This window comes from Lysinibacillus zambalensis (assembly GCF_040183165.1).
GTDB classification, from domain to species: Bacteria; Bacillota; Bacilli; order Bacillales_A; family Planococcaceae; genus Lysinibacillus; species Lysinibacillus zambalensis.
In genome coordinates, this window is the sequence record NZ_JBEGDG010000008.1 from 57,672 (window position 1) to 115,342 (window position 57,671).

Genomic DNA, 57,671 nt, shown 5'->3' on the forward strand with positions numbered 1-57,671 from the left:
GCATACATTATGGAAGCCGATGCCTGGCCGTTTTAAAGATTATATTGCGATGCCAAAGCAAAACCTATACCAATCACTGCATACGACAGTAATTGGACCTTATGGTGATCCATTAGAAGTACAGATTCGTACGAAGGAAATGCATAAAATTGCAGAGTACGGTATTGCGGCGCATTGGGCATATAAAGAAGGTAAAAAAGTTGATAATGAAAAACAAAATGTCGACCAAAAATTAACATGGTTCCGAGAAATTTTAGAATTCCAAAACGAATCATCGAATGCTGAAGAATTTATGGAATCTTTAAAATTTGATTTATTCTCTGATATGGTCTATGTCTTCACACCTGAAGGAGATGTCATTGAATTACCGGCAGGCTCTGTACCTATCGACTTCGCATATCGTGTGCATTCAGAAGTCGGAAATCGTACAATTGGCGCGAAAATTAATGGTAAAATGGTGCCACTTGACACACCGTTAAAAACGGGAGATATTATTGAAATTTTAACTTCAAAGCAATCATTTGGTCCGAGCCGTGATTGGCTGAAAATAGCCCAATCCTCACAGGCCAAAAATAAAATAAAGCAGTTTTTCAAACGTCATCTTCGTGAAGAAAATATCATCAAGGGCAAAGAGATGATAGAAAAGGAAATCCGTGCACAAGATTTTGACGTGAAAGAAACAATGTCGGCGGAAAATTTGAAGCGTGTATGCGAAAAATTTAACTATACAAATGAAGAAGATTTATATGCTGCTGTTGGCATGAATGGAATTACAGCTCAGCAAGTTGCTAATCGTCTAGCGGAAAAGCGCCGCAAAGAGCGTGAACAAGAAGAAGCTCTTGAGAAAATTGAACAAAAAATGAAAAACCCTATTCCTCAAAAACGGACGGAATCGGGCGTTATCGTAAAAGATATTGACAATATGCTTATTCGACTTTCTCGTTGTTGTACGCCAGTTCCTGGAGATGAAATTGTAGGCTTCATTACAAAAGGAAGAGGTGTTTCAGTACACCGTGCAGACTGCCCAAATATCCAAGTAGAAGATGAGCAGGAGCGTTTAATAGAAGTAGAGTGGGAACACGGACTTACTCCAGAGAGAAAAGAATACCCTGTTGATATTGAAGTTTCAGCTTTCGATCGACCAGGCATTTTAAATGAAATCATGCAAATTGTTAGCGAAACGAAAACGAATATTTTAGCAGTAAGTGGTCGTGCAGATCGCGATAAAATGGCAACGATTCATTTAACGATTTCGATTTCAAATATTTCGCATTTGCATAAAGTAGTGGAACGTATTAAGCAAACACCTGATATATATTCAGTACAACGGGTTATTAACTAATTGATTTCTTTATTAAATGAATAGTTGGGCAGTAGCAACTTTGTTATGTACCGAAAATGATACTTCTGGTGCATATAATGAGGAATTGAGGTTTTAAAAAATGAAAGTAGTTTTACAACGTAGTAAAGCAGCCTCTGTTACGGTTGACGGAAAAGTAACGGGAGCTATTGATAGCGGCTATGTTCTTCTAGTGGGCATTACACACGAGGACACGCAAGAAAATGTTGAATATTTAGCAAAAAAAGTAGCTAACCTCCGCCTATGGGAAGATATTGATGGAAAAATGAATCATTCTATTTTAGAGCATGGAGGGGCTATTTTATCCGTCTCGCAATTTACATTGTATGGGGATGCAAAAAAGGGGAATCGTCCAAGTTTTACAAATGCAGCAAGACCAGAAGTTGCGGAACCGTTATGGGAGGCTTTTAATAATGCCTTACGCGAACACGGTTTACATGTGGAAACGGGAATATTTGGTGCAATGATGGACGTTGCACTTACAAATGATGGCCCAATTACGATACTTCTTGAGTCTAAATAAATGGTACATTTCCTATAATTCCTTCATACATTTAATAGTATGGTTAGTTTTGTAGGAGGGAAGTGTGTTAATGGTGACTCAGGGAGAACGCATATCAAATCCATATTTATACGAAACGCTAAATATGATGATTGGTCAGGCAATAGTAGTGCAAACAGAGAAAAATATCCATCAAGGAAAATTAATCTCTGTATTGCCTGACAATATCGTTGTAGAGATTAGTCGTACTCCGTTGTTCATTCGTATGAAGGAAATTGTGTGGGTTACGTTGGCAAAGAGGAAAAAATAAGCGCAGTAAGGTCTCTATACTCAGAAAATATGAGTTGGAGTCCCTTTTTATTTTAGTGTGTAACTAATAGTTAATGAATGTCGGTATTCATTTACAATACAGTGCCAAAACACCGTATTTTTAGTCGACTTCAGTTCCATCAGCGTATTTACATTTCTAAAAAGAAAACTTGTTTGAAAATCAAAAATAAGCTGCAAAGGAATGATAACTCTAGGTTCCTTTGCAGCTTATTTATATTGCCAAACGGACAGTAATTTAGTCGTACCGAAAGCGATACGTTATGCAGTCCCAATAATTCAAGTTTCACTTTATTGATGTTCGTTAAAGTAATCTAAAACGCCTTGGTAGATGCCGAGAGTAGCTTGTTCCCGGTATTTAGCGGTTGTAATAACACGTTCCTCACTACCATTACTTAAGTAGCCCAGCTCAATAAGGACAGCTTTTTGACGATTTTCTCGTAGAACTAAATAATTTCCTTGTTGGGTACCACGATTTTTTAAATCGATTTTATTTGAGAGTCCATTATTTATTGCCTCTGCAAGACCTTGTTGATTACTATTCATATAATATGAGGTGAAACCATTAATGGAGCTATCGTCAGTTGCGTCATAATGTATACTGATAAAAGCATCAGCCTCATATTGGTGTGCAATTGATACGCGTTTGCGGAGGTCGACATATTCATCTGATTCTCTTGTCATGACAACATTTGCTCCAGCAGCACTTAACTTTGAAGCAAGAAGAGATGCAGTTTTCAACGTAATTTCTTTTTCGTCGGTTCCACGTTGTCCCGTAGTACCGTGATCATTCCCACCATGTCCAGCATCTACAATAATCGTTAACCCATTTAAAGTACCTTTCTTGCGTGGTTTCGATTTTTCCTTTTTTGTAGGAGTAGCAGCTTTGCTCGACGAAGAAGTCGTAACGACCCAATTCGCTACAAAAGCAGTTTTGTCATCTATTTGTATTTCATAAAAATCATTTTTAGCGCCAATAATAGGGTAGGTTTCACCAGCGTCTACGCGTTCAACAACATCAGCAACTGTTGATGCATCTGTCCGTAAGTTTGTCCCATTATAAATGATTGTGACAGATTCAAGCTCTGAGGAAGCAGACGAAGATTTTGATGCCTTACTTTTTATATTTGAAAAAGTACCATAAAAGCTATAAACCCAGCCTGTTTTTTTATTGTTATATTGAATTTGTACCCAGTTATGTTCTTGAGCTAGCACCTTAAAGGCTTGGCCATTTGAAACAGTTCCTATTTTGCTAGCATTTAAGTCTGGCTTTTGGCGCACATTAAGAGCATCCACTAAAACTGTAAATGTTGTATCTTTGTTGACTTTTTTTGTGGATACTTCAACTTTAGGTTCGTCAGCTTCAGCTTTTACCTTTTTTTCAGGTAGATCATTGATTGTCACATAATCAGTGGATACCCAACCAACTAGCCCGTTCCAATCTATTTTCGCCCATTCGCCATTTTTTTCAATAAGGTTAGCTTGGTCGCCTGTTGATAATTGTCCAAGAACTGCTGAAGATATGTCAGGCTCAGTACGGATATTTAGACGATCGACTTGTGAAATCAACGTTTGATTAGCCACTTGCTTATCGTCTATCGAAGCGGTTAGCCAGGATGCTACCCAACCTTCGTACTTGCCTGCTTTTACTTGTATCCAATCGCCCTCACGACTAATAGAGGTTAATGGGTCACCCTCATCTAATGTCGTAATAATTGGATAAGACAGTCCAGGTCCCTCACGTAAATGAAGAATCGTTCCAGTTACTTTTAAATCACTGGAGTCGGCTAGTGCTCTTTGAACAGAGTGACTTGGAAATGCAAACGTTAGCACTAGTACGAAGATGATTAGAATATGTAAAAGTTTTGTCCTCATCAGATTCCTCCTATTCTTGTTCTATTTTACCATGCTTTTGTAATAGAATTCGTGGGAAAAAGGTAACGGAATTTGTTATTTTAACGAATGTAATGTAAAAAAAACAAAAACAGTTGACATTGCCTTTTGTAGTGACTAACATAAAGGGTAATCAAAAAATGATTAACCGCTTATGACCAAGCAAGTAGCGCATACCTCTATTGGAGAAGAGAGGGAAAGACCTAGGCTGAAATCTTTCCTACAAAAACGTATAACGTGAATAACACTTGAGAGGCTTTTTTCTGAAAAGTAATGCTTAGTAGGAAAAAACGGAATCGGCCGTTATCCGATCAGGAGGAGGACGCATGTATTTGATGCGTCAACTAGGGTGGAACCGCGGAAGCTTGTACAGCTCTCGTCCCTTGCATTACGCAAGGTGGCGAGGGCTTTTTTATTGGAAAAATTTTAAGGATTTCATACTTAAAATGATAAAAGTCCAGAAGACAGCTTGCTCATAAGCAATTTACAAAGGAGGTATTTCTATGAGTTTTAAAGTTCCACGAGGGACGCAAGATATTTTGCCAGGTCAATCTGAAAAATGGCAGAAGGTAGAAGCGGTTATCCGTGATATTTGCCGTGTCTATCGTTACAACGAAATTCGTACACCAATTTTTGAACAAACAGATTTATTTGCACGTGGTGTCGGTGAAACAACAGATGTTGTTCAAAAGGAAATGTATACATTTGAAGATCGCGGTGGCCGTTCGTTAACATTACGTCCGGAAAATACAGCTGGAGTAGTTCGTTCTTATGTTGAGCATAAAATGTTTGGTGCACCTGATCAACCAGTAAAGCTTTCATATTTAGGACCTATGTTCCGCTATGAACGTCAACAAGCAGGGCGCTACCGTCAATTTGTTCAATTTGGAGTAGAAGCCATTGGCTCAGCGGATCCAGCTATCGATGCGGAAGTAATCGCGCTAGCAATGGATGTCTATGGTTCAGCTGGTTTAAAAGATTTAAAATTAGTCATTAATTCACTTGGCGACAAAGAAACACGTGATTCACACCGTACAGCACTGCTACAACACTTCGAACCACAAATTCAAGAGTTTTGTTCGGATTGCCAAAATCGTTTGCAAAAAAATCCACTACGAATTTTGGACTGTAAGGTAGACCGTGAGCACCCATTAATGAAATCTGCACCAGCATTAACTGATTTCCTAACAGAAGAATCAGCAGCATATTTCGCACAAGTTAAAACGTATTTAGATACGTTGGGAATTTCATATGAGGTTGATCCAAACCTTGTAAGAGGTCTTGATTATTACAATCATACGACTTTTGAAATTATGTCAACGGCTGCTGGCTTTGGAGCGATTACTACACTTTGTGGTGGTGGGCGCTACAATGGCCTTGTACAAGAAATTGGTGGACCAGATGTACCAGGTATCGGGTTCGCATTAAGTATTGAACGCTTGTTGCTAGCACTTGAAGCTGAAGGTGTTGAATTAGACACAGCATCAGGACTTGATGTCTATATGATCGCTATGGGCGAAGATGCGAAGCTAAAAACAGTAGAATTAACAAGTACCTTCCGTGCAAAGGGCATTTCTGCTGAGATGGATTATTTAGATCGTAAAATGAAAGCTCAAATGAAATCTGCAGACCGTTTAGGTGCAAAATATACGATTGTTTTAGGTGAAACAGAGCTTGAAGAGCAAGTAGCTACTGTTAAGCATATGGAATCAGGAGAACAACAAAAAGTAGCGTTCTCAGAATTAGTGAATTACCTTTTAAAACAATAAACGAACACAAACTGTTAAAACATAAATCGTTTTTATCATTACAGGATTAACGGTCCAAATGATTCAAATATCTACGTCGTTTTGGACAGTTAATTCATTTAACAATGAACGGATAGCTAATTTTCCATGGCATTAATTCTCTACTTAGTAGGAAGTGTATGCTACATATTTAAAATAAACGGTCCATCATCAAAAGTTAGGGATGACATATTGTAAAAACATATGTCAAGTGGGTAAGTTGAAACTGGACGCCCCAGTAAAGCGCCAGTCTGAACGGAAATCAACTTTAAGTAATGGTGATGAGCAAATAAATTTTGGAGGAATTAAATAAATGGCAACAAGAACGCATGCTAGTAACGAGCTTTCAGAAGTATTACAAGGTGAAAAAGTCGTATTAAAAGGTTGGGTACAACGTCGTCGTGACCTAGGTGGTTTAATTTTCATTGATTTACGTGACCGTACTGGAATCACACAGGTAGTGTTTAGCCCTGATGTAGCAGAAGCACATGCTTTAGCTGATAAAGTACGTAGTGAATATGTAATTGAAGTAGAAGGAACAGTAATCCTTCGTTCAGAAGACCAAATCAACCCAAATGTACCGAATGGTAAGATTGAAGTTGAAGCAACAAAATTAATCGTCATTAATACAGCAAAAACAACACCATTCCAAATTGAAGATCGCACAGACGTATCCGAAGATTTACGTTTAAAATATCGTTATCTTGACCTACGTCGTCCGGTTATGTTTGATACATTCAAAATGCGTTCTGACGTTACGCGTACAATTCGAAACTTCTTACAAAACGAAGGCTTCTTAGAAGTAGAAACACCAATTTTAACAAAATCATCTCCAGAGGGGGCTCGTGACTATTTAGTACCATCACGTGTTCATGAAGGTGAATTTTATGCATTACCACAATCACCACAGCTATTTAAGCAATTATTAATGGTATCAGGTTTTGAAAAATACTTCCAAATCGCACGTTGCTTCCGTGATGAAGACTTACGTGCTGACCGTCAACCAGAGTTTACACAAGTTGACATTGAAACAAGCTTTTTAACGCAAGAAGAAATTATTGAAATGAACGAACGCTTAATCCAAGCAGTTATGAAAGAAGTAAAAGGAATTGATATCCCTGCTCCATTCCAACGAATGAAATATCAAGAAGCAATGGATCGTTACGGTTCTGATAAACCAGACGTACGTTTTGGTTTAGAGCTTGTTGATTTAAATGACATTTTTGATGGCTGTGATTTCAAAGTATTTGCTGATACAGTGGCACAAGGCAAACAAGTAAAGAGTATTAACATTAAAGGTGCAGCAGATAAATACTCTCGTAAAGACATGGACGAGCTAACAAAATTTGTTGGTATTTACGGAGCAAAAGGTCTTGCTTGGTTAAAAGTAACTGAAGAAGGCTTAAACGGACCGATTGCAAAATTCTTTGACGATGCATTAGCAGCTGCTTTAATCGAACGTATGAAAGCGGAAGTGGGCGATATTTTAGTATTTGTAGCTGATCAAGCGTCTGTTGTAGCAGCTTCATTAGGTGCCCTTCGTACGAAATTAGGTCAAGAATTAGACTTAATAGATGAATCACAATTTGCGTTCCTATGGATTACAGATTGGCCATTATTAGAGTACTCTGAAGAAGATGGTCGCTATAAAGCAGCACACCATCCATTCACACGTCCATTTGACGAAGATATTCAATTAATGGAAACAGATCCTTCTGCAGTCCGCGCACAAGCATACGATATCGTATTAAACGGTTATGAGCTTGGTGGAGGTTCATTGCGTATTTATGAGCGTGAATTACAAGAAAAAATGTTTAATTTACTTGGTTTTACAGAAGAAGAAGCAAGAGCCCAATTTGGCTACTTATTAGAAGCATTTGAATATGGTGTACCACCACATGGAGGTCTTGCATTTGGTCTTGACCGCTTCGTAATGCTACTTGCTGGCCGTACTAACTTACGTGACACAATTGCATTCCCGAAAACAGCAAGTGCTAGCTGCTTAATGACAAACGCACCTAGTGAAGTGTCTCCTGATCAATTGAGCGAGTTAAGCTTAGCCATCAAACCATTCAGAAAATAATTTGTACTTCTAAATACCTAGATTCCCTAGCAAAATTTGTTGGGAATCTAGGTATTTTTTGCGTTTTCGCAAGAATACAGATTTTTTAAAAGAAAATAGTTTGAATTATCAGAAATATAGTGTTATTATAACTGTAATACGAATCCTGATGTGTTTGTCTAATTGCTAGCTCTACTTAACAGTTTTGACCGAACACTATAGAATCGGGAGCCTTCATTTTGTAGTCGCAAACAAGCCCCATGCGGAGCGGGACGTTTAAAGCTACAAAGCGGGCACCCCCCTGCGAAATGCGGGTTCAAAACGAATGTTTCTTGGCATAACGGCACAATCGGGATTCGTCATACATAGTTATTAAGCAAAAAAGGAGCATTTAAATAGCTCCTTTTTTAGTGTTATTCAAAAAACAATTAGAAGCAGAACAAAAAAATTTAGAGGAGTACTGGCGATGATCCTTGGCTTAAAAAAGAATGAAGTAAAAATCGTACCATATGATAGTGAATGGAAAAATGAATTTATGCGAGCTCGTTCCGAGATTATCAAACATACAAATATCCATTTTGATCGTATTCAACATATTGGTAGTACATCGATTGAGGGAATTCAGGCAAAGCCAGCCATTGATATTGTAATGGGCGTTGATGATATTGATACTATTTCAGATTCATTTTTAAAAGCAATGAAAAAAGCTGGTTTTTATAGACTGCGTGTAGAAAGACCGGCAGAAATTGTATTTGCAAAATTTACAGACGATACATTCGAAATCAAAACACATTTTGTACACTTAGTAAATTATGAAGGAGAAAAATGGTGTGATTTATTGTTTTTTAGAGATTATTTAAATGAAAATGAATCAATTAAAAGACAGTATGAAAAGTTAAAATTAAATTTCCTTAACAGCAATTTACAAGGAATAGATGAATATACATCGTATAAAGAGCAATTTGTACAATCGATTTGTTCAATTAATGAAAGAAAAATTGAATGATACTTATAAAAAAACATTATGCTTTGTGTATAAGTTGATCTTCGTTGCGGCTGGGCGACTCCTCGGGGCACATCGGACGCCCTCAGCTGGAACGGAAATCAACCCCACGCTATAATGATTTAGATTAAAAATTTAGAAAATATTAAAAAATCACTTTTTATTTTTAGGAAAGCATCATATAATTGGTATAGACAACTATACCGAATAAAGAAGTTGCCTGTAGCTTCAGTCAAGCTCCTCAAAAAAACGCTAGGGGGTGATCTATTGAAGAATACACTTTTAATTTCAAATGTTACGATCGTCAATCATGATGAAGCGCCGTTTAAAGGAGACATTCACGTTAATGATGGTAAGATTATTAAAATAAATCATAATTTATCTGATAAGGCTGAGCGGTATATAGATGGCAAAGATAATAATTGGTTCCTGTTACCCGGCTATATTGATATGCACATACATGGCTCTGCCGGGCATGACGTGATGGATGCTACGCAATTTGCACTGCATCAAATGGCACGCTCTTTAGTTCAGGAAGGCGTGACAGGCTTCCTTGCTACTACAATGACGCAATCTAAAGAAGCAATTGAAAGCGCTTTAGCGAATGTTGGTCAATTTGAAAATAATGAGGATGAGGCAAGCTTATTAGGTATACATGTAGAGGGACCGTATATATCGAAAAAACGGGCAGGCGCACAACCAATAGAATATATTATTTTACCGTCTACGAAGCAATTTGCATACTGGCATAAAGTAAGTAAGCAACGCATTAAACAAGTTACCTTTGCCCCTGAGGTAGAAGGAGGCTTTCCATTTATTGAATCGTTAGAGGATTTAAATGTTATCGCTTCGATTGGCCATTCTGACGCTTCCATGGAAGAGGTGGATCGGGCAGTAGTATTGGGAGTAAGGCAAGCTACACATTTATATAACCAAATGCGCCCTTTCCATCATCGCAATCCAGGTGTCGTTGGTGCAGTGCTTTTAAATGATCTAGTAAAGACAGAAATTATTGCAGATTTCGTGCATAGTCATCCTCAAGCTATTAAGCTAGCGTATCGTATAAAAGGCGCGAAGGGTATTATCTTAATTACCGATGCGATACGGGCAAAAGGTTTACATCACGGTGATTATGATTTAGGTGGTCAAACCGTTCATGTTTCTAAGGATGGCGCCTATTTATCTAATGGGGCTTTGGCTGGTAGTGTACTAACGATGGAACAAGCGGTAAAAAATATGAAAGCAATCACCAATTGCTCATTGCAGGAAATTGTCGCAATGTCCTCTACGAATGCTACTAAGCAATTACAACTTGCAACGAAAGGTCGTATTGCAGAAGGCTATGATGCAGATTTTGTATTACTAGATGAAAATTTAAATGTACAAAAAACTATTTGTCGGGGTAAAGTTGTATTTGAGAAATGAAAGTAAAGAGGCGATAAGGATGGTACAAGGTTTGTTAGATAAAAATTCTCATATACCTATTTATATACAAATAGAAGAGATCATTAAACAACGTATTTATTTAGAAGAATACAAAATCGGTGAAAATATACCTTCTGAGCGAGAGCTTTCTACGCAGTTTGATGTTAGTAGAATGACTGTTCGCCAATCTATCACAAATTTAGTCAATAGCGGATTGCTGTATCGTGAAAAAGGCAGAGGTACGTATGTCGCTAATCCAAAATTAGAACAACCGTTAAAAGGATTAACAAGTTTCACAGAGGATATGCGAGCTAGAGGGATGGAACCAAGCAGTAAAGTTTTACGCTTTGAGAAAATCGTACCACCAGTTGATATTGCTAGAGATCTCATGTTAGAGGCTGGTGAAGAGGTATTCTTCGTTGTACGAATTCGTAGTGCTGATTCCAAGCCAATGGCCATCGAAAGAACATATATTCCAGTAAAAATATATCCTGAATTAGATGAAAAGAAAATAATGGGGTCATTATACGCGTTAATTGAGGCAAAGTTCCATCAAAAAATTGGAAACGCTATTCAGCAAATGGAGGCGGCTATTGTTCTAAAAGAAGATAGTAAATTTCTGCAAATTAATCATACTGCACCGGTGTTAATTATTAAACGTACAAGTTATTTATCTGATGGAGTTCCGTTTGAGCTTGTGCGAAGTACTTACCGAGCTGATCGATACAAATTCATTAGTGAAATTAAAAGGTGATCTTATGGATGCATATTTTCTAGAAATTCAAAAGATAATGCAGATCGTTAAAGAGCAAGAATATGCCCAAATAAAAGAAGCCGCACAATTAATTGTACAAAGGCTTCAACGCGGAGGAATCGTCCAATTATTTGGTTGTGGCCATTCGCATCTTTTAACGCAAGACGCATTTTATCGAGCGGGAGGGCTTGTACCTGTACGTCCTATAATTATTGAACCACTAACATTACATGCAGGAGCAATGACATCATCAAAAAATGAAAAGGACCCGACGATCATTGAACAGTATAAAGATCATTTTGATTTTCATGAAAATGATGTTTGCATTGTTATTTCAACATCTGGGAGAAATCAAGCACCTATAGATGTAGCATTTTTAGCGAAAGAAGCGGGAGTACTTGTCATGTCTCTGCAATCGCTTACTTATTGCGAGCAAAAGACACGTCATCAAAGTGGGAAGCGCTTAGAGGAAGTTGTAGATAAAGTGATCAATACGCATATACCAATAGGAGATGGTTTACTGCATCACAATGATATACAGTATGCCCCATCCTCTACAGTTATTGGTTCAATTATATTAAATATATTATTTAGTGAAGTCATTGAGATCATAGCTATATCAGACGAAGTATTACCCGTTTTTAAAAGCAATAATGTTGACTCGGATTCGTCTCATAATGAGGCTATGATTGCCTATTATCAACATCGAATTAAATTTAAATGACAAGCGGAGGGATATCTATGAAGAAAACATATAAAATAACAGCGCCGGAGGGACTACATGCTAGACCTGCAGCTTTACTTGTAACAGCAGTCACACCATTTGAGTGTGATGTTCAATTAACTTATAAAGAGAAATCAGTCAATTTAAAATCAATTATGGGTGTTATGGCACAAGGAGTAGCACCCGGAAGCATTGTAGAAATTTCAGCAGATGGGCCTGATGCTGAGAAACTTTTTCAAACAGTAACAGAATTAATTATTTCTAAAGGAATTGGAGAAGAATACTGAACATTAAAGGCATTGTTGTCTCTTGGGGCAAACTATAAAGAATCACGGTAGTTTGTAAGTGTAACTTTAATTGCGAGATATTCAATGTGGAAAGGGGGTCTTTTTTCTATGGAAATAAAAATAATCCCACCAAAAGATTTTTTACAGGTACATCAATTAAGAGATTATTGTTTTCCTAATAAGTATACTGGTGCGCGTCGAGATGATTTTCATTATTGGGTTGAGCATAGCACAACATTAGGGGCTTACGATGAACATAAAGTCGTTGGACAGCTCCTAATATTGCCACTCAACATGACAATTAATGGTAAAAATTATGATATGGGCGGAATTGGCTTTGTTGCAACCTATCCTGAGTATCGGCAACAGGGGATTATCAAAAAGCTTATGACAGAGGCACTGAAGAAAATGCGAGAGAATGGGCAAAGCATTTCTGTGTTAGCACCATTTTCTGTATCCTTTTATCGTTATTTTGGATGGGAATTATTTTTTGAGAAGCTACATTACACGATTCCACAATCGATGTTTCCTGCTTTCGGAAAGCAATTGGACGTTGTAAAACGTATGAGCTTTGAATGGCCAGAGCGTGATCTTTTTCAGGTGATTAAGGATTTTCATAATGCACAAGCACTTTTCAATAATGGAAGTATGCTTCGAGATGATGCGTGGTGGAAAAGAATAGAGAGAAGGATGCCTGATAGCCATTTTGCGGCATATTTTAACGATGATAAAATTGCAGGTTATATTCGTTATAAAATTAAGGATGAGACGTTTGAGATTCATGATTTTATTGCTGAGGATTTACTTGCAGAACAAGCGATATGGCGTTTTATAACGTCGCATGCGGCGAGTGTAAGTAACATTAAAGGAGTTACCTCTAACAACCACCAATTTGGCTTCTATTTTAAAGAGCCACAGTTTAAAAAGGAAGTCGTTCAAGATGTGATGGTTAGGATCGTTGACGCTTTGAGGTTTATGCAACATTATCCGTGGGGTGATATTCAGGAGCCGCTATATATTCAAATTGAAGATGCGTTTTGTAGTTGGAATGAACACGTATTTCAAATAAATAAAAGTGGAGATGTCTCGATAATTGAGACTAATTCTATCCCAGAAATGCATATGTTAACATTAACAATTAATCTTTTTTCGGCAATGATGGTTGGTTATTTAACTGTAAAGGATGCGGTTATGTATACAAATAAACATTTGACTGAAGACATAATTGATCGATGGCAGCTTGCATTACCCTCTATTAAACCAGCATTTTATGAGTACTTTTAAGAAAAGCGTTCATGAATGAATAACTATCGGATAGTTGGTTCTGAAAATTTAAATTTTTTTAAACTTTTTTCTGGACTATACCACTTAAATGAATCCTTTCAGTAGTCTGGAACAACGGTATAGCCCAGTTTTTAAAACCATTTCTTGAGGAAAAAAATAGTGTAAAAAGGATATTGTGGTATATACCAATAGGTGCTATTCTCAACTTAAGAAAGCGATTTCATACATCTTTCAGCAAATCCAAACATTCGCTGAAGTAGAGGAACTCAGTCTAAGAACGCCACGTCCTGTGGCAATTTATCTGTGCGAAAGCGAAGCGGCAACAACACACGACTGAGTGACCAACGTCGTGTTGGCACAAGCCTCGGGCCGATTCCGGACGCAATTATGCCAAGGCGTAATTGATAGATATTATCGCTAGAAAGACGAACTTAAATTACAAAGAGGAGTGTTTAGATGAAAAACATTATGCTAGTGTGTGTAGCGGGAATGAGTACTAGTTTGCTAGTGTCGAAAATGCAGAAAGCAGCGCAAGAACAAAATATTGAGGCAGATATTTATGCAATTGCTGAAAGTGAGGTCGACAAAGTATTAGCTACTAAAATGGCGGACGTGCTGCTACTAGGTCCGCAAGTCCGTTACTTAAAAGGAACATTTGAAACAAAATACAAGGAAAATTTTCCTATTGATGTTATTAACATGATGGATTACGGCATGATGAATGGCGAAAATGTTTTAAATCAGGCGTTAAAGTTGATTGGTTAAGGGGGCTGCGGCAATGGAAGAAACAGTTTTGATGGAATCTATTATGGGACTGATTGTGCACAGTGGTAATACGAAAAGTGAATGTATGGAGGCGATCCAGCTAGCAAAAAAAGGACAGATTCAGGAAGCAAAGGAAAAAATACAGCTAGCTAATGATTCATTGATTGAAGCGCATCATTCTCAGACGGCTTTACTGTCACAAGAGGCAAGGGGAGAAAAAGTAGAAGTGTCAATGCTGTTAATTCATGCGCAAGATCATTTAATGAATGCTATTACGTTTCGTGATCTAGCATCAGAAATGATTGAGTTGTATGAAAGAATCAAAGGGGAGTAGCATCAAGCCTTGATGTCACGATAAAAAGTAAAGGGAGTGTGTGAAATGTTCCGTTTTTTAGAAGAAAAATTTGTGCCAGTTGCAGCTAGGGTAGGGAATCAGCGTCATTTAGTTGCCATTCGAGATGGTTTTATTACAATCATGCCATTGACAATTGTTGGATCACTTGCGGTACTAGTTAATAATTTGCCTATCAAATTTTATCAAAATGCACTTGATGCTATTTGGAAGCATGAAACTTGGACACAATGGGGCGGCAATATTTGGGGAGCGACATTTGGAGTTCTCTCGCTATTATTAGCCTTTACCATTGCTTACAATCTTGCAAAAAGCTACGACAAGGATGGACTATCAGCCGGTGTCATCAGTCTTTCCAGTTATATGACATTTGGAACTTTTGCTGAAGGTGGATTAACAGGGTTAACAACAGGTACAGGCGGTTTGTTTATAGCCATTATTGTTGCTTTGCTGTCAACGGAAGTATTTTGTAGATTGTCTGGCAACCCTAAGCTATTAATTAAAATGCCGAATGGTGTACCGCCAGCTGTTTCAAAATCATTCGCTGCATTATTACCTGCAATTATTACAATTGGTTTATTTGCTCTAGTTCGTACAATTATTTCGGCAGGCTTTGATATTCCTGATATTGTAGGTTCATTCTACACAGCAATTCAAGAGCCGTTTATGGGCTTAACGAATACATGGGTTGCGGCTTTAGTTTTAGCATTCATTCCTACGTTTTTATGGACATTAGGTGTTCACGGTGCTAACATAATCGAACCATTTATGCAAACAATCAATTTACCAGCTATTGAAGCGAATGTAAAAGCCATTTCATCTGGAGAAGTAGCGCCATACATCGTAAATAAACCATTCTTTGATGCCTTCATCAATATGGGTGGTTCGGGTACGACAATAGCACTTATAATTGCTATTTTCATTATCGCTAGAAAGAATAAACAATATAATACCGTCGGAAAATTGTCGGCAGCACCAGGCCTATTCAATATTAATGAACCATTACTTTTCGGTCTTCCAATCGTGTTAAACCCAGTGTTATTTGTACCGTTTATTTTGACACCAATGGTTAACGTAACAATTGCTTTCTTTGCAACGAAGTGGGGCTTTGTGCCGGCAGCTACGGTTTCGCCTCCGTGGACAACGCCACCGATTATTAATGGATTCTTAGCGACTCAATCTTGGCAAGGAGCTGTTCTTAGTATTGTTTTACTGATTGTCGCAGTATGTATTTATTTACCGTTTATTTCGATGGCAAACCGTATCGCAAAGCAGAATGAACAGCGAGTCGCAGTATCAGAGTCTCAAAACGAACAGCAAGTTACAAAATTAGAAAATCAAAAAGTAGAAGTGTAATTGTGAACTAATGGAGGTATTTGCAATTGAGAAGATTAGGGATTTCACTATATCCTCAGCATAGTACACTAGAAGATATGAAGCGGTATGTTCGGCTCGCTCATGATAATGGTTTTGATCGAATATTTACATGTCTTATGTCGTTAAATAACGATCAGGAGCGACAAAAATTACAACAGATAAACAAATTTGCGCAGCAGCTTGGCTTTGAAATTTCAGCTGATATTGCACCAGCTGTTTTTGAAAGTTTAGGCTTAACGTATAAAGATATTGGGTACTTTAAAGAGCATTATCATTTAGCGGCTTTGCGCTTAGATATGGGTTTTTCGGGCCAGGAAGAAGCGTTTATGTCCCTCGATGCAAGTAATTTGAAAGTAGAGTTAAATATTAGTAACGGTACTAAATATGTAGAAAATATATTATCCTATCAACCGAATAAAGATAATATTATTGGCTGCCATAATTTTTATCCTAGACGTTTTACAGGTCTATCACGCCAACATTTTTTACAAACGTCTCAACAATTTAAAGCTAATCATATTCGAACAGCAGCAATGATCTCATCTCAGCATGCTATGTTTGGACCTTGGGAAGAAACCGAGCATGGCTTACCAACATTAGAAGAACATCGCCATTTGCCAATTACTGTGCAAGCGAAGGATTTATGGCACACTGGCTTAATAGATGATTGTATTATTGGCAATATGTATGCTTCTGAGGAAGAATTACGTGCATTAGGCCAATTAAATCGTCATAAGCTAGAGCTGAAGGTTGAACAGTCTGTTGAAACGTCAATTTTAGAAGAAGCAATACTTTTTAAGGAGCCGCATTTTAATCGTGGTGATGTTTCGGAGTACGTAATCCGTAGTACGCAATCTCGTGTTAAGTATAAAAATGGTGACTTCCCTGTACACGATAGTCGCCCATTAACATTGGGGGACGTGACAATCGATAATAATTTAGATGTTCGTTATAAGGGCGAGCTCCAAATTGTTTTAAAGGAAATACCGAATGCCGGGTCAACAAATGTTGTGGCTAGAGTTGTAGAAGAAGAACAATTTTTATTAGCACATATTCAGCCATGGGCATCATTTGGCTTTACGAAATGATTACAGGAGAAGGGATTAAGCCATTCGTTAATAGTGCTTAAACCCTTTTTTTATGGTTCATCACCTAAAGTCGTGGATGACATTTGTTATAACATATACTATGCAAATAAGTTAATTGGAGTGGAGACTGGGCAACTCCTAGGGGATTAGCGATAGGGGAACGAAGGCTAAGAGCATCACATCCTGTGACAACTAACAATTAAGCCAGGCCGAAATTGATGGAGAAGAAAGGAGTAAAAAAATGTATGTATTAGCGATTGACGGTGGAGGAACGAAAACGTCAGCAGTGATTTGTGATGAACTCGGCAATATTTATGCAAAAGTAGTAACGACTCGAAGTAACCCTACAGCAATGGATGTTCAATATTTTCAGTCAACGATTCATAATATACTGCAAAATTTACAACAACAAAATTCGCAAGTTTTTGCAGCTATCGATAGTTGTTTTGCTGGCATGGCTGGGGTCAAGGAGCTACAGGCAGAAAAAGTTGTAGAAACGATAGTACGCCAATACGTTCCTAAAACAACAAATGTTTTTGTTGATAATGATGCTCTAATTGCACTTTATGCAGGCACACTTGGACATGCAGGTATTGTGCAAATTGCTGGGACAGGCGCTATCACAATGGGCTACGATCATGAGCATCATTTTCATAGAGTAGGGGGCTGGGGTTATCTTTTTGATGATGAGGGCAGTGGCTATGATTTAGGTATTCAAGTGCTGAAGGCTATTTTTCAAAGCTATGATGGCCGAGGAGACTCAACAGCATTGACAGATGTTATACTACGATATTTTTCTGTGGAAAATGTACCACAATTAATAGAGTGTATATACGGAGAAGAACATCCTCGGACAGTGATTGCACCGTTAAGTAAATATGTTTTTGAAGTGGCAGAAAAAGGAGATCGTGTCGCTACTAAAATCATGGAGGATGCTTGTAAGAACTATTATGTGGCGATAAAAGCATGTTACTCCCATATGGCTTGGAAGGAAGGAGAGGTATCTGTTGTATTAGTGGGAGGCGTTTTTAAGAATGAAGCGTATTTTTTACAAGGATTGCAGCAATTTGCACAAGCAGACGGAATACCATTGCAATTTATGGCGCCAATCTTACAACCAATTGGTGGGGCAGTAATTGCGGCTTTCAAGCAAATAAACGTTCAGCTTGGCGCAGATTTTGTGGAATCTTTCTCTAAAAATTATGAACAAGAATAAAAGCGAGAAGATGAAAGGCAATTGAATGACGTTTTGTTCAATTGCCTTAAAATTTCGGCCTCTAGTTTTAAATCGTGTCCTACATATAGATTTTTGTGGACTTAATTCAAACTTTACATACTTAATAAGTATTCTAACTTCCTTCAGCGGATGTCACGGAATCGGAAAGGAGTTCAATATAGGATGTTAGCCTAAAATCATCGCATCCATGCGATAACGGCTATCTGACCTGCATCGGTAAAAGCGCCACGTCCTGTGGCATTACCGAAATGACCAACATCGTGTCGGCCCCCATGCAGGCCTAAGCACAAGGCCGATTCTGGACGCCATTATGCCGAGGCATAATTGATTTAGTAGAAATACTTAATTTTTTTTATTATAATTTTTACTTGATGAATATCGTGATAAAATGTAAGATAAGTTTGATTTTATCTTAGTATATAACTAGGTTTACTAATGAAGTAATCAGTGGAAGGTCTTTATCTACCGCTGATTATTCATTTTCACTAATAGTGCTTTTATGGGCAGTTATATAGTGCTCATTAAAAGCGGAATCAAAATTCAACAGACGGAGAGTGTAAGGATGTTACATCAATTTTCACGTAATGAGCTCGCTATAGGAACAGAGGGACTCGAAAAATTAAAAAATACAACAGTAGCCATTCTTGGTGTAGGCGGTGTAGGTTCATTTGCTGCTGAGGCATGTGCACGAAGTGGTATTGGTCGCATTATTTTGGTAGATAAGGATAATGTAGATATTACAAATGTTAATCGTCAATTAGTTGCCTACCTTTCAACGGTCGGAAAATCTAAGTCAGGTGTCATGAAAGAGCGTATTGCTGATATTAATCCAGAATGTGAAGTAATTGATATGCACATGTTTTACACAGAAGAAACATATGAGCAATTTTTCGCACAAGGCATAGATTATGTCATTGATGCAAGTGACACAGTGATGTATAAAATTCATCTTATGAAGGAATGTTTAAAACGAAATATACCGATTATTTCTAGTATGGGTGCGGCCAATAAAATGGATCCTACTCGTTTCCAAATTGCGGATATTTCAAAAACGCATACGGACCCATTGGCTAAAATAATCCGTACGAAATTACGGAAGGACGGTATTCATAAAGGAGTAACGGTTGTTTTCTCGGATGAGAGTCCGATTGTAGTTCGTCCAGATGTAGTGGAGCATGTCGGAAAACCGGATGCAGCTATCCGCAAAGCAAAAATGCCGCCGTCTTCCAATGCCTTCGTTCCTTCAGTGGCAGGTTTAATTGCAGCGAGCTGGGTAGTGAATGCAATCGTAAAGGATGTAAAAATTACACGTGTACAAGGCTAATGCACTTTTGATAGTTGGTTGATAAATTCAAAATGATCATCGGTAAAAATAACAATATCTATCGATAAACTTAAATAATTTCTCGATAAAAATAAAAATGGTATCTCCTTAAGCATCGGTGGAAGAACGATAATCACTATTAGTTATGCCAATGAACCATTTTATGGAAGTAGCTGTCTTGTTGAAGACAGCTACTTTTTATATGTTACAATAGGAACGTTGTAAAAAAAGAGGTCTAAGATATTTGTTAGGTAGTTAATGAGGGAGAGACGGTCGCCTGAACGTTAGGGCAGCTTCACATTATGACTCCTCCAATATTTGCTGTAGAACCTATAAAAGGAGGCATTTTAAGATGGAGCAAATCTATCAAATGGAATATAGAGGCTTAAATCTATTCGATGAAATTAGCACAGTAGAATTAGCTATTGATGAAGAAGGGCAAACAATACACATTTTTGATGCTGGACAGGTTGTTAGCCCTATTTTTAATTTTGATGTTTCGGCTTACGAGCTATCAGATGGTTTTTACAAAATGGCGGATATACTCCGACATAAACGTATATTGACTAATCAGCAACCGGGTAATGAACTAACACTTAGTGAGTGGTTAATTACAAACACTGCCTATTTTTATATACCTCAAAAAAGAATAAAAAAATATGCGCAAGGAAGTATAAAAGAAATAATTGATCGAACGGAAGAGCAATCTTTATTTGATGATTATGTTCAAAGAACATAATTTTACCAGAATAGTTCGCCTAACGTGCTTAAAATGCTATTAATTCACGAAATTGTCTTATTTTTTTCATGTGACCACTTCTCTATTTGGTTTATTGCTATAATTTGAATAAATTCCAATAGATAATAGATCAATTTGTTTGGAATGTACACGACTGCTTAGGGAAGTAGAAATGGCGTTTAGAAAACAAATGAGAACATCGGAGAGTGGTAAAATGGAGATTCAAGTAATTCGTGATCATTTAGATATTGTAAAACTTCAGCAGAAAATGAATGATATTGTATTTGACTATTTGGATACATCTAATAATTATCCAAAGGCTATGAGAGGACTAAATCCTTTATATACACAAGTTACAACATATTATAAAGAGTATTTAGACAATAGGGCAGGAGAATTACCAAGTGCCAATACATATTGGCATTTGTTTATAGATTGTTGTGCAAAGCTTTGCTATTTTTTAGCGGTATCAACTTATTATTCATCTAATGAGTTACAAAAAACACCTGAAAAAGTTGAGCAATTATTAACAATTGCAGCCTATTCTTTACCTAGTATTGACCAGGAAGAGAATGAACAATTATTATCTGCGATTTTCGCACTTTATAGCGAAGTCGTAAAAGATGAAGAGAAAACTGTATCACTGCGAAATGCAGTACTTGAACAAAAAGGTGCAGTCAAACAATGTATGCAACAATTTAAACTATTTGTTGAGCATGAATTTACAGAAATAATATAGGAGTGATTTATCATCACTTTTAGATAATAGAATAACAGTTTAGAATCTGCTTACTTTTTGCGGTTAATCCATTAATCCTTATAGCACGCTACTTTGCGAGGGATGATTGGGTTTTCTGATTGTTAAAGTTTTGCAGATTTTTTTGTTGCTGTTAATAGATTATTGAGAGAAGAATGGTATACAAGTGTTAAAATTTTGTTGTACGAAAATAAAAAAAGGACTTTTTTCTTAAAAGGTATTTATAAATTTTTGTCGAAATATAGTTAAAAAATTGAAAATCTATGTGTAAGATTTTTCATCATTGTTTTGTTAAAAGAAGTGGCGGCACAATTATGTCGAGGCATAATTGATTGGAAGGGGGCTGTTCAATGTTAATAAATGGTATCGATATCGATGTAGCGAAATTAGAAAATCCACTCTTATTAGTAAGTGAGGATGAGGAATTATTATTTCTACGGCTTATACAACAAACACTCGAACATGAGCTTATTCAATGCGAATTAGCTCTCGCGACAAGAAAATCTATCTCATTAGTTAGAGATTTTTGGTTGGCATTGTATAAAGGTGGAGAAAAATTATATATCAACAGTGAACATGCTCTCCTATATCCAATTCGTTTAATTATATTCGAACTTGTGACACAAGCTGAGTATTTTAAACATTTGTCGAAAAAATCTATTGGCGATGAAAGTTTGTCACTTATTTATGCCATTATCCTAGTACAATTTGTCTTACGGTGGATAAAGGAACGGTTTAGTGATAACAAGGAAGTAAATGAGGCATTAAAATTATTATATAGAACTACAGATGAAAATGCGGAGGATCAACTCTCTCCGACAAGGGAGCAATCAATAGGTCAAGCGATTGCTGTAAAAGCGATTCGCTTTGAAGTACGGGAGAACTCTCAGGAATTTGCTAGTCTACTGTATCAAACTTATAATTTTCTTCATTATTTACATGATGAGCAGAAAGAGACGACTAAATTATCTGCAATTAGAAATATGGAAGATATATTGAACCGATTTTACAATAACCGTTACACAACAAATAAGGAGACTTTTACAGGATGATTGCTTAGACTCTTTCTGTTTTTAGGAATTAAGGGAATAAAAAAAGGCACTTCTAGTTCAAATTGAAGTGCCTACTTTTATGAAAAAACAGTATATTATGATTTTCAGTTAAGATAATCAAGTAAAGATATTACTTTTCATCCTTATGAAAAGATTTAAGCTTTTCGTAGATTCCTGCCATTCGTTTTTCTTCACCTGCAATAACAGGTTTATAAAATTCTGTGCCTACTAGCTCATCAGGTAAATATTGCTGGTCAACCCAACCACCAAACGTGCCAATAGGGTTGTTGTGGGGATATTGATAGCCTACGTGACCTAAATCTTTTGCTCCCTCATAATGAGCATCGCGTAGATGATGAGGAATATCGCCAGTTTTTCCTTCATGAATGCTGGCAATAGCGGCATCGATGGCTGCAATTGCAGAATTAGATTTGGATGCAAGGCACATTTCAATAACAACACTTGCAAGCGGGATACGTGCCTCAGGTAGCCCTAAACGCTCTGCCGCTTGTACAGCCGCAAGCATATGTGGTCCTACATCAGGATTGGCAAGGCCTATATCTTCATAAGCCATCACAAGTAAGCGTCGACTAACAGCTACTAAATCACCTATTTCCAATAAATGAGCTAAATAAAACAATGCTGCATTCGTATCACTTCCGCGAACAGATTTTTGCAACGCAGATAGCAAATTATAAAAATGAGATCCCTTTTTATCACCATAAACACCAATTCTCCCGATAAGATGCTTAAGAATATGATCAGCAGCAATTGTTCGACCATCGACTTCATCACTTGCATAATAAAGCGATTCAAGCAAAGTTAATGCCTTCCGAGCGTCACCATTAGCTGCTTCAGCAATTTGTTCAATTTGAGGATCTGTTAAGACAAAATGATGTTTACCTAGCCCGCGTTTCTCATCAGAAAGCGCATTTTTTATAAGTTCGATGATATTTTCTATCGTTAAACGTTGTAGTTGGTATATTTCTCCGCAACGTGAGCGGATAGCGGGATTTACATCATGGTATGGATTTTCCGTCGTAGCTCCAATTAACACGATTGAGCCATTTTCCACATGTGGCAACAAAGCATCCTGCTGTAATTTATTAAAACGATGAATTTCATCTAAAAAAAGAAGGACTTTTCCTGAGATTCTAGCTTCTTGTACAATATCCTCGACATCCTTTTTACCAGCGCGAGTAGCATTAAGCGCGAAAAAGGGAAGGTTCGAGCTTCCTGCTATGGCATTCGCAATTGACGTTTTGCCGATACCTGGCTCACCAAATAGTAGCATGGATGGGACGTGCTCATTTTGAATCATTTTATAAAGAGCGGTATTAGGACCGATAAAATCTTGGTGTCCTACAATTTCATCAAGGGTTAAAGGACGCATGCGATAAGCGAGTGGTTCATTATGCATTGAAAATTCCCCCTTTCAACTGTTTTTATTGATTTTCAACTTATTTCAGCGGGTGTCATGTAATTATGCCGAGGCATAGTTGATTTGCTGAATGTTTTTTTGCTTAAAATAAAACGATAATAGTATTTTGCCTAACTATACTAAGGCGCAATTAATAGTATATCATAACCTCCTGAGAGTATTTCCGAGTTATACGAGAGGAGATTATGATATACTGTTTGTAGTATTTTGACTAGACTATTTGAGGGTGATAAAATGAAAATTTCTACAAAAGGCCGTTATGGTCTAACGATTATGATTGAATTAGCAAAGCATTATGGAGAAGGACCTATTCCACTGCGAAAAATTGCTGCAGAAAAGGAGCTTTCTGAGGCATATTTAGAGCAATTAGTTTCACCATTACGTAATTCAGGCTTAGTGAAAAGTGTGCGAGGAGCATATGGTGGATATATGCTAGCAAATCCACCAAGTGAAATTTCTGCGGCTAATGTAATTAGTGTGTTAGAGGGTCCTATTCAACCAGTAGAAGGTATTGAAAATGAAGAAGCTCCTCAGCGAGAATTATGGCTTCGTATTCGTGATGCTGTGAAAAATGTATTAGATACAACGACAATTGAAGATTTAGCACAATATACAGAGGAAAATGTAGCGGAAGGCTATATGTTCTACATTTAAAATGTCTAGGCTAAAGCACATCTCCTTGCACAATGGCATGGAGATGAATCTTTAGCGCTTTTCGTACAAAGGAGTTTTCAACATGAATTCATATATTTATCTCGATCATGCTGCGTCTTCACCAATGAATGACAATGTAATAAACGCTATGACTACAGCAATGCAACAAGTTTATGGGAATGCATCAAGTATTCATGGGATAGGTCGAGAGGCGCGCAAATATTTAGATGATGCACGTGAAATACTTGCCAAATCTATTGGTGCTCAACCTGGGGAAATTATTATAACAAGTGGTGGAACAGAGGCGGATAATACGGCTATTTTTGGCACTGTTTATGCACGGGCTGCTGAAGGAAAGCACATTATTACTACACAAATTGAACATCACGCGGTGTTACATACTTGTGAGAAGCTTGAGCGAGATGGCTTTGATGTGACATATTTACCCGTAGATGAAAATGGACGTGTGTCTGTAGAAGACGTGCGAAATGCATTGCGTGAGGATACAATTTTAGTAACGATTATGTACGGTAATAATGAAGTCGGTACAATTCAACCGATTGCCGAAATTGGTAATTTGCTACGCGAGCATAAGGCTGTTTTCCATACAGATGCTGTTCAAGCATATGGTTTAGAGTCGATTAATGTTGCTGATTTACATGTTGATTTACTAAGTGTTTCCGCACATAAAATTAATGGGCCTAAAGGTATTGGTTTCCTATACCAAAAAGCCGGAATACCATTCACTAGCTATGCATTAGGTGGCGCACATGAGAAAAAACGTCGTGCAGGTACTGAAAATGTGCCCGCAGTGATTGGCTTTGCAACTGCAGTGCAAATTGCAAATGAGTTGCGAGAAGAGAAGCGTGCGCTATATAATCGCTTTAAGCAAATTATGCTGGATGTTTTCACGAAGGAAAATCTAGCATTTCATGTGAATGGCGAGTTAGAAAATACGCTCCCACACGTTTTAAATGTAAGTTTTTCTGGTATGGAAGTAGAGTCATTCCTTGTAAATCTGGATATGGCAGGTATTTGCGTATCTAGCGGTTCTGCATGTACTGCTGGCTCCATTGATCCATCACACGTATTAGTTGCGATGTTTGGTCAAGATACAGAGGAATTACGTAACTCGATTCGTTTTAGCTTCGGCCAAGGTTTAACAGAAGCTGATGCACAACATGCGGCAGAAAAAACAACAGCGATTGTGAAAAGACTCGCGAAAAAATAGTTTGCAGAAAAATTCAGGCGTGTTGATTAGGAAAAAATAGGATTATTATTGAGCGATAAAAGGATTTTTTTATGGCCAATTTAACTGATTGTAACGTAGGGCTACTCGAGTGATCCTGTCGCTTCGTATTCGTCGCAGAGCAAAGTTTCCCACGGGAAAGCGCATAACTCTTAGCGGAAATAGATGATCCGAATGGTTAATCAATACACTGTTAATGGAATTTAAATAAAAGAAAAGGTGACCATAATGAAAGAAACACGTGACCCCTCACAAATTCGTGTTGTTGTCGGCATGTCGGGTGGGGTAGATTCTTCGGTTGCTGCATATTTACTGAAACAACAAGGATATGAAGTAATCGGGATATTTATGAAAAACTGGGATGATACAGACGAAAATGGCGTTTGTACAGCTACAGAAGACTATGATGATGTTATTAAAGTATGTAATCAAATCGGTATTCCTTACTATGCTGTGAATTTTGAAAAGCAATATTGGGATAAGGTTTTCACTTACTTTTTAGAAGAATATAAAGCAGGACGTACACCAAATCCTGATGTTATGTGTAATAAGGAAATTAAATTTAAAGCGTTTTTAGAGCACGCGATGGATCTTGGAGCTGATTATTTAGCGACAGGTCACTATGCTCGAGTTGATCGAAGTGGTGATGGCGAAGTGAAAATGCTTCGTGGTATTGATAATAATAAAGATCAAACGTATTTCTTAAACCAATTATCACAGGAACAATTGTCGCATGTAATGTTCCCAATTGGACATATTGAGAAAAAGGAAGTCCGTAAAATTGCGGAGGAAGCTGGGTTAGCTACAGCGAAGAAAAAAGATTCAACAGGAATTTGCTTTATTGGAGAGCGTAATTTCAAAGAATTCTTAAGTCAATTTTTACCAGCTCAACCTGGTAAAATGGAGACGATGGATGGTGTCGTAATGGGCCAGCATGATGGATTAATGTACTATACGCTTGGTCAACGTCATGGTCTTGGAATTGGTGGCGACGGTGAACCTTGGTTCGTGTTAGGAAAAGATTTGGAGCGCAATGTGCTGCTAGTTGGACAAGGTTTCAATAATGATTCATTATTTTCTACTTCGCTGACTGCTGTGAAAATGAGCTATACTTCGACAAAAAAATTGCCCGGGAAATTTTCATGCACTGCAAAATTCCGTTATCGTCAAACAGATACACCAGTAGAAGTGGAAATTTTAGAAGATGGACGTACTCATATTACGTTTGCTGAGCCAGTGCGTGCGATTACACCAGGACAAGCTGTAGTACTATACGACGGTGAAGAATGTTTAGGTGGCGGTACAATCGACGAAGTCTTTAAAAATAACGAAAAACTAACATATGTAGGTTAATTAGCGAAAAGACTGCTTATACTACTTTTTCTAAAGCGTATAGAATTAAAGCAGTCTTTCGCTACATAGAGGTGAAGAAAAACGATGAATTTTAACGAGCAGGGCATTCAAGCCTTTCAAGAAAAGCGCTACGAGGATGCTGCACAACTTTTTACACAAGCAATTGAAGCAGAGCCAGGAAACCCAATTGGTTATGTGAATTTTGGAAATCTCTTAGCGGTCTTAGAGGATACTGAACGTGCAGAACGCTTCTTTCAAAAAGCAATCACTGTTGATGAAACGGCAGCAACTGCTTATTATGGTTTAGCAAATTTATATTATAACGCTGAACGATATGCGGAGGCAGTAAAGCTTTATGAACAAGCGCTAAAGCATAAAATTGAAGGCGCAGATGTGTATTATATGATGGGCAAATGCTTTGAGCGAATGGAAAATCCGAAGCTTGCACTGCCATATTTACAACGAGCTTCAGAGCTTGCACCGGAAGACACACAAATTCGTCTAGCATATGCAATCGTGCTATGTGCGCTAGAAATGTTCGTAGAAGGTAAAAAAGAATTAGATTATTTGATCGAACAGGATTGGAATAACGCAGATGCACATTACAATTTGGGTGTACTATATGCGGTATCTACTGAGCAAACAGAAGATGCTATGTACCACTTAAAACAAGCCTTTACGTTACAGCCAGAATACGACCAAGCACGTTATCTTTATGATATGATTGCACAGCGCTTTAATTAAAAAAGTTCTAAAAACACGAAAAGGATGCCGAAAATATATTGGCATCCTTTTGTGTTGCTGAACAATAAGTTAATGCTGTTATGCAACTAACGCCCCTGAATGTATAAGTACATTTCTTCGCAAATTTACCCTATTACTTTCTTTACTACTGTTATTAAAATTGCTATAAACAATACAATCACGCCATTAATCATCAGAATGTACCCTATTTGCAAACCATAAAACATTGCAAAAGGATCATTAATAATAGCTATTGCTAATAAACTTCCTGCTCCACCAAATGCTATAGCTAAACCTAATATAGTTAAGGCGGCAGAATATACACTTTTCTTCTTTATAAACACAACGAATCCTATAATGTTAGCAATAATTGTAAGCATAAATATAAGTATTGTGAAGAAATCCATTATTTCGCTCCTTTAATAAACTTTGTTAATTCCTGTTTAAATTATATAATAATTACATTTTTTGTAAGAAGCTTATGTGCGAAAGCGAAGCGACAGCAACAACATGTTTTGTCTGTGCGAAAGCGAAGCGGCAGCAACAACGTGTTTTTTCTGTGCGAAAGCGAAGCGACAGCAACAACGTGTTTTGTCTGTGCGAAAGCGAAGCGACAGCAACAACGTGTTTTGTCTGTGCGAAAGCGAAGCGACAGCAACATACATACGACGGAGTGACCTGACATCACTTTGGCCCAAAACCTCTGGCGGACGAAATTTTGCCGTGGCATAATTTTAATTGCAACGGAGCGTTGCCAACTTGATACTATTGGTTTCTTTGCAATCGAAATAAATTTGGTATGGTGATGGTATCAAATATAAAAAGGAGTGATAAAGATGAAAATTAGCAGATCGATTTTAGATTATCGTAAACATAATAATTTAAGCCAAGAACAATTGGCAAATAAAATTGGTGTTACTAGACAAGCAATTTCAAAATGGGAACAAGAGAAAGGTGCTCCGGATATTGAAAATTTAATTTTATTAAGCGATGAAATGAATATTAGTTTAGATAATTTGATTAAAGGTGACATCAATATAAAAAAGCAAATTGTGAATAATGAAAAATCGGTAAAGTTTCATTTTCTAGTAATTTTATTTTTAGTTGCTATTGTAATTTATATAGCGTATTTTGCGCTTGTACATGAAATTTTTATGATTGGATTCTTACTAGCAACACTCTTAATGCTAGGTATTGAACTGTATAATTATACGAAAAATTTTCGAATTAAAAAATAATGATGTTATTTATTTTTCTTTTCTAATGAGTGCAGCAAACTAGCGGTACGAGTTTCACCTTGCAACAAGTAAAAACGTTTTCTCACCAACGTTAAAACAACCTGCTTGATTTATTTGTTAACTGCATTTTCAGAGTTAGCATTCAACAACTTTTATCTCTGTGCGTTCGCATGTTTCTTCTGACGTGAAATGTTAATTCAAAACGAGTGACGAGTAGATTGAAGCCAAGCACGAGGAAAGCGTCAATGCGGAGTGGCCATGTAGATAAATTGAAAGGATGCCAAAATTATTTCAGCATCCTTGTTGATTTTAGTCTTTATTGTCCTTTGGAGGATAATTAAATGGTAGTTGATAAATATATTGTGCTAAATGTGCAATTGGGGCAGCATCTAACAATGAAGGTTCTGCTTCGTTCGCTTTTAAAATATTAATTTCTTTATTCAGTCTTTCCATCTTTCGATCCAGCTCAGCTACTTGAATAGCAGCTTCCTTCAATTCAAAACGGATATGTTCAGGTACTTCCTTGTTGTATTTGTAATAGATTTTATGTTCAAGGCTAGCCCAGAAGTCCATTGCAATGGTACGAATTTGAATTTCGGCATATACCTTCTCCATACGATCAGACATAAAAATAGGGATCTTTATTATAAGATGCAAGCTTTGATAACCATTTCCCTTTGGCGATGCAATATAATCTTTTACCTCTACAACTTCAATATCATTTTGTGCCTGTATCATCGCACTCACTTTATAAATATCTTCTACAAAGGAGCATGTAATTCTGATACCTGCAATATCACGAATGTTATCACGAATCGTTTCAATAGATGGCTCAAGGTTATTTTTCTTCATTTTCAATAATATACTTTTGGGTGATTTTACTCGAGTTGTTAAATGCTCGATCGGATTATATTCATGAATTAGCTGAAATTCTTCTTGTAAAATATTTATTTTCGTTTCTATTTCCTGCAAAGCGAATTTATAGACTAAAAAGAAGCGTGTTAATTCTGTTTGTAAAGTTTTTAGAGTAGTTGCTTCAAGTTCATTTCTCATGGTTCATAAAATCCTTTCTTTTAATAATATGTGCATAATGAAGTAGCAATATTATTTTACATTTTCAATACTAGCTTAACAAAAATAACTACTAAATAGAAATAAGTGCTCTGAATCTATGTATAGTATTCCTATTTCATAAATTTATATTGTAAAATTAAAAAAAGGGGATGTTTAGTCCCCTTAGTTAAACGATAATTTCAATATTTAAAGATTTCGAAAACTTAAGTAACATTTGTTCATCATCAAGCTGATCACAATACCCCGTCTTTTTTGCAATAATCCACCACGTCTGAATATGGTAAATTCCCACCAAAAATTGAAAGAGCGCTACCAATTGTAACGTGAAGTTTACCATTTGATATATTTTCAAACCTCTTTAAGTCATCTAAAGATCGAACACCACCAGCATATGTTGTAGGAATCGTTGTCCAGGTAGCTAAATCATGCACTAAACTTTCCTGCATACCGCCTTTTTTTCCTTCCACATCAACTGCGTGAATAAGTAGTTCATCACAGAAATTTTCGATAAATGCAATAGACTCAGCATTTACTTCAAAATCACTAAACTTTGTCCATTTATCAGTAACAACAAACCATTTTCCATCGCGTATACGGCAGCTTAAGTCGATGACAAGATGTTTTTTACCAATATTTTGTGCTAATTGTTTGAGTCGATCTAAATGGAGCTTACCATCATTGAATATAAATGATGTGACAATAACGTGAGTAGCACCTGCATCGATAAACTTTTTTGCATTTTCTGTCGTAATGCCGCCGCCAACCTGCAATCCTTGAGGATATGCTGCTAATGCTGCTAATGCGGCCTCTTCGTTTCCATCACCTAGCATGATGACGTGACCACCTGTTAATTGATCCTTGGCAAACATTTTTGCATAATAACTAGAGTCATGATTTGAAATAAAGTTCTCGACAACTTCTTGATCTTTATGACCTAGTGTGCTGCCAACAATTTGTTTTACTTTGCCATCGTGTAAATCGATACAAGGTCTAAATTCCATTAGCTTCACAATCCTTCCGTACAATAAGTTCACCTATATCATAGCATGGATAGGTTGATAATAACTGTGAATTGTCAGTTATCGAAATATTCTTTCAGTAAAGCTTTCGGGTGCACTGTTTACTGTACGAAAGCGAAGCGACAGCAATTATTATATCGAGGCATACGTGATTAAAATTTAGTGAATTCTCTTTTTAAACGATTTTTCAAGTTACGGTGTGGTAAAATATAATGATTGAAATGAACGGGAAAGGACGAACCGAAAATGGCAGATAATCTTGATTTATTTGAACTAAATAAATTTTTTATACTCGGACGTCCAATCGTCTCTATCTTCCATAATGCACAAAATATGTACTCGATAATTCGTGTGAAAATTCAAGAGACTAACTTACAGTATGAAGATAAAGAAATAATTGTTGTTGGATATTTTCCACCTTTACAGATGGATGAACAATATCGTTTTACAGGATTATTGAAACAACATCCAAAATATGGTGTTCAATTTCAAATTGAGACATTTACAAAGGAAGTGCCAGCAACTGAGCAAGGAATTATTCATTACTTATCGAGTGATTTGTTTGTTGGAATCGGAAGAAAAACTGCTGAAACAATCGTAGAAAAACTAGGCGCAAATGCGTTACGTCTTATTTTAGAGGATCCAAATGCGCTTGATGCTGTACCTCGTTTATCTGCTGAAAAAAAAGAGGTTATCCATCGGACGATTGAACAAAATCTAGGTTTAGAACGAGTGATGATTCAACTTAATGAATGGGGTTTCGGACCACAGCTCGGCATGAAAATTTACCAAACGTATCGCACAGAGGCAATCGAATTATTAACAGAAAATCCATATCGCTTAATTGAAGATGTAGAAGGTGTAGGTTTCTTTCGTGCCGATGAACTAGGTTCTAAATTAGGAATTACAGGCAATCATCCAGACCGTATAAAGGCGGCGATTCTACATACTCTCAATACTGCAGCATTATCGGATGGGCATGTGTATTTAGATGCAGAAAATGTTTTACCACTTGTAAAAGATATGCTTGAGCAGAGCCAACGAGAGGAAATTCCCTTTGAGACTATTTCTAAAGCTTGCATCGAATTGCGTGAGGAAAGTAAAATCTGTGGGGAAGAAACGAGACTCTATTTGCCATCCCTATATTTCTCGGAAGTAGGTATTGCATCAAAAATAGTAGCTTTAATCGAACGTAACAAGAAGGCTGAACATTTTAGTAAGGATGAAATACGCAAAGCGATTGGTGAAACAGAAGAGCTGCTCAATGTTACATATGCTGAAACACAAGCGAATGCTATTCAACAAGCGCTAAACTCAGCCGTTATGATTTTAACTGGTGGACCAGGTACAGGTAAAACAACAGTTGTTCGGGGAGTAGTAGAAGTGTATGCAAAGCTTCACGGACTATCATTAAACCCGAAGGAATATGCACAAAAAGAAGAGCCTTTTCCGATTATTTTATGTGCTCCAACAGGACGTGCAGCCAAGCGTTTATCGGAATCGACAGAGCTTCCCGCAATGACGATTCATCGATTGCTAGGCTTTACTGGTCAGGAAAAAGAGGAAGAAACCGAGCGTGAGGTTACAGGGAAACTCATTATTGTTGACGAAATGTCGATGGTCGATACTTGGCTCGCGCATCAATTATTAAAATCCTTGCATGAGGATGTACAAGTTGTATTTGTTGGCGATCAAGATCAGCTTCCGCCAGTAGGACCAGGACAGGTGTTAAAGGATTTGTTGGCTTCCGAGCAAATACCTACTGTCGAATTAACAGATGTTTATCGACAGGCCGAGGGCTCAACTATTATTGAACTTGCACACCAAATTAAACGAGGAAATATTACAAATGACCTAACGTTAAAAACGTCTGATCGTTCATTTATTAAAGCCGCATCAGATCAAGTAGCAAGCGTTGTCACTCAAGTTGTGAAAAGTGCAGTTGCGAAAGGTCAAGAAATCAGAAATATCCAAGTGCTTGCACCAATGTACAAAGGTCCAGCAGGAATAGATAATTTAAATAAAATGATTCAGGAGCTCATTAATCCAAACGATACGGGTACTAGAAAAGAGCTCGTCTTTGGGGATGTCACATATCGAATAAAGGATAAAGTCTTACAGCTTGTCAATCAACCTGAAAGTAATGTTTTTAATGGTGATATGGGTGAGGTAATTAGTATTATCAAGGCCAAGGAAACAATTGAGAAACAAGATTTACTTGTTGTATCATTCGACGGTATTGAAGTGACGTATCAACGTAGTGACCTCAATCAATTGACCCTTGCCTACTGTTGTTCTATTCATAAATCCCAAGGATCTGAGTTCCAAACAGTTATTATGCCGGTTGTACGAGGGTATTCTAAAATGCTGCGTCGTAATTTGCTATATACAGGTATTACGCGTGCGAAAAATTTCTTAATTTTATGTGGTGAGCCTGATGTGCTAGCGGATGGCTTACAGCGTACAGATGATTTACAGCGCTTTACATCTCTACGTGCAAGGCTCAATCCAATGGATGTTGCAGAGGAAATTGTAGAAGTAGAAACGAATCCAGTAAACGAAGATTTACAAAATGAAAAACAAGCCATTGATTTCAAGCTAACTGTAGAAACAGAATCATATATCCATCCATTGATTGGCATGGATGGTATCTCACCATATGATTTCTTAGATGAGTAAAATACAAAACCCGATCAATTCTGAATTGATCGGGTTTTGTTGTACGATTAGTGAATACCAACTAAGTGATGTTTTACTACTTCATATGCTTGGCACACATTTTTAAATTGATCTTTTTCTTTGGCAATCAAATCTGAAGCTATAGAAAATAAAAGATTCTCTTCATTATGATCCTCCATTTTGTTCATTAAAGCAGCCTCCATTTGAGCTACGTACGAGAGGATTTGTTTATTCATATATATTCTCCTTTTATTTAAAAGATGTTTTCGTTTTGGTTTCGAAGCTATCTTACACCTGCATAAATAAAAAATCTAGCAATTCTGTACTAGTCAAAGGAGACTTTTTCGTGAATGTGTCGCAAAAATGAACTTGTTTAAAAAGTGCTGATTGAAACCGTTTTTCTCTAAAGTAACTGAAAAATCATGCAATAAAGGCGGATTTTTAACTGTGTTTATATACTGATACAGTTTGTGGAATTTGAGGTCTGATATAATACAGTTTGCTGAGACGGAACCTAAATTAGGAAGTTTCATATACTAAATTAGTATAAAATCATTTGTGACGTTTAGGGGTGACTGCATGCCAGTAATTACAGGACAGCAATATATTGACCGTATTGACGCTTTGCAAACCTACATTTCGATTGATGGGAAGGTTGTCTCAGGGAAAGTGTCGGAGCATCCAGCATTTAAGGGGGTTATGAAGAGTCAGGCAAGGCTTTTTGATTTACAAAATGAAGATGCATTGTTCGAGGAGATGACATATGTTTCGCCATCGAGTAATAACCGTGTAGGTATGTCTTTTCTTCAGGTGATGTCAGTCGAAGATCTCGTGAAAAGACGCAATGCTGCACGACAATGGGCATTATCCAATAATGGCCTTATGGGTAGAAGTCCGGATTATATGAATACGACGTTAATGGCTTTAGCATCCGCTGCGGAGTATTTAAAAGATAAGCCAAATTGTTTCCCTCAGCATTTATTAAAATTTTATGAGTATGCCCGTGAAAACGATTTAACTATGACACATACATTCATCGAGCCACAAGTAAATCGCCGAAAATTTTATTATGAAGATGAAGATGTTATTATAGCTGCTAAAATTGTAGATAAAACGAGTGAAGGGTTAGTAATTAAAGGTGCGAGACTGCTAGCGACACAAGGAGGAATTACAGACGAACTCCTTGTTATATCAACAAATGGCTATGATGAAGGTAAAGGCTTTGCTTTCTCAATACCAAGTAATACAAAAGGATTAAAATTTTTATGTAGGCAATCATTTGTCGGAGGGGAATCGGCTTTTGATTATCCATTAAGTAGTCGTTACGAGGAAATGGATGCAATCGTTGTGTTTGATAATGTTGTAGTGCCGTGGGAACGCGTCTTTTATTATGAGAATGTGGAAGTTGCCAATAGCTTTTTGAACGTAAGTGGTTTTCAAACATATGGTCTACATCAAGTTCTTACACGTCAAATTGTCAAAACAGAATTTGTCTTAGGTGTTGTACAATCAATTGTAAATACGATAAATATCGGCGAATACCAACATGTGCAGCAAAAGGTTGTTGATATTATCGTGGCATTAGAAACGATGAAGGCTTTACTGTTAAAGTCTGAAATAGAAGCAAAAAGAGATGCTTTTGGTTTTCTAAGACCTGACCATGCGACAGTACAAGTAGCCATTCAGATTTTTCCTAAAGTGTATCCGACTTTTACAGAAATTATCCAGTTACTTGGCGCGAGCGGATTAATGTCCATTCCAAGTGAAAAAGCATTTGCGTCGGATGACAGCGACCTTGAGCATTATTTGCAGTCTTTTCAAGATGGTGGAGAGGAGCGCGTTGAAAAATTCCGTTTAGCGTGGGATTTAACGATGAGTAACTTTGGTACTCGACAAACACTGTATGAGCGTTTTTTCTTTGGAGACCCTGTCCGTTTAGCTAGCGCGCTTTATAATTCTTACAATAGGGAAGAATTAGTTAGTCGTGTAGATAATTTTTTAAAAAATAACAATTAATTTTCTAGAAGTCAGAACTAGCAATACTATTTATTTTTCTTATTTGTTTGACAATTACTTTACTTTACACTATGATTTACAGGAACTATAAAATAACTAAATAGCAATCCCTTCGTTAGGTGAGGCTCCTATGCTGGAGATACGCTACTGCCCAAAAATGTCGAGAGACGCCAATGGGTCAACAGAAATCATCGAAATAAGGTGTTTTTTAACGTAGCTGGTGTAATCCCTATGCCGCATAGTGCTAAAACTCAACGTTTGAAGGAAGAAAGCAGAGTAGTGTTTTTAACGATACTGTTCTTTGTTATGTGTATTCAACACGCCTTCATTCGTAGAAGGCGTGTTTTTGTTATTTAAGGAAGGTGATGAGAAATGGATAGTAGCCCTGAACCGAATACGAAAATGTTAAGTAGTAGTAAACAAGTAAGGATTGTCGATTTCTTATCGTCAAAACAAATGGGTATTGATGAGAAATGCTTCTAAAACAAGCTAAATTACAATCAATAACGTCACCTGTTTGTTTCCCTTAAATAATAAAACATGAGGTGAAGAACAATGATTAAAATTAATTATTTTAAAAAAGGAAATAACACAGTACAGCATAATTTTGATATTAAAAAATTTAACCATAACCTTCATACAGAGGATTTGTTATGGGTTGATTTATATGCATACAACTACAATGAATTGAATGATATAGCCGAAATATTTGGTTTCCACCCATTAGCAGTTGAGGATTGTCTTCATGAAGGCTCACGTCCTAAGATGGATAATTACGGAGAATATAAATTTTTCGTTTTTCATGCACCAATTTATAACGAAAAAAGCAGCAATGAAATAACAACAGTAGAATTAAATATTTTTATGGGTCCTAACTATGTTGTAACGGTTCATAAACAGAAACTTAAATGGCTAGGTCACATAGAGAATGTTTGCTTAAACAGTACAAAGTATTTAGATAAGGGTTCCGATTTTCTATTGCATACGATTATCGATGGAATTACGGATGAATATTTCCCGGTTTTAGAAAGAATTAGAGCACGGATAGATGAGCTTGAAGAAGAAATATATGAATATGAACCAAAAGAAGTTACAGAAGAATTCCTTGCATTAAAACGAACTATTATTTTAATTCGACAAGCAATTATGCCGCAAAAAAGAATTTTTTCAAATAGTAATGGTCAGTGGAAATTTGAAATTCGTGAGGGAAATATACCTTTCTATAAAGATTTAAATGACCATCTAGAACGAATTGTAGAATCAACAGAAACTTATAGAGATTTGGTAAATAGTACGCTAGATACGTATTTTTCTATTATAAGTGGTAAATCGATTGAAAAGCTCAATTTATTAACTGTCATCTCGACTATTATGTTGCCTTTATCAGTAATTACAAGCTTTTTTGGAATGAATGTGCCGTTGCCATATCAAGATTCCCCAATAGCAACAATAACAATTAGTGTGTTCCTAGTCATTTTTACTTGGGGAATGTGGGCTTATTTTAAAAAAATGATTGCTTAGTTATGATTAGCAATTATAGTGCCAATTGACAGAAGAACATATTTTTTTTATAATTCTCGTTAGAAAATTGTAAAAAACGATGATGGAATAAGTACGTATTTGTGCGTGTAAAAGAAAGGGATTTCTTGGCTGAAAAAATCCTCACTATAACGAATACCGAAAGCTACTCCAGAGTGCAGTTAATCCCTGCCGTTCACTTACGTTACAAGTGCTAAAGAGGTAAGTATACTTTTACTTACAACTAGGGTGGTACCGCGAGACAAATTACAAGTCCTCGTCCCTTTTTGGGGATGAGGGCTTTTTTATGTTTATTTGCGGATTCATCTCGTAATTTTACAAAACATATAGGGAGGAACTTTTCAAATGAAAGCAGTAGAAATTCGCCGCATGTATCTAGAATTCTTTAAAGAAAAAGGCCATCATCATGAGCCATCAGCACCACTTGTGCCGATCAATGACCCATCATTACTTTGGATTAACTCAGGTGTTGCAACACTTAAACCATATTTCGATGGTCGTATCATTCCTGAAAATCCACGTATTACAAATGCCCAAAAATCAATTCGTACAAACGATATTGAAAACGTAGGTAAAACAGCTCGTCACCATACGTTTTTTGAAATGTTAGGTAACTTCTCAATTGGTGATTACTTTAAAAAAGAAGCTATTCATTATGCTTGGGAGTTCTTAACGGATAAAAAATGGATGGGCTTTGATCCAGAACTTTTATCGATTACGATCCATCCTGAAGATCAAGAAGCGTATGACGTTTGGCATAACGAAATTGGTATTCCGGAAGAGCGCTTAATCCGTCTAGAAGGGAACTTCTGGGATATCGGTGAAGGTCCTTCAGGTCCTAACTCAGAAATTTTTTATGACCGTGGGGAAGAATATGGTTCAGATGAAACTGATCCAGAAATGTATCCAGGTGGTGAAAATGAACGCTATCTAGAAATTTGGAACTTGGTGTTCTCTCAATTCAACCATAATCCTGATGGCACATATACACCACTTCCGAAGCAAAATATTGATACTGGTATGGGGCTAGAGCGTATCGTATCGGTAGTTCAAAATGTTCCAACGAACTTTGATACTGATTTATTCATGCCTATTATTGAAAAAATCGAGCAGTTAGCAAATCGCAAATACAAACGTCCAGGTGAAGTAGCACTAAGTGAAATCTTCGGTTCAGAAGAAGATATCAATACACCATTTAAGGTAATCGCTGACCATATTCGTACAGTGGCGTTTGCTATTGGGGATGGTGCTCTTCCTTCAAATGAAGGTCGTGGATATGTATTACGTCGTTTACTACGTCGTGCTGTGCGCTATGCAAAACAAATTGGTATTGAGAAGCCATTTATGTTTGAATTAGTACCAACTGTTGGTGAAATTATGAATGATTTCTACCCAGAAGTAACGGAAAAATGCGAGTTTATCCAACGTGTTATTAAAAATGAAGAACTTCGCTTCCATGAAACATTAGACGGTGGTCTTGCTATCTTTAACGAAGTGGTAGAAGCTCAAAAAGCAGCAGGCCATGACTATATTCCGGGTGCAGATGCATTCCGTTTATATGATACTTACGGTTTCCCAATTGAATTAACAGAAGAGTATGCGGAAGAAGTAGGCATGAAGGTAGATCATGAAGGCTTTGAGGTAGCAATGGAAGCACAACGTGAACGCGCACGTGCAGCTCGTCAAGATGTGGATTCTATGCAAGTACAAAACGAAGTGCTAGCAAACTTGACGGTTGCAAGTGAATTTGTAGGCTATGATACATTAACGACAAAAACAGAAGTGGCAGCGATCATTGTGAACGGCCAAGTATCAAAAGTAGCATCTGAAGGGCAAGAAGCATTAGTTATTTTAGCTAAAACACCATTCTATGCTGAAATGGGTGGTCAAATTGCAGATAGCGGTGTGATTGCTAATGATAGCTTTACTGCCATTGTTAAAGATGTACAAAAAGCTCCAAATGGTCAGCCGCTTCATACTGTACTTGTAGAATCAGGAGAAATGCATGTTGAAGATGCTGTAAAAGCAGTAGTTAACCGTGATGAACGTAATTTAATTATTAAAAACCATACAGCAACACATATTATGCAACGTGCATTAAAAGATGTACTAGGCGACCATGTTAGCCAAGCTGGGTCATATGTAGGACCAGACCGTTTACGCTTTGATTTCTCTCACTTTGGACAAGTGACAAAAGAGGAATTACAACAAATTGAACGTATTGTAAATGAAAAAGTGTGGGATGATATAGAAGTCGTTATTGAAGAAAAAGGTATCGATGAAGCGAAAGCTATGGGAGCAATGGCACTATTCGGTGAGAAATATGGCGATATCGTTCGCGTTGTATCAATTGGGGATTACTCTATTGAACTTTGCGGTGGTTTACACGTAAAACGCTCTTCTGAAATTGGCTTCTTCAAAATTGTTTCAGAAGGTGGTATCGGTGCAGGTACTCGTCGAATCGAGGCTGTGACAGGTAAAGTTGCTTATGAAGCCGTAAAAGAGGAAGAAGCTTTATTAAACGAAGCGGCAGCATTATTAAAAGCAAATCCAAAAGATCTTGTAACAAAAGTACAAGCGTTGCAAGCTGATTACAAAGATTTACAACGCGAAAATGAAGCATTATCACAAAAAATTGCCAACGCACAAGCAGGAGCTATTGTGGACGCGGCGCAAACTTTTGGGGATGTAACTGTTCTTTCCACTAAAGTTGAAGCGAAGGACAACAATCAACTGCGTCAAATGATGGATGACTTGAAAGCTAAAATGCCTAAGGCTGTTATCGTTCTTGGTGCTGTCGATGGCGAAAAAGTTATGCTATGTGCTGGAGTAACAAAAGATTTAGTTGGTGGCAATTACCATGCCGGAAATATCGTAAAAATGGTAGCAGAAGCATGTGGTGGTAAAGGTGGCGGTCGTCCAGATATGGCGATGGCAGGTGCAAAAGAAGCATCAAAACTTGATGAAGCACTACTTTCTGTGTATGATTATGTTAAATCCATTTAATTAATACGCCAAAACATGTTATAATAAAGAGAAATTGGAGATGAGCTTTTTTTGCACATCTCCTTATTTCTGAAAGCGAGGTGCTGGTCATGAGTTCATTTGATCAAACTATGAAATTTAATTTTCCAGAAGAATCAATGGAACAGGAAGTCAAGCAGGTAATGTTGAAAGTACATTCTTCATTAGAGGAAAAGGGATATAACCCTATCAATCAGATTGTCGGTTATTTACTTTCTGGTGATCCGGCGTATATTCCTCGCCATCAGGATGCTCGTAATTTAATTCGCAAGCTTGAGCGTGACGAAATTCTAGAAGAGCTTGTTAAGTTTTATATTAAAAAGAATAACGAGGACTAGAAATGAGAATTATGGGATTAGACGTTGGGTCAAAAACCGTTGGCGTTGCTGTTAGTGATGCTTTAGGGTGGACGGCCCAAGGTATTGAAACCGTAAAGATTGATGAAGCTAACGGCGAGTTCGGCATTGAGCGAATAGCTGAGCTAGTAAAGGAGTATGCTATAACAGAATTTGTTGTAGGATACCCGAAAAACATGAATAATACGGTTGGACCGCGTGGGGAGGCTTCTGAAAACTATAAAAAGCTTTTAGAAGAAACATTTTCATTACCGGTTAAGCTTTGGGATGAGCGTTTAACAACGATGGCTGCTGAGCGTATGCTAATCGAAGCAGACGTAAGTCGCAAAAAGCGTAAGCAAGTCATTGATAAAATGGCTGCTGTGATGATTTTACAAGGCTATTTGGATAGCAAAAATTAATTGATGAGGTGACAAGCCATGGCACAAGAGCATAACCATGAAGAAGAACTACACGTACAACACATTACAGTAATTGATGAGAACGGAAATGAACAGCTTTGTGAAGTGATTCACGTACATGAATCAGCTGAATTTGGCAAATCATACGTATTTTACTCTATGGTAGGCGCAGAAGAAGATGAGGATGGCTCTGTTGAAATCTTCGTATCTTCATTCGTTCCATCTGAAAATGGTGAAGATGGTGAGTTAACACCAATCGAAACTGAAGCAGAGTGGGATATGGTAGAAGACGTATTAAACGCTTTAGAGGATGAAAACGAAGAATAATCATCATCGTAGTCACTAACTTCTTTCAGTATGCATCTCTCAACTCTATAGGTGGAGAGATGCATACGGCTATAAGTCACTTTTCAGCAAGTGTCCTGAAAGAAGTTAAAGCCTCCGGCGGATGTCACGGAATCGGAAAGGAGTTTTTTGTGCATGCACAAAGCCGATTCCGGACGCAATTATGCCGAGGCATAATTGATAAGTGTGGAACAAGGATGGCAACAAGCACTCCTTGTTCCTTTTTTACTTTTGAAAGAATAAAGCTGGCTCATTACTAAAAGTTGTGGAGGACATTTATATACATGCCCTATATATTGTTCCGAAATGGAAATCAACCACACGTTATGGTAATGAGCCATAAGACTGTTAAGGAGGAAATTAAATGAACGAAGAAACGCAAGAATTTCTGATTATTGGAGAGAATGGCAAAGAGCAAAAATGTCGTGTTGTTTTCACCTTCGATGCAGAAGAAAAATCATATGTATTGTTTTCGTTAATCGACGAAGATGGTAATGAAATTCCTGGTGACATTTCTGCTATGACATTTGATTATGATGATAACAATGGAGAAATGACAAATTTACAGCCTGTTGAAACAGAGGCAGAATGGGAAATGATTAATGAAGTAGTCCTGACACTTCTAGACGAGTTTGAAGAAGGGCCACAGCAATTTACAATTACAGATGAGCATGGGGCAGATCAAGTATGTGAAGTTATTCATACATTTTCATCAGAACAATTTGGCAAATCTTATGTACTTTATGTTCTAGAAACGGACGAGCCAATAGAGGATCGAGATATTTTTGCTTCTCAATACGTATCTGGAAATGACGGAACGATTGAAGATTTATTACCAATTGAAACAGATGAAGAATGGGCATTTGTTGAAGATGTATTAAATGAATTGTAATTAGAGCTCTGAGTAGTGACTTGCTACTCAGAGTTTTTTTATTGAGTAACGATTAACATGGAGCGACGCCTGAGAAGTATTAATAGAAAATTTCTATCTATTATGTAAAACGTTCTATATAAAAATGAAATTTATGTATTTTCGAGCGAATTTATATATTTTTCTAGAGAAAATTAAATTTCTTGTATTTTATTTTGTCTGAATTTTTAAATATCTATAAACAAAACGAGATATCAAACGTTGACCAATCATAAGTAAACAGATAAGATTTGTTTTACATTAAACCAAGTAAGTTTATTTACAAAGGAGGAAATTGAAAATGAGGACAATATGGGGACTGCTAGTCGGTGCACTAGTGATAGGTTTGTTGGTAGGCTGCACAAACAAAGGAGAAGCGAGTAAAGACGAAACAGTCACATCATTAAAGGTAGGGGCAGCCAATGTACCACATGCGGAAGTATTAGAGTATTTAGCAAAGGATCTTGAAAAAGATGGCGTGAAATTAGACATTTCCATTTTAAAAGATGCTGTTCAAACAAATCAGCAAACGGCAGATGGTGAACTAGATTTCAATTACTTTCAACACATTCCGTTTTTAGAACAAACAAATAAAGAAAGCCATTTAGATTTAGTGAGTGTAAAAGGAATTCATATAGAACCATTTGGTGTGTACGCTAAAAAAATCAAAAATATAAATGATTTACCGCAAAACGCAAAGGTTTCCGTTCCAAATGATGTCGTCAATTTTTCTCGGGCTTTACTACTATTTCAGAATAATGGACTAATCGAATTGAATAAAGCAAAGGAAAATGATTTTACAATCGAGGATATTACAAAAAACAAAAAAAATATTCAATTTATCGGTGTTGATTCTCAGTTATTAGCTCGTTCACTAGATGATGTAGACGCTTCGGCAATTAATACGAACTACGCCTTAGAAGGGGGCTATAACCCTGTGGAAGATGCACTTATTATCGAAGGACCCGAATCGCCATATGTCAATATTATTGCGACGACAAAAGAAAAGCAAAATGATCCAGCAATTCAAACAGTCGTTAAATGGCTGACGAGCGAAAAGGCGCGTACTTTTTTTGAAGATCAGTATAAAGGGGCTGTCGTTCCAGCATTTTAAGTCGGGCGTATCAAAAATAAATGAAATGCTAAGGAGGTAGACGTGAAATGATTGAATTTATCGAAACGACAAAGGAATTTCAGGTAGGAACAACCGTTGTAACAGCATTAAATCATATTAATTTAACGATTCAAAAGGGTGATGTTTTTGGTGTTATCGGCTTTAGCGGTGCTGGCAAAAGTACATTAATACGGACAGTGAACTTACTGGAGGAACCAACGTCTGGTCGCGTTCTTGTGAATGGCAAAGAGCTGACAACATTAAGTAAAAAGCAGCTTCGCGAGGAAAAGAAAAACATTGGTATGATTTTTCAACACTTCAATCTTCTCCGTTCTAAAACCGTCTTTGAAAATGTAGCGATGCCATTAGTATTAAGTGGCATAAAAAAATCGAAAATTGAAGATCAAGTAAGTGAAGTTTTGGCATTTGTCGGTTTACAGGACAAAGCCGAGCGTTTTATCGATGAACTGTCAGGTGGACAAAAGCAGAGAGTGGGCATTGCTCGTGCACTTGTCACAAAGCCAACTATTTTATTATGTGATGAGGCGACTTCCGCTCTTGATCCACAAACGACTAAATCTATATTGGAGTTACTCAAGCGAGTTAATATTGAGTACGGCATTACCATTTTAATGATTACACATGAAATGGAAGTCATAAGGGATATTTGCAATCGTGTAGCTGTTATGGAAAATGGAAAAGTTATCGAAACAGGCAATGTACTTGAAGTTTTTTCTTCACCGCAAGAGGAGACAACTAAAAACTTTGTACAATCGGTAGTTCGAGATGAAATTCCACAATCTGTCTACGAGCAACTTAAAACGATAGATCATTCTAAAAAAATTTATAACCTGAAATTTATAGGTGTAGACGTTGGGCAACCAGTTGTCTCTCAAGTAGCAAAAAAGTTTGATGTTGATGTAAATGTATTGTTTGGCAATATTACAGAGCTACAAGGGATTCCCTTTGGTAATTTAATCGTTGAACTAGTTGGCGTAGACAAAGAAATAGAAAAGGCACATCAATTTATTCGAACGAAAGATATTCAAATAGAGGAGGTTATTGCACATGAAGGTGAGCTCACAAATCATTATCGACGCAGTGTTAGACACGCTGTACATGGTTAGTATTTCGTTATTTTTTGGTGCGATTTTAGGCTTTATTTTAGGGATTACTTTAGTTGTGACGAGAAAAGGGCATATTCTTGAAAATACAATAATTTTCTCAATCATCAATCCCATCGTTAATACTTTGCGCTCCATTCCGTTCATTATTTTGCTTGTTGCTATCATTCCATTTACACGCTTGCTCGTTGGAACAGCAATAGGTACGACAGCTGCCATTGTGCCACTCGTGTTGCATATCGGTCCATATATATCAAGATTAATAGAAAATTCATTATTGGAAGTGGATGAAGGCATTATTGAAGCAGCCAAGGCAATGGGTGCATCTCCACTTCAAATTATTCAAAAGTTTTTACTACCTGAAGCTTTCCCCTCTTTAATATTAAGTGTTACGACGGCAACAATTGGGCTTATTGGGGCGACTGCAATGGCAGGGGCAGTTGGAGGAGGTGGCCTTGGTGATGTAGCCATTACTTACGGCTATCAACGCTTTGACAATGTCACGATTTTAGTCACAGTGGTGATTCTAGTAGTACTCGTACAAATCATTCAAAGTATTGGAAATAGTCTTGAACGAAAATTACGCAGAGTGTCATAAAGGAGAATTGATATGAGGAAACTAAATTATTTTTTCGGTTTAATAGCATTACTATTCCTACTAGTTGCTTGTGCAAAAGCAGATGAAAAAGATGCTGTGAAGGTTGGAATCCGCAGCTCGGAATTGAAAACATGGGAGTATATAAAAAAACAGGCTGCTAAGGAAGATATAAATCTCGATTTAGTGACATTCTCAGCACAATATGACCCGAACCAAGCATTGGCGGAGGGGGAGGTTGATATAAATGCATTTCAGCATATCGCTTACTTAAATTTATTTAATACGAGTAACGATACAGATTTACAGGCAATTGGCACAACGATCATGGCTCCGATAGGCTTATATTCTAACAAATATAAATCCTTGGATGATATGAAAGAGGGCGCCAAAATTGCTGTACCAAATGATCCTTCAAACTGGGGTAGAGCGTTATTGCTGTTACAGGAGAATGGATTACTGACGGTTACGGATAATTTTGATGGCAATGGTGGAGAGGATCGGATTAAAGATAATCCGAAAAAATTAAACATTTTACCAGTAGATGGTGCGACGACACCGAGGGTTATGGAGGATGCCGATTTTGCAATCATTAATAATGGGGTTGCTGTCGAAGCAGGACTGCTATTGAAAGATGCAATCATTCATGAAAATGAAACGGCGAAACCTTTTATTAATGTCATTGTGGCAAGACCTGAAGAAAAGGACAATGAGACATTGAAAAAAATTATTGGCATTTATCAGCGTGAAGAGACGGCTAAATTCATTAAAGATATTTCCAATGGGAATTATATTCCTGTGAAAATGCCTTTAGATGAATTAGCTACATGGAAGGAATTTTACCTTCATTGACCAACACTATATTGACCAAATGTCTTTGTTTATATATGGATAGTGAAATTGATTCATATGAAAGGGAGATGACGACAAAATGACTAAGAAAAAAGAGTTAAAGCTTGCATTATATTTAATTGGGGCAGGTATGCATGTTGCAGCTTGGAAACATCCTTCAGCAAAAGTTAATGCAAGCATCGATATGAAAGCTTTACAAAAGGTGGCGCAAATAGCTGAAAAGGGTAAGTTTGATATTGCTTTTGTTGCGGATAGTTTAGCAATCAATCATGAATCACATCCACATATTTTAAATCGCTTTGATCCTCTTATACAGATTACAGCTTTGGCAGCTGCGACAACAAAAATTGGCCTTGGTGCCACTGCATCAACCACATATAGTGAGCCATATGTATTAGCGCGACAGCTAATGTCCGTAGACCATATTAGTGAAGGGAGAGTAGGTTGGAATCTAGTGACAACAGCAGATGCGACAGGAGAGACGGCTTTAAACTTTAGCCGTGACAAGCATTGGGAGCACGATCATCGTTACGAACGTGCGGAGGAATTTATCGATGTAGTTCAATCATTATGGGATTCATGGGAGGACGATGCTTTTGTCTACGACCGTGATAATAATATTTTTTATGATCGCAATAAAGTACATGAGACCGCTTTTAAAGGCGAATATTTATCCGTGAAAGGTCCATTGAATATTGCACGTTCCGTTCAGGGGCAGCCTGTTATTATTCAAGCTGGTGCTTCAAAACCAGGGCAAAAATTAGCAGCGCGAACAGCGGAGGTCGTTTTTGTTCATTGGGACGATATTGAAAAGTCCAAGGTGCATTATCGTCATTTAAAGGCACAGCTTGCTCCATTTGGACGCACCGAGGAGGAGCTTCTTGTGTTCCAAGGGATATCGCCAATTGTGGGGGATACTGAGGAAGAGGCTATCCGTAAGTATAATGAATTACAGGCGTTGGTTGACCCATATGAAAGTTTAAAATTTGTTTCGGGCTATATGGGAAATGTGGATTTTTCTAAATACTCGTTAGATACACCTGCAATTGAAGTGGATTTTCCTAAAGTCAACAGTATTCAAAGTCATTTCTATGAGCATTTAGAAATTATCAAAAAAGAAAATTTAAAGGTGGGCGAATTATATGCACGCCTATTTGGTCCTGCGAAGCGCGATGCCTTTGTTGGAACACCAACACAAATTGCTGATGAGATGGAGCGCTGGATTACAGAGGAAGCGGCAGATGGCTTTATGTTACAGTTTTCATTATTACCACGCGATATAGAAGACTTTGTGAACAAGGTTGTGCCTATTTTACAAGAGCGGGGTATTTATCGGAAAGAGTATACAGGCTCAACACTAAGGGAACATTTAGGACTCAAAAAACCACAAAATCGATTTACGAAAAGTAAGGTGACTCATTGATGAGTGATGTTTATATTCGCAACGAACGTGAGCAAAAGCTAGTTCAATATGCTAGTGAATTGGCACAACAAATTGACAAGACTGCTGGTAAATATGATGAGAGTGGAGAATTTCCGTTTGAGCAATTTAAAATTTTAGAGGACGCTGGCTATTTTAAATTAACCGTGCCGAAAAAATACGGCGGTGAGGAAATTTCTCTTTATGAAATGTTATTAGTACAGGAACAATTAGCAAAAGGCGATGGTTCTACGGCATTGTCTGTTGGTTGGCACTTATTAACCTTTTTGAACGTTCGTGAGGCAAAGACGTGGCCCGAGCCAATATTTGCGGAATTAAGTCGTAAAGCAGTTAAAGAAGGTTCTCTATTAAATATTATCAATAGCGAACGAGGGAAAGGTAATATTTCTCGTGGAAGTTTACCTGGTACAATTGCAAAAAAAGTGCCTGGAGGCTATATCATTACAGGTGAAAAGGCTTTTGCTTCCTTAGCCCCCATTTTAAAACAATTTACGATTATCGCCTATATAGAAGAAGAGAATTTAACAGCAGAATTTTTAGTAACTAAAAATGATCAGGTAGAGGTTGTTAATACTTGGAATGCAATGGGAATGCGTGCAACAGGTAGTCATGATATTATTTTTCATGACACGTTTATTCAGGAAGAGGCATTGCTATACAAGCATCGTCCAAATGAAATAAACCGTTTTTTAGCTGATGGTCGTGTCTATTCATTAGAAATTCCAGCTGTTTACTTAGGGGTTGCAGGAGCTGCTAGGGATTATGCAATAGATTTTGCTAAAAATACTTATTCATACAGTTTAGAAAATACAATCGCTCACGCAAGTCATGTCCAACAAAAAATTGGTGAAATAGAAATACTTTATCAAACGGCACGTCGAACATTGTATAGTATTGCAGCGCAAGTAGAGCAAAATCCTGCGATAAAGGATCGACTTTCTGAAGATGTTAGCATTGCAAAGTATGTCATTTGTAATAATGCCATTGATATCGTAACAAAAGCTATGCAAGTTGTTGGTGGACGAAGTCTGTCTAAAACTAGTAAATTACAGCGACTATTTCGAGATGTTCAATGTAGTCGCTTTAATCCTCCGGCAGATGATGTAGTTATAACACAGCTTGCAAAGGGATTATTAGTCGATGTCAAACAAGGAGCTTTTCAATTATAGGTATCACTTTATCTTCATGTTTATGTTTTCCAACCGTTATTGTGGAAAAAATATTACCTAGTCTGCTAACAATATTGTTGGCAGATTTTTGTTTTCTATGAAAGGGGCTTTCCATTCCAAATGATCAAAACGACCCATTATTATCTATCTAGTTTTCTCTAGTATGTTATCAATGCTTTAAAACTGTTTTTATCTCAGCTTTTTTTACTAATTCTAGGGAATCAACTTTTATTTATTATACTCATTCTATTGTCGCAAGCTATTTTTAACTTCTTTCAGCGGCTGTCCAAACACCCGCTGAAAGAAGTTAAAGCCTCCGGCGGATGTCACGGAATCGGAAAGGAGTTCTTTGTGCAAGCACAAAGTCGATTCCGGACACAATTATGCCGAGGCATAATTGATGTGTGCTTTTTCTACTGAATTATCTATTTCTGTTTGTCGTGAAAGTTGATTTCTAGTATGATAATGGAGTGATAGGGGGGAAACCCGTGAATAACGGTTCAAAAAAACAAGAAATGTTTTCAAAAATGCAAGAAAGAAAATCCGAGGTAAAAATTGTGAGAAAAATCGTTGCTATTGTTGCAATTGCTTTAGTCCTAATTTTAGGGATAGTCGGTTTAATTGGCTATAATTATGTGAAGAGCGCATTAAAACCAGTAGATCCAGATGCGACTAAAACAATAGCGGTTGAAGTACCAATCGGTTCAGGTTTAAGCTCTATTTCGACTCTATTAGAGGAAAAAGGGTTAATTAAAGATGCTCGTGTTTTTAAATACTATGCCAAATTTAAAAATGAATCTCAGTTCCAAGCGGGCAAATATGATTTATCACAGTCAATGACATTAGACGAATTAATCAAAAGTTTAAAAACCGGAAAGGTCTACCGTACGCCAGTCTTTGCAATGACCATTCCTGAAGGCTTAACACTTGAACAAATCGGTAATATTGTGGAAAAGAAAACACCTTACACTCAAAAGGAATTTATGGACTTAGTAACAAGCGATACATTTGTTCAACAAATGAAGGCTAAATATCCTGAGCTTGTAACGGATGCGGTTTTAGCCGATAATATTCGTTATGATTTAGAGGGCTATTTATTCCCTGCAACGTATTCTTATTTTGAAGAAAAACCAACATTGGAATCGATTGTAGACGAAATGGTAGGGGCAATGGACAAGGTTGTGAAAAATTACAGCGATGTTCTTACTGAAAAACAAATGTCAGTACATCAATTAATAACGTTTGCTTCATTATTGGAAGAAGAAGCTACTGCTCAAACAGATCGAGAAACAATTGCGAGCGTATTCTATAACCGTATCAATCAAGGAATGCCTCTACAAACAGACCCAACTGTTTTATATGCACTAGGATCTCATAAAGATCGTGTACTTTATAAAGATTTAGAAGTAGATAATGCCTATAATACCTACAAAAATAAAGGCTTACCACCAGGTCCTATTGCGGGTGCTGGGAAAACTTCAATTGAAGCAGTGCTTAATCCAAGTGAAACAGATTACCTCTTCTTCTTAGCGGATAAACAGGGTGTCAATCACTTCTCGAAAACATATGATGAACACTTACAGAAAGAGCAAAAATATTTGCGCAATGCAGAGTAATTTCTGTTAACTTGTGAGATGTTAAGTTACTTTTCAGCGGGTGTCCATACATCTGCGAAAAAACGTAATTATGCCGAGATATACTGGATATTATTAAAAAATAAATAGTAATAATGTGGATAGAAGGAAAGAAAAATAGCTTTCCTTCTATTTTCATGCTATTATAAGTTGTGATTTTTAATCGATCCGCATGGGAAAAATTCAATCAGTCCGTTAATGCGGAAAAATATACGTGGTGGCAATTGTTTAAAGCTTATAAAAACAATTGCTCATTTTTGTATGACGAAGTACCAAGACATCACGTTTGGTCTTTTTCTTTTTGTTGTTAAATGATGAAGTACAGACAACGAGGATTACTTGTTGCCTTTTAACTTCTTTCAGCAAATGTCTTTGGTAGCGAAAGTGAAGCGTCAGCTACAAATGTCTTTGGTAGCGAAAGTGAAACGTCAGCTACAAATGTCTTTTGTAGCGAAAGTGAAACGTCAGCTACAGATGTCCAAGCATCCGCTGAAAGAAGTTAAAGCCTCTGGCGTATGTCACGAAATCGGCTGTGTGCTTGTACAAAGCCGATTCCAGACGCAATTATGCCGAGGCATAATTGATATGAGGGTGAACTTAAAAATGGAATTATCAGATGCATATATTCAATCATTTATTCAACCACGTAATGAATTGCTTTTAGAAATGGAAGCATTTGCGGAGGAGAATCATGTACCGATTATGCAGCTTGCAGGCATTGATGCACTAAATCAACTGCTACGTATTCAAAATCCGTCAAAAATTTTAGAGATTGGTACAGCAATTGGTTATTCTGCAATAAGAATGGCTGACGCTTTACCTAACGTGCATATCGTGACAATTGAGCGAGATACTGAGCGTGTTGCGAGAGCAAAGGCTTATATTGAACGTTCTACAGTTTCAGATCGTATTACGGTTATTGAAGGAGACGCCTTAGAGGTGAATGATGAAGCAATTCATACGACCTTCGATGCAGTTTTTATCGATGCTGCAAAGGGACAATATCAACGCTTTTTTGAAAAGTATGCGCCTCTTGTAAAATCTGGCGGAGTTCTATATATCGATAATATGTATATGCATGGCTTATCAGATTTAGATTTAAAAGATGTACCGCGTCGCAAGCGTACAATGATTCGAAATTTAAAAAACTTTACCGATTGGATTATGGAGCACCCTGATTATACTAGTGCATTTTTACCGGTCGGTGATGGTTTATTACTATGTTTGAAGAGGTGACTATTATGAAAAAACCTGAATTGCTTGTTACACCGCAATCAGTGGACCATGTAAAAGCACTTTTACAGGCTGGAGCAGATGCTTTTGTTATTGGTGAACAACAATTTGGTCTTCGTCTAGCAGGAGAATTTTCTGTTAGTGAAGTGGAAGAAGCTACAAAGTTGATTCATGCAGCGGGTAAAAAGGTTTATGTTGCGGTAAATGCGCTATTCCATAATGAAAAAATGGATGCGCTTGCCGAATATTTAAAAGAAATGCAACGTATTGGTGTTGACCGTTTAATTTATGGTGATCCAGCAGTATTAATCATCCGTCGTGAACAAGGTGTTACAATACCGCTACACTGGAATCCAGAAACGACTGCAACGAACTGGTTTACAGCAAATTATTGGGGGAAACGCGGAGCAACTCGCGCAGTACTTTCACGTGAACTTTCTTTAGATGAAGTGCTAGAAATTAAAGAAAATGTAGAAATAGAGGTTGAGGTTCAAGTACATGGAATGACATGTATGTTCCAATCAAAACGCCCATTACTAGGCCATTATTTCTTATATCAAGATAAAGTAATGGAAATTGAAAATCGTAAGGAAAATCGCAATATGTTCCTTCATGATGATGAGCGTAATAATAAATATCCAATTTATGAAGATGCTAACGGTACGCATATTTTCAGTCCAAATGATATGTGTATTATTGATGAGCTTGGCGAATTATTCGAAGGTGGCATAGATGCATTAAAAATTGAAGGTGTGCTTCAAACACCAGAATATGTAGTCACAGTAACAGAAGCTTATCGTCAAGCACTTGACACATATTTTGACGAATCAGAAGATGCGTATGAAGATATTAAAGATGATTTACTAGCTAAAATTGAAGAAATTCAGCCTGCCATCAGACCTCTTGATACTGGCTTTATCTTCAAGGAAACAGTTTACTAGGAGGTGGCAAGAACATGGCATTAGCATTAGAACAAAATGACAAAATTCGTGAGATTGTAGACGGGAAACGTGTCATTACAAAAAAACCAGAGCTACTTGCCCCTGCAGGTAGTTTAGAAAAATTAAAAGTAGCAGTTCACTATGGAGCAGATGCTGTATTTATCGGTGGACAAGAGTTCGGTTTACGTTCAAACGCAGATAACTTCTCAATTGAACAAATGCGCGAAGGTGTTGAATTCGCCAATAAATATGGTGCTAAAATCTATGTTACGACAAATATTTTCGCCCATAATGAAAATATGGACGGCTTAGAGCAGTATTTAAAAGATATTGAATCTGCAGGTGTTACAGGCATTATTGTAGCGGACCCTCTGATCATTGAAACTTGCCGTACAGCTGCACCAAAGCTTGAAATTCATCTTTCTACACAGCAATCTTTATCAAACTGGAAGGCTGTCCAGTATTGGAAAGAAGAAGGCTTACATCGTGTAGTATTAGCACGTGAAGTAGGCGGCGAAGAAATGAAGCTGATGAAGGAAAAAGTCGATATAGAAATTGAAGCATTCGTTCATGGAGCGATGTGTATCGCCTATTCTGGTCGCTGTGTACTTTCAAATCATATGACTGCTCGTGACTCTAACCGTGGTGGTTGCTGTCAATCTTGTCGCTGGGACTATGATTTATATGAGCTAGAGGATGGCGAAGAAAAGGCACTTTTCGATGATAATCACGCACCTTTCGCGATGAGTCCGAAAGACTTAAAGTTAATTGAAGCAATTCCACATATGATTGAGCTTGGGATTGATTCATTAAAAGTAGAAGGCCGTATGAAATCAATTCACTATGTTGCTACAGTTGTTTCAGTGTACCGCAAAGTGATTGACGCTTATTGTGCGGACCCTGACAATTTCAAAATTAAACGTGAATGGCTTGAGGAATTAGATAAATGTGCTAACCGTGACACTGCAGAAGCATTCTTCCACGATGCGCCTGGTCACGAGGAGCAAATGTTTGGTGTACATGGCCGTAAAACGACTTATGAGTTTGCTGGTTTAATTTTAGAGCATGATCCAGAAACGAAAATGGTAACAATGCAACAACGTAACTATTTTAAACCTGGCGATGAGGTAGAATTCTTTGGACCAGAAATCGAAAACTTCCGTTTTACAATGGGTGAAATTTGGGATGAAGATGGCAATAGCTTAGATGCTGCGCGTCATCCACTACAAATCGTTAAATTTAAATGCGACACACCATTAAAACCACATAATATGATGCGAAAGGAGAATAATTAATGGCAGCGAAGCGTCCAGTCGTCATAGGAATCGCTGGTGGCTCATGCTCGGGAAAAACGAGTGTGACCCGTGCTATTTATGATGTTTTCCGCGATCATTCAGTAGTTGTAATTGAACAAGATTTTTATTATAAAGATCAAAGTCATTTAACGTTTGAGGAGCGTTTAGGTACAAATTATGACCATCCGTTAGCGTTTGATAATGATTTGTTAATTGAACACTTAAAAAAATTATTGGTCCGTCAACCAATTGAAAAGCCTGTGTATGATTATGTGCAGCATACAAGAGCAAAAGAAGTTATTCATGTAGAGCCTGTAGATGTTATTATACTAGAAGGTATTTTAGTGTTAGAAGATGCAGATTTACGTGATTTAATGGACATTAAATTATATGTAGATACGGACTCAGATTTACGTATTATTCGTCGTATAATGCGTGATATAAAAGAGCGTGGCCGTACAACAGATTCTGTAATCGAGCAGTATTTATCGGCAGTGCGTCCAATGCACAATTTATTTATTGAGCCGACGAAACGTTATGCTGATATTATTATTCCTGAAGGCGGGGATAATGAGGTTGCAATCGATTTAATGGTAACGAAGATTAAAACTATTCTTGAAACCGACAACGTATTGTAATAAGATAGAGTGGTATTGACAATATTTACATGCATATCTGTACATATTTCAGAAAGGCATGCATACTATTAGGTCAAAGCGTAATTTGAAAACGTTTAAAAATAATAAAATTCGATTAAATGATCCTACAAGGCATTTAATCGAGTTTTATGTTTTTATATTGACGAAAACAAGGAGTGAAGAACTTTGGCAAACGAAAAACAGTACCCAATGACAGCTGAAGGTAAAAGAAAATTAGAAGAAGAATTAGTGAAATTAGAAACGGAAACTCGTAAGGAAATCGTAGAACGTATTAAAATCGCTCGTGATTTCGGGGATCTTTCTGAAAATGCTGAGTATGATTCTGCAAAAGAAGAACAAGCCTTTTTAGAAGGTCGTATTTCGACACTAAAATCAATGATTCGTAACGCAGTTATTATTTCTGAGGACGAATCAGATAACAGTGTAGTTTCATTAGGGAAAACGGTTACATTTGTAGAAATTATTAATGGAAAACCATCAACTGATGAGGAATCGTATACAATTGTTGGTTCGGCTGAGGCAGATCCAATGGAATTCCGTATTTCAAATGAATCACCAATTGCTAAAGGCTTGCTAGGTCGTGCTGAAGGCGAAGAGGTTGTCGTACAAACACCTGGTGGTGAAATGAAAGTTAAAATTATTTCAATAAAATAATTTTTTGTACAAGCAGTTAGCTTTCTTTGTAAAAGAGAGCTAGCTGCTTTTATCTTCATTCAGCACAATCTATTGTATCTACAGCACCGCCAAGGCGATACTGTTCTTGATTCTATCATCTATGTGAGTTTTTACACTTCTTTTAGCAAAAGGCATTTGTAGCGACAGACGATACAGGAGTATCCCACTTTTATAGGTTGTGAGATAATGCGGAGTATTGTAGCAATTTAACTGTGCGAATGCGAAGCGACAACAACATATGACTGAATAACCAACGTCTTGTTGGCAAAAAGCCGATTCCGTATACAATTACGCCGTTGCATAATTGATTCAATAGCCAACATCCAATAAATACCTTAAGAGGTCTTTGGTTTTGTCTATGATATAATAGGAGCACAATTATTTTGCAAGTGCTGTTGAACTTGATAAAATATTGGCTAGAGAGGGGGAGACTTCATGAGTGAACGAAAAACTCGAAGCAGTCGTCATTTGCAGCCATCTCATAATAAAAAGCTAGATAAACTATTGAATGTATTAATTGGTATTGTCGTGATATTAATTATTATAGTAGCCACATTTGTGTTTAAATGGCAGGATGATGCAGGGCAAGTTGCGAAAGATGAGCCATTACAGGAGCAGAAGAACGATAAAGAAGACGTGAAGGAAGAGCCTTCTAAAGAGAAAAATAATGATGAAACAGCTAAAGAAGAAACAGAGGAAGAGCCTACAGATGAAACTGAAACATCTGAACAGGATGCTACTACTGAAACCACGTCAGACAACCCAATTGTTGATAAGGTTGTAACCAATAAAAGCTGGAAGCCTACACCTACAACACAAACAGGTCAGCATGTGTCTTCTTACGATGATAAATCTGTAGACTGGGCTGAAAAGGTGGCCACAGTTACAGCCGCTACTGGCATCGAAAAGGACAATATGATTATTTGGCGTATACAAAATAACGGTGGCGCTAATTCGGCTATTGCAACAGTTTCAACTAATGATAAGACACAAATGTACCGTGTCAGCATGGAATGGGTCGACAACGAAGGCTGGTTACCAGTCAAACTTGAGCAACTAAATACATTAAATGGTGCCTATTGACGAAAGTAACTCGTTTTATTATTTTTAACTTATAGAAGCAGATGTACAAACATCCACTGATATAAAGGAGCTCAGTCTAAGAACGGCACGTCCTGTGGCAATTTATCTGTGCGAAAGCGAAGCGACAGCAACACGACTGAGTGACCAACTTCATGTTGGCCCAAAGCCTCCGGCGGATGTCACGGTAATCGGAAAGGAGTTCTTAAAAAGGATGTTAGCCTAAAATCATCGCATCCATGCGATAACGGCTAATTGACCTGCATCGGTAAAAACGCCACGTCCTGTGGCATTACCGAAATGACCGACATCGTGTCGGCCCTTGTGCAGGCCTAAGCACAAATCCGATTCCCGGACGCAATTATGCCGAGGTATAATTGATTTGAAGTGCATAAAGAAGGGAAGTAACGTAAATATGAACATCGCAGTAATCGGAGCAATGGAAGAGGAAGTAGAGCTTTTACGTGCATCTATAGAGAATGCAAAAAGCACAACAATTGCAGGAAGTGAATATACAACAGGAACTTACAAAGGGAACGAGGTAGTTTTATTAAAAAGTGGTATTGGTAAAGTGAATGCTGCAATGTCAACTACTATTCTATTACATGAATTCAAACCTGATGTAGTCATTAATACGGGCTCTGCAGGAGGCTATGATGAAAAGCTTGAAGTAGGCGCAATCGTTATTTCAGATGAAGTCCGTCATCATGATGTAGATGTAACGATTTTCGGTTATGAAATGGGCCAAATGGCTGGTATGCCAGCAGCTTATAAATCAGATGAAAAACTTATGAAAGTGGCTGAAGAGGCAGTAGAGGCTGTTGGAGAGCACCAATACGGTATTGGTTTAATTTGCTCAGGTGATGCTTTTATGAATGATCCTGTTCGTGTAGAAGCAGTCCGTCGTCACTTCCCGCAAATGAAGGCAGTAGAGATGGAAGCAGCAGCTGTTGCACAAGTGTGTTACCAATTTGGTACTCCGTTTGTTGTTATTCGTGCTTTATCAGATATTGCTGGCAAAGAATCGAATATTAGCTTCGATGAGTTTTTACCAGTAGCTGCAAAGCATTCAACACAAATAGTACTAAAAGCTATAGAATCGTTATAAAGTCTATTATCAGCAGAGTTTTCTTTATCCCACTGTGTATTAGTTTTCACCAATCTGCGAGATAAACTACACAAAAAAGTCAAAATGAGTGCCTTTTAGTGTGAGAAAAATCACAGTTTAAAAGTCGCACGAATGCTAAACTGTTGTTAATTAAATCTCTTCATATTCAGATGGGAGGCATGCATAATGCTATTTTTAACAGCAGGTGTAGTCATTATAACAATGTTACTCGGTACACTTATTTCAGCAGAACTTTCAGAATCTGTTGAAATTCATTAAGAGAAAAAGCTCTCTTGCGACATTTTAATGACGCAAGAGGGCTTTCTTTACTTTAGCAAATGTTTTCGTAGCGAAAGTGAAACGTCAGCTACAAATGTCTCCTTTTGTACCGATAAAAATACAAGATTCATTGCGTAATAATGTCATATATTTATTGAATTATTATTACTCAATAATTTTTTGATCTCGTTTATATAATTGATAGAGTTTAATAAGTGCTCGCTTTTCAATGCGAGATACATAGCTACGAGAAATATTTAAACGTGCAGCGATTTCCTTTTGTGTGAGTGCATCCTGCTGGTTAAGACCATAGCGAAGTGTAACGATTTCG

Annotated in this window: 54 protein-coding genes, 1 other RNA gene, 1 riboswitch and 2 other annotated features (2 of these 58 cut by a window edge); of the genes, 48 read left to right on the forward strand and 7 right to left on the reverse strand. The window is 37.3% G+C overall.

Going from position 1 to position 57,671, the window contains the following annotated elements; translation table 11 throughout:
- The 3 genes from ABNX05_RS12335 to ABNX05_RS12345 form a co-directional block, all read left to right on the forward strand.
- Positions 1-1,342, forward strand: partial view of a RelA/SpoT family protein gene (locus ABNX05_RS12335; protein ID WP_349660025.1) — the 3' portion only. The gene continues 854 nt to the left of window position 1, outside the view; 1,342 of the gene's 2,196 nt are visible here — the last part of the coding sequence; its start codon lies beyond the left edge, outside the window; its stop codon occupies positions 1,340-1,342.
- A 100-nt stretch (positions 1,343-1,442) separates the two neighbouring features.
- Positions 1,443-1,883, forward strand: a complete 441-nt coding sequence (gene dtd / locus ABNX05_RS12340; RefSeq protein WP_079562820.1) for a D-aminoacyl-tRNA deacylase — start codon at positions 1,443-1,445, stop codon at positions 1,881-1,883.
- Positions 1,884-1,953: 70 nt separating this feature from the next.
- Entirely contained in the window at positions 1,954-2,172 is a 219-nt protein-coding gene (locus ABNX05_RS12345; RefSeq protein WP_349660026.1) for a DUF2642 domain-containing protein, read from the forward strand.
- Positions 2,173-2,480: 308 nt separating this feature from the next.
- On the opposite strand, the gene ABNX05_RS12350 is transcribed toward ABNX05_RS12345, so the two are convergent.
- Positions 2,481-4,064 carry an N-acetylmuramoyl-L-alanine amidase family protein gene (locus ABNX05_RS12350; protein ID WP_349660027.1) on the reverse strand — a complete coding sequence of 528 codons (1,584 nt, stop codon included), beginning with the start codon at positions 4,062-4,064 and terminating at the stop codon, positions 2,481-2,483.
- Positions 4,065-4,227: 163 nt separating this feature from the next.
- Positions 4,228-4,469, forward strand: a binding site (T-box leader).
- 116 nt (positions 4,470-4,585) lie between these two features.
- Between ABNX05_RS12350 and hisS the strand changes: the two genes are divergently transcribed.
- The 18 genes from hisS to ABNX05_RS12440 all read left to right on the forward strand — a co-directional run bounded on the left by hisS (position 4,586) and on the right by ABNX05_RS12440 (position 22,099).
- Positions 4,586-5,851, forward strand: coding sequence for a histidine--tRNA ligase (hisS, locus tag ABNX05_RS12355; RefSeq protein ID WP_349660028.1), 1,266 nt, complete (start codon positions 4,586-4,588; stop codon positions 5,849-5,851).
- Positions 5,852-6,182: 331 nt separating this feature from the next.
- Positions 6,183-7,952, forward strand: coding sequence for an aspartate--tRNA ligase (aspS, locus tag ABNX05_RS12360; protein ID WP_349660029.1), 1,770 nt, complete (start codon positions 6,183-6,185; stop codon positions 7,950-7,952).
- Positions 7,953-8,091: 139 nt separating this feature from the next.
- Positions 8,092-8,291, forward strand: a non-coding RNA gene (ssrS, locus tag ABNX05_RS12365) — 6S RNA.
- Between the two features lie 106 nt (positions 8,292-8,397).
- Positions 8,398-8,937, forward strand: a complete 540-nt coding sequence (locus ABNX05_RS12370) for a GrpB family protein (RefSeq protein WP_349660030.1) — start codon at positions 8,398-8,400, stop codon at positions 8,935-8,937.
- A gap of 264 nt (positions 8,938-9,201) precedes the next feature.
- Positions 9,202-10,359: an N-acetylglucosamine-6-phosphate deacetylase gene (nagA, locus tag ABNX05_RS12375; protein ID WP_349660031.1), complete on the forward strand. Its 1,158-nt coding sequence runs from the start codon at positions 9,202-9,204 to the stop codon at positions 10,357-10,359.
- Between the two features lie 31 nt (positions 10,360-10,390).
- A complete protein-coding gene (locus ABNX05_RS12380) occupies positions 10,391-11,113 on the forward strand; it encodes a GntR family transcriptional regulator (RefSeq protein WP_197145047.1) in 723 nt (240 codons plus the stop codon).
- A 4-nt stretch (positions 11,114-11,117) separates the two neighbouring features.
- Positions 11,118-11,837 (forward strand): sugar isomerase domain-containing protein, encoded by a 720-nt coding sequence (locus ABNX05_RS12385; RefSeq protein WP_432760146.1) that lies wholly within the window; start codon positions 11,118-11,120, stop codon positions 11,835-11,837.
- A 17-nt stretch (positions 11,838-11,854) separates the two neighbouring features.
- Positions 11,855-12,124, forward strand: a complete 270-nt coding sequence (locus ABNX05_RS12390; RefSeq protein WP_349660033.1) for an HPr family phosphocarrier protein — start codon at positions 11,855-11,857, stop codon at positions 12,122-12,124.
- A gap of 108 nt (positions 12,125-12,232) precedes the next feature.
- Positions 12,233-13,408, forward strand: coding sequence for a GNAT family N-acetyltransferase (locus ABNX05_RS12395; RefSeq protein ID WP_349660034.1), 1,176 nt, complete (start codon positions 12,233-12,235; stop codon positions 13,406-13,408).
- A 456-nt stretch (positions 13,409-13,864) separates the two neighbouring features.
- On the forward strand, positions 13,865-14,173 hold the full coding sequence (locus ABNX05_RS12400; RefSeq protein WP_197145023.1) for a PTS sugar transporter subunit IIB: 309 nt from the start codon (positions 13,865-13,867) through the stop codon (positions 14,171-14,173).
- 13 nt (positions 14,174-14,186) lie between these two features.
- The gene (locus ABNX05_RS12405; protein ID WP_197145022.1) at positions 14,187-14,507 is read left to right on the forward strand and encodes a PTS lactose/cellobiose transporter subunit IIA; all 321 of its coding nucleotides are present in this window, start codon (positions 14,187-14,189) and stop codon (positions 14,505-14,507) included.
- Between the two features lie 45 nt (positions 14,508-14,552).
- A complete protein-coding gene (locus ABNX05_RS12410; protein WP_349660035.1) occupies positions 14,553-15,881 on the forward strand; it encodes a PTS sugar transporter subunit IIC in 1,329 nt (442 codons plus the stop codon).
- A gap of 26 nt (positions 15,882-15,907) precedes the next feature.
- Complete coding sequence (locus ABNX05_RS12415; protein ID WP_349660036.1) at positions 15,908-16,990, forward strand: DUF871 domain-containing protein; 1,083 nt, start codon at positions 15,908-15,910, stop codon at positions 16,988-16,990.
- 241 nt (positions 16,991-17,231) lie between these two features.
- Entirely contained in the window at positions 17,232-18,206 is a 975-nt protein-coding gene (locus ABNX05_RS12420; RefSeq protein ID WP_349660037.1) for an N-acetylglucosamine kinase, read from the forward strand.
- Between the two features lie 583 nt (positions 18,207-18,789).
- The gene (locus tag ABNX05_RS12425) at positions 18,790-19,551 is read left to right on the forward strand and encodes a tRNA threonylcarbamoyladenosine dehydratase (protein ID WP_349660038.1); all 762 of its coding nucleotides are present in this window, start codon (positions 18,790-18,792) and stop codon (positions 19,549-19,551) included.
- 352 nt (positions 19,552-19,903) lie between these two features.
- Complete coding sequence (locus ABNX05_RS12430) at positions 19,904-20,290, forward strand: hypothetical protein (protein ID WP_349660039.1); 387 nt, start codon at positions 19,904-19,906, stop codon at positions 20,288-20,290.
- A 190-nt stretch (positions 20,291-20,480) separates the two neighbouring features.
- On the forward strand, positions 20,481-21,029 hold the full coding sequence (locus ABNX05_RS12435) for a hypothetical protein (protein WP_349660040.1): 549 nt from the start codon (positions 20,481-20,483) through the stop codon (positions 21,027-21,029).
- Between the two features lie 368 nt (positions 21,030-21,397).
- Positions 21,398-22,099 carry a hypothetical protein gene (locus tag ABNX05_RS12440; protein WP_349660041.1) on the forward strand — a complete coding sequence of 234 codons (702 nt, stop codon included), beginning with the start codon at positions 21,398-21,400 and terminating at the stop codon, positions 22,097-22,099.
- Between the two features lie 130 nt (positions 22,100-22,229).
- On the opposite strand, the gene ABNX05_RS12445 is transcribed toward ABNX05_RS12440, so the two are convergent.
- The gene (locus ABNX05_RS12445) at positions 22,230-23,519 is read right to left on the reverse strand and encodes a replication-associated recombination protein A (RefSeq protein WP_349660042.1); all 1,290 of its coding nucleotides are present in this window, start codon (positions 23,517-23,519) and stop codon (positions 22,230-22,232) included.
- Positions 23,520-23,774: 255 nt separating this feature from the next.
- Here ABNX05_RS12445 and cymR point away from each other — a divergent pair, with 255 nt between their 5' ends.
- From cymR to ABNX05_RS12465, 4 genes are all read left to right on the forward strand, one after another.
- The gene (gene cymR, locus ABNX05_RS12450) at positions 23,775-24,194 is read left to right on the forward strand and encodes a cysteine metabolism transcriptional regulator CymR (RefSeq protein WP_053484768.1); all 420 of its coding nucleotides are present in this window, start codon (positions 23,775-23,777) and stop codon (positions 24,192-24,194) included.
- An 82-nt stretch (positions 24,195-24,276) separates the two neighbouring features.
- Entirely contained in the window at positions 24,277-25,425 is a 1,149-nt protein-coding gene (locus ABNX05_RS12455; protein ID WP_349660043.1) for a cysteine desulfurase family protein, read from the forward strand.
- Positions 25,426-25,671: 246 nt separating this feature from the next.
- Positions 25,672-26,796, forward strand: a complete 1,125-nt coding sequence (gene mnmA / locus ABNX05_RS12460; RefSeq protein WP_349660044.1) for a tRNA 2-thiouridine(34) synthase MnmA — start codon at positions 25,672-25,674, stop codon at positions 26,794-26,796.
- Positions 26,797-26,880: 84 nt separating this feature from the next.
- Positions 26,881-27,540 (forward strand): tetratricopeptide repeat protein, encoded by a 660-nt coding sequence (locus tag ABNX05_RS12465; protein WP_349660045.1) that lies wholly within the window; start codon positions 26,881-26,883, stop codon positions 27,538-27,540.
- Between the two features lie 125 nt (positions 27,541-27,665).
- On the opposite strand, the gene ABNX05_RS12470 is transcribed toward ABNX05_RS12465, so the two are convergent.
- Entirely contained in the window at positions 27,666-27,947 is a 282-nt protein-coding gene (locus ABNX05_RS12470) for a 3-isopropylmalate dehydrogenase (protein ID WP_349660046.1), read from the reverse strand.
- 429 nt (positions 27,948-28,376) lie between these two features.
- Between ABNX05_RS12470 and ABNX05_RS12475 the strand changes: the two genes are divergently transcribed.
- Positions 28,377-28,778 carry a helix-turn-helix domain-containing protein gene (locus tag ABNX05_RS12475; protein ID WP_349660047.1) on the forward strand — a complete coding sequence of 134 codons (402 nt, stop codon included), beginning with the start codon at positions 28,377-28,379 and terminating at the stop codon, positions 28,776-28,778.
- 309 nt (positions 28,779-29,087) lie between these two features.
- Here ABNX05_RS12475 and ABNX05_RS12480 read toward each other — a convergent pair whose 3' ends face one another.
- Positions 29,088-29,831 (reverse strand): GTP pyrophosphokinase, encoded by a 744-nt coding sequence (locus tag ABNX05_RS12480; RefSeq protein WP_349660048.1) that lies wholly within the window; start codon positions 29,829-29,831, stop codon positions 29,088-29,090.
- Positions 29,832-30,085: 254 nt separating this feature from the next.
- On the reverse strand, positions 30,086-30,853 hold the full coding sequence (gene hisA / locus ABNX05_RS12485; protein WP_349660049.1) for a phosphoribosylformimino-5-aminoimidazole carboxamide ribotide isomerase: 768 nt from the start codon (positions 30,851-30,853) through the stop codon (positions 30,086-30,088).
- Positions 30,854-31,117: 264 nt separating this feature from the next.
- Here hisA and recD2 point away from each other — a divergent pair, with 264 nt between their 5' ends.
- Positions 31,118-33,550, forward strand: a complete 2,433-nt coding sequence (recD2, locus tag ABNX05_RS12490) for an SF1B family DNA helicase RecD2 (protein WP_349660050.1) — start codon at positions 31,118-31,120, stop codon at positions 33,548-33,550.
- 47 nt (positions 33,551-33,597) lie between these two features.
- Here the strand turns inward: recD2 and ABNX05_RS12495 are convergent, their stop codons facing one another.
- Positions 33,598-33,786, reverse strand: a complete 189-nt coding sequence (locus ABNX05_RS12495; RefSeq protein ID WP_079562842.1) for a hypothetical protein — start codon at positions 33,784-33,786, stop codon at positions 33,598-33,600.
- 343 nt (positions 33,787-34,129) lie between these two features.
- On the opposite strand from ABNX05_RS12495, the gene hpaB reads away from it, so the two are divergent.
- From hpaB to mtnN, 21 genes are all read left to right on the forward strand, one after another.
- Entirely contained in the window at positions 34,130-35,566 is a 1,437-nt protein-coding gene (gene hpaB / locus ABNX05_RS12500; RefSeq protein ID WP_349660051.1) for a 4-hydroxyphenylacetate 3-monooxygenase, oxygenase component, read from the forward strand.
- Between the two features lie 104 nt (positions 35,567-35,670).
- Positions 35,671-35,836, forward strand: a riboswitch (M-box (ykoK) riboswitch).
- 285 nt (positions 35,837-36,121) lie between these two features.
- Positions 36,122-37,087: a magnesium transporter CorA family protein gene (locus ABNX05_RS12505; protein ID WP_349660052.1), complete on the forward strand. Its 966-nt coding sequence runs from the start codon at positions 36,122-36,124 to the stop codon at positions 37,085-37,087.
- A gap of 70 nt (positions 37,088-37,157) precedes the next feature.
- Positions 37,158-37,372 (forward strand) — a binding site (T-box leader).
- A gap of 78 nt (positions 37,373-37,450) precedes the next feature.
- On the forward strand, positions 37,451-40,111 hold the full coding sequence (alaS, locus tag ABNX05_RS12510) for an alanine--tRNA ligase (protein WP_349660053.1): 2,661 nt from the start codon (positions 37,451-37,453) through the stop codon (positions 40,109-40,111).
- A gap of 89 nt (positions 40,112-40,200) precedes the next feature.
- Positions 40,201-40,467, forward strand: coding sequence for an IreB family regulatory phosphoprotein (locus tag ABNX05_RS12515; protein WP_004226839.1), 267 nt, complete (start codon positions 40,201-40,203; stop codon positions 40,465-40,467).
- A 2-nt stretch (positions 40,468-40,469) separates the two neighbouring features.
- Positions 40,470-40,886, forward strand: coding sequence for a Holliday junction resolvase RuvX (ruvX, locus tag ABNX05_RS12520; RefSeq protein WP_197145001.1), 417 nt, complete (start codon positions 40,470-40,472; stop codon positions 40,884-40,886).
- A gap of 18 nt (positions 40,887-40,904) precedes the next feature.
- Positions 40,905-41,213, forward strand: coding sequence for a DUF1292 domain-containing protein (locus ABNX05_RS12525; RefSeq protein WP_049667728.1), 309 nt, complete (start codon positions 40,905-40,907; stop codon positions 41,211-41,213).
- 382 nt (positions 41,214-41,595) lie between these two features.
- Positions 41,596-42,123, forward strand: coding sequence for a DUF1292 domain-containing protein (locus ABNX05_RS12530; RefSeq protein WP_349660054.1), 528 nt, complete (start codon positions 41,596-41,598; stop codon positions 42,121-42,123).
- A 319-nt stretch (positions 42,124-42,442) separates the two neighbouring features.
- Positions 42,443-43,255 (forward strand): MetQ/NlpA family ABC transporter substrate-binding protein, encoded by an 813-nt coding sequence (locus ABNX05_RS12535; RefSeq protein WP_349660055.1) that lies wholly within the window; start codon positions 42,443-42,445, stop codon positions 43,253-43,255.
- Positions 43,256-43,302: 47 nt separating this feature from the next.
- Complete coding sequence (locus ABNX05_RS12540; RefSeq protein WP_349660056.1) at positions 43,303-44,382, forward strand: methionine ABC transporter ATP-binding protein; 1,080 nt, start codon at positions 43,303-43,305, stop codon at positions 44,380-44,382.
- Entirely contained in the window at positions 44,324-44,977 is a 654-nt protein-coding gene (locus ABNX05_RS12545; protein ID WP_197144998.1) for a methionine ABC transporter permease, read from the forward strand. Before ABNX05_RS12540 ends, ABNX05_RS12545 begins: the two co-directional genes overlap by 59 nt.
- 12 nt (positions 44,978-44,989) lie before the next feature.
- Positions 44,990-45,826, forward strand: a complete 837-nt coding sequence (locus ABNX05_RS12550; protein ID WP_349660057.1) for a MetQ/NlpA family ABC transporter substrate-binding protein — start codon at positions 44,990-44,992, stop codon at positions 45,824-45,826.
- A gap of 79 nt (positions 45,827-45,905) precedes the next feature.
- Positions 45,906-47,249, forward strand: a complete 1,344-nt coding sequence (locus ABNX05_RS12555; protein WP_349660058.1) for an LLM class flavin-dependent oxidoreductase — start codon at positions 45,906-45,908, stop codon at positions 47,247-47,249.
- Positions 47,249-48,436 (forward strand): acyl-CoA dehydrogenase family protein, encoded by a 1,188-nt coding sequence (locus ABNX05_RS12560; protein WP_349660059.1) that lies wholly within the window; start codon positions 47,249-47,251, stop codon positions 48,434-48,436. Before ABNX05_RS12555 ends, ABNX05_RS12560 begins: the two co-directional genes overlap by 1 nt.
- A 488-nt stretch (positions 48,437-48,924) precedes the next feature.
- Positions 48,925-50,052: an endolytic transglycosylase MltG gene (mltG, locus tag ABNX05_RS12565; protein WP_349660060.1), complete on the forward strand. Its 1,128-nt coding sequence runs from the start codon at positions 48,925-48,927 to the stop codon at positions 50,050-50,052.
- A gap of 621 nt (positions 50,053-50,673) precedes the next feature.
- Positions 50,674-51,306: an O-methyltransferase gene (locus ABNX05_RS12570; RefSeq protein ID WP_349660149.1), complete on the forward strand. Its 633-nt coding sequence runs from the start codon at positions 50,674-50,676 to the stop codon at positions 51,304-51,306.
- Between the two features lie 5 nt (positions 51,307-51,311).
- Positions 51,312-52,244, forward strand: a complete 933-nt coding sequence (locus ABNX05_RS12575) for a peptidase U32 family protein (protein WP_349660061.1) — start codon at positions 51,312-51,314, stop codon at positions 52,242-52,244.
- 14 nt (positions 52,245-52,258) lie between these two features.
- The gene (locus tag ABNX05_RS12580; RefSeq protein WP_349660062.1) at positions 52,259-53,539 is read left to right on the forward strand and encodes a peptidase U32 family protein; all 1,281 of its coding nucleotides are present in this window, start codon (positions 52,259-52,261) and stop codon (positions 53,537-53,539) included.
- Positions 53,539-54,177, forward strand: a complete 639-nt coding sequence (udk, locus tag ABNX05_RS12585) for a uridine kinase (protein ID WP_349660063.1) — start codon at positions 53,539-53,541, stop codon at positions 54,175-54,177. The genes ABNX05_RS12580 and udk overlap by 1 nt, the downstream gene beginning before the upstream one ends.
- A gap of 186 nt (positions 54,178-54,363) precedes the next feature.
- Complete coding sequence (gene greA, locus ABNX05_RS12590) at positions 54,364-54,852, forward strand: transcription elongation factor GreA (RefSeq protein WP_079562862.1); 489 nt, start codon at positions 54,364-54,366, stop codon at positions 54,850-54,852.
- Between the two features lie 456 nt (positions 54,853-55,308).
- The gene (locus tag ABNX05_RS12595) at positions 55,309-55,956 is read left to right on the forward strand and encodes a YrrS family protein (RefSeq protein WP_349660064.1); all 648 of its coding nucleotides are present in this window, start codon (positions 55,309-55,311) and stop codon (positions 55,954-55,956) included.
- 412 nt (positions 55,957-56,368) lie between these two features.
- Positions 56,369-57,061, forward strand: a complete 693-nt coding sequence (gene mtnN, locus ABNX05_RS12600) for a 5'-methylthioadenosine/S-adenosylhomocysteine nucleosidase (RefSeq protein WP_349660065.1) — start codon at positions 56,369-56,371, stop codon at positions 57,059-57,061.
- Between the two features lie 444 nt (positions 57,062-57,505).
- On the opposite strand, the gene sigK is transcribed toward mtnN, so the two are convergent.
- Positions 57,506-57,671, reverse strand: the 3' end of a protein-coding gene (gene sigK / locus ABNX05_RS12605) for an RNA polymerase sporulation sigma factor SigK (RefSeq protein ID WP_049667745.1). Its footprint extends 542 nt past the window's final position; the window shows 166 of its 708 coding nt (coding positions 543-708); its start codon lies beyond the right edge, outside the window — the gene reads right to left on this strand; the stop codon is at positions 57,506-57,508.

Bases quoted from the DNA above. Each gene is read 5' to 3' on its own strand.
- ABNX05_RS12385 (WP_432760146.1), top strand. From the start codon at position 11,118: ATGGATGCATATTTTCTAGAAATTCAAAAGATAATGCAGATCGTTAAA.
- ABNX05_RS12550 (WP_349660057.1), top strand. From the start codon at position 44,990: ATGAGGAAACTAAATTATTTTTTCGGTTTAATAGCATTACTATTCCTA.
- ABNX05_RS12540 (WP_349660056.1), top strand. From the start codon at position 43,303: ATGATTGAATTTATCGAAACGACAAAGGAATTTCAGGTAGGAACAACC.
- ABNX05_RS12370 (WP_349660030.1), top strand. From the start codon at position 8,398: ATGATCCTTGGCTTAAAAAAGAATGAAGTAAAAATCGTACCATATGAT.
- ABNX05_RS12595 (WP_349660064.1), top strand. From the start codon at position 55,309: ATGAGTGAACGAAAAACTCGAAGCAGTCGTCATTTGCAGCCATCTCAT.
- ABNX05_RS12435 (WP_349660040.1), top strand. From the start codon at position 20,481: ATGAGAACATCGGAGAGTGGTAAAATGGAGATTCAAGTAATTCGTGAT.
- udk (WP_349660063.1), top strand. From the start codon at position 53,539: ATGGCAGCGAAGCGTCCAGTCGTCATAGGAATCGCTGGTGGCTCATGC.
- ABNX05_RS12425 (WP_349660038.1), top strand. From the start codon at position 18,790: ATGTTACATCAATTTTCACGTAATGAGCTCGCTATAGGAACAGAGGGA.
- ABNX05_RS12495 (WP_079562842.1), bottom strand. From the start codon at position 33,786: ATGAATAAACAAATCCTCTCGTACGTAGCTCAAATGGAGGCTGCTTTA.
- ABNX05_RS12405 (WP_197145022.1), top strand. From the start codon at position 14,187: ATGGAAGAAACAGTTTTGATGGAATCTATTATGGGACTGATTGTGCAC.
- ABNX05_RS12430 (WP_349660039.1), top strand. From the start codon at position 19,904: ATGGAGCAAATCTATCAAATGGAATATAGAGGCTTAAATCTATTCGAT.
- ABNX05_RS12345 (WP_349660026.1), top strand. From the start codon at position 1,954: ATGGTGACTCAGGGAGAACGCATATCAAATCCATATTTATACGAAACG.
- ABNX05_RS12575 (WP_349660061.1), top strand. From the start codon at position 51,312: ATGAAAAAACCTGAATTGCTTGTTACACCGCAATCAGTGGACCATGTA.
- cymR (WP_053484768.1), top strand. From the start codon at position 23,775: ATGAAAATTTCTACAAAAGGCCGTTATGGTCTAACGATTATGATTGAA.
- ABNX05_RS12465 (WP_349660045.1), top strand. From the start codon at position 26,881: ATGAATTTTAACGAGCAGGGCATTCAAGCCTTTCAAGAAAAGCGCTAC.
- ruvX (WP_197145001.1), top strand. From the start codon at position 40,470: ATGAGAATTATGGGATTAGACGTTGGGTCAAAAACCGTTGGCGTTGCT.
- ABNX05_RS12545 (WP_197144998.1), top strand. From the start codon at position 44,324: ATGAAGGTGAGCTCACAAATCATTATCGACGCAGTGTTAGACACGCTG.
- ABNX05_RS12515 (WP_004226839.1), top strand. From the start codon at position 40,201: ATGAGTTCATTTGATCAAACTATGAAATTTAATTTTCCAGAAGAATCA.
- ABNX05_RS12535 (WP_349660055.1), top strand. From the start codon at position 42,443: ATGAGGACAATATGGGGACTGCTAGTCGGTGCACTAGTGATAGGTTTG.
- mnmA (WP_349660044.1), top strand. From the start codon at position 25,672: ATGAAAGAAACACGTGACCCCTCACAAATTCGTGTTGTTGTCGGCATG.
- ABNX05_RS12530 (WP_349660054.1), top strand. From the start codon at position 41,596: ATGAACGAAGAAACGCAAGAATTTCTGATTATTGGAGAGAATGGCAAA.
- hisS (WP_349660028.1), top strand. From the start codon at position 4,586: ATGAGTTTTAAAGTTCCACGAGGGACGCAAGATATTTTGCCAGGTCAA.
- ABNX05_RS12470 (WP_349660046.1), bottom strand. From the start codon at position 27,947: ATGGATTTCTTCACAATACTTATATTTATGCTTACAATTATTGCTAAC.
- ABNX05_RS12475 (WP_349660047.1), top strand. From the start codon at position 28,377: ATGAAAATTAGCAGATCGATTTTAGATTATCGTAAACATAATAATTTA.
- ABNX05_RS12410 (WP_349660035.1), top strand. From the start codon at position 14,553: ATGTTCCGTTTTTTAGAAGAAAAATTTGTGCCAGTTGCAGCTAGGGTA.
- ABNX05_RS12505 (WP_349660052.1), top strand. From the start codon at position 36,122: ATGATTAAAATTAATTATTTTAAAAAAGGAAATAACACAGTACAGCAT.
- ABNX05_RS12440 (WP_349660041.1), top strand. From the start codon at position 21,398: ATGTTAATAAATGGTATCGATATCGATGTAGCGAAATTAGAAAATCCA.
- ABNX05_RS12445 (WP_349660042.1), bottom strand. From the start codon at position 23,519: ATGCATAATGAACCACTCGCTTATCGCATGCGTCCTTTAACCCTTGAT.
- hpaB (WP_349660051.1), top strand. From the start codon at position 34,130: ATGCCAGTAATTACAGGACAGCAATATATTGACCGTATTGACGCTTTG.
- ABNX05_RS12560 (WP_349660059.1), top strand. From the start codon at position 47,249: ATGAGTGATGTTTATATTCGCAACGAACGTGAGCAAAAGCTAGTTCAA.
- ABNX05_RS12420 (WP_349660037.1), top strand. From the start codon at position 17,232: ATGTATGTATTAGCGATTGACGGTGGAGGAACGAAAACGTCAGCAGTG.
- alaS (WP_349660053.1), top strand. From the start codon at position 37,451: ATGAAAGCAGTAGAAATTCGCCGCATGTATCTAGAATTCTTTAAAGAA.
- aspS (WP_349660029.1), top strand. From the start codon at position 6,183: ATGGCAACAAGAACGCATGCTAGTAACGAGCTTTCAGAAGTATTACAA.
- ABNX05_RS12525 (WP_049667728.1), top strand. From the start codon at position 40,905: ATGGCACAAGAGCATAACCATGAAGAAGAACTACACGTACAACACATT.
- ABNX05_RS12400 (WP_197145023.1), top strand. From the start codon at position 13,865: ATGAAAAACATTATGCTAGTGTGTGTAGCGGGAATGAGTACTAGTTTG.
- ABNX05_RS12570 (WP_349660149.1), top strand. From the start codon at position 50,674: ATGGAATTATCAGATGCATATATTCAATCATTTATTCAACCACGTAAT.
- ABNX05_RS12580 (WP_349660062.1), top strand. From the start codon at position 52,259: ATGGCATTAGCATTAGAACAAAATGACAAAATTCGTGAGATTGTAGAC.
- ABNX05_RS12480 (WP_349660048.1), bottom strand. From the start codon at position 29,831: ATGAGAAATGAACTTGAAGCAACTACTCTAAAAACTTTACAAACAGAA.
- ABNX05_RS12555 (WP_349660058.1), top strand. From the start codon at position 45,906: ATGACTAAGAAAAAAGAGTTAAAGCTTGCATTATATTTAATTGGGGCA.
- ABNX05_RS12350 (WP_349660027.1), bottom strand. From the start codon at position 4,064: ATGAGGACAAAACTTTTACATATTCTAATCATCTTCGTACTAGTGCTA.
- mtnN (WP_349660065.1), top strand. From the start codon at position 56,369: ATGAACATCGCAGTAATCGGAGCAATGGAAGAGGAAGTAGAGCTTTTA.
- recD2 (WP_349660050.1), top strand. From the start codon at position 31,118: ATGGCAGATAATCTTGATTTATTTGAACTAAATAAATTTTTTATACTC.
- dtd (WP_079562820.1), top strand. From the start codon at position 1,443: ATGAAAGTAGTTTTACAACGTAGTAAAGCAGCCTCTGTTACGGTTGAC.
- hisA (WP_349660049.1), bottom strand. From the start codon at position 30,853: ATGGAATTTAGACCTTGTATCGATTTACACGATGGCAAAGTAAAACAA.
- ABNX05_RS12455 (WP_349660043.1), top strand. From the start codon at position 24,277: ATGAATTCATATATTTATCTCGATCATGCTGCGTCTTCACCAATGAAT.
- ABNX05_RS12390 (WP_349660033.1), top strand. From the start codon at position 11,855: ATGAAGAAAACATATAAAATAACAGCGCCGGAGGGACTACATGCTAGA.
- ABNX05_RS12395 (WP_349660034.1), top strand. From the start codon at position 12,233: ATGGAAATAAAAATAATCCCACCAAAAGATTTTTTACAGGTACATCAA.